The organism is Mucilaginibacter gossypii (assembly GCF_900100945.1).
GTDB classification, from domain to species: Bacteria; Bacteroidota; Bacteroidia; order Sphingobacteriales; family Sphingobacteriaceae; genus Mucilaginibacter; species Mucilaginibacter gossypii.
Genome location: NZ_FNCG01000004.1, coordinates 518554 through 576224, shown reverse-complemented (window position 1 = coordinate 576224; position 57671 = coordinate 518554). Strand labels below are relative to the sequence as shown.

The following is a 57671-nucleotide window of genomic DNA, read 5'->3' as shown; positions in this document are numbered from 1 at the left end:
AAATCTCCCCCGAAAGGGGAGACTTTTTTGTTTTATGGTTATTAATATTTTATCTCTCAACGCCGTTGTTGGTATTGTCACCAACAACTTTTTTCAATTCCCTCCCTCGGGAGGGGTGCGGTTGGACTATGCGGTGGCAGGGAGGGGTTTATACGCCATGCTTGCCGATTAAGCATATCGAAGAAACCCTTCCCTACACCCTCCCGAGGGAGGGAATCGCACGAGCCCCAGCTTTTATTGATGTTATAACGACACTCTCCTCTTCGCCGTTGTTGGTGTTGTCACCTACAACTTTATGCCTCCACGCAAATCTTTCGCCGTTGTTGGTGTTGTCACCAACAACCTCCTATATTACAACGACACCCCTCTCTTCCACGGGATAAAATCATCCTGGCCAAGTTTTACCGATTTAGGTTCGGCTTCGCCGCTGGCTACTTTTATTACGTAATCCAGGATCCGCTCGCCGGCCTGGTGAATGGTTTCGGAACCTTCAATAATGGTACCGCAGTTAATATCTATAATATCGGGCATACGCTCAAACATAGCCGTATTGGTTGATAGTTTGATGACCGGCGTAACCGGGTTGCCAGTAGGTGTCCCCAAACCGGTAGTGAATAGTACGATGTTTGCGCCTGCGCCTACTTCGGCAGTGGTGCTTTCCACATCGCTTCCGGGGGTACATAGTAAATTCAAACCAGGTTTGGTTACTTTTTCAGGATAATCCAAAACTGCTGTTACCGGCGACGTACCGCCTTTTTTAGCGGCACCTGCCGATTTAATGGCATCAGTGATCAATCCATCGCGGATATTGCCCGGCGACGGGTTGGCATAAAAGCCCGATCCATCCGCCTCTGCACGTGCATTATAAGTAGTCATGAGGTGCATGAAGCGGCTAGCGGTTTCCACATCGATACAACGGTCGCTCAGTTCCTGCTCCACACCGCAAAGCTCAGGGAATTCCGACAGGATCACGGATCCGCCCATGGTAACCAGCAAATCAGACAAGTAACCCAATGCAGGGTTAGCCGAAATGCCCGAAAAACCATCCGAACCGCCGCACTCCAAGCCAATACACAGTTTTGACAATGGTGCAGGTTGACGGGTTGTTTCATTGGCTTTCACTAAACCCGCGAAGGTTTGTTTCAAAGCTTGTTTCAATAGCTCGCTTTCGGTGCCTACTTTTTGTTGCTCCAATACTACCAGCGGCTTGCTGAAATTAGCATCACGTTTAGCAATTTCATTTTGCAAAATGCTCACCTGCGCATGTTGGCAGCCTAAGCTTAATATGGTTGCTCCGGCCACGTTGGGGTGGGTAATGTAGCCTGCTATCAATCCGCAAAGGGTATCTGAATCCTCGCGGGTGCCGCCGCAACCCATGCTGTGACTCAGAAATTTAATACCGTCGATATTTTTGAACAGGCGTTTAGAGTTTGGCTTATCCTCGGATACCTGGATATCGGCGTTCAAGATCTCCTCTACAGATTTACCAGCCTGGTAAAGTTCCATCAACTGCTCCACATCGCCCTCGTAGCTTTTGGCTTTTTTGTAGCCCAGCTTATCAACCAGTGCTTCCTTTAATACGTTGATATTCCTGTTTTCGCAAAAAACCATCGGTACCACTATCCAATAGTTACCTGTACCTACCGAACCATCGGCACGGTGGTAGCCCATAAAGGTTTTGCCTTCAAAGTTAGTCGTATCGGGCTGGTGCCATTGTAGCTTGCGTTCGCCCAAATGGAAGCCTTCGGCTGCGTGGTGCACATTTTCGGTGGTTAACAAACCACCCTGCGGTATGACGGCCGAGGCTTTGCCTACCAGCACGCCGTACATGTAAATTTCCTTGTCTACCGGCAGTTCGTTAATGGCGAATTTATGCTTTGCCGCTACTTTATCTACCAGTGTAAAAGTTTGTCCATCAAACGTGATAACGGTTCCCTGCGGCAGGTCCTGTAAGGCTACCAGTACGTTATCATGCGGATGGATCCTTAAATATGTTTCCTTTTGTGTTGACATTATTTGTATATGATCGGCCCTTTTTTTAGTAAGGACAATATTTTTTTGCTTATTGCTGAAGCGTAAGTTCAATTACCGGAATTTCATACGGCGGTTTTTGTGCGGGGAGCGTTAACTCCAGGTCGTCACCGCTGCCATCCTTATATAAAAGTTCAGAGCTGTCATTTAAAAACTGCGCGTATTTGATCTTGCCTTTGTAACCAGGTAAAACCAGCTTGCCTTGCGGATAGTTAAACAAATGTATATACAGTTTACCGGCGGCTTTGTTATAAGTAAGCTTGGTTCCCTCTGGTATTTTATAAGTATCAGGAGCAAACGTGCAGTTGTATACCGATTTGCTGTTGGCGTGCATCCAGTAAGCCAGGCTATCCAGCGCGCGGGTAGCACGATAGTCAAACTCGCCGCGTGCGGTTGGCCCCACATTCAGGATCAGGTTGCCGCCATTGCTTACCGAAGTAATTAACAGATCGAGCAGTTGACGATGGGTTTTCCAGGTATTTTCATCACGGTAGTACCCCCATGAACCCGAAAAGGTTTGGCAGGTTTCCCAGGTTTTGCCACGGTATTTGGCCAGTTCGGCAGTGCTTACCTGTTCAGGGGTTTCAAAATCAGCGCCGTCTTTATACTCTTCCAAGTTAAGGCGGTTATCTACAATAATGCCCGGCTGTAACTTCCTGATCAGCTTAAGCAACTCAACAGATCCCCATTCGTCTTTGCCTTTACCGTGACCATCTTTGCGCGGGAATGAGAAATCAAGCCAAAGGATATCGATTTTGCCGTATTTGGTTAGCAGTTCGGTGATCTGATCGCGCATGTACTGGCGGTATTTGGCCATATCGCGCCCTTTGTTCAGTTTAGCATATGAGGCATCGCTTTTATCGGCAGGCGACTGTGGGTGGATCTCGTCAATAGTATATTGCGGATGGTGCCAGTCTAACAGCGAATAATAAAAGCCAACTTTTAAACCCTGTGCCCTGAAAGCGTTTACGTATTCACGTACCAGATCGCGTTTGGCTTTGGTATTGGGAGCTTTATAATCAGTAAATTTTGAATCGAACAGGCAAAATCCTTCGTGGTGCTTGGTGGTTAGTACCGCATATTTCATCCCTGCCGCTTTGGCCTGCTTTGCCCATTTTTGCGGGTCAAACAGGTCGGGGTTAAACTGGTCGAAATATTTCTGGTAACCGGCGTTATCAATTTTTTCGTTATGCTTTACCCATTCGTGGCGGGCAGCCTGCGAGTACAGGCCCCAGTGAATGAACATACCAAAACGGTCGTCCTTCCACCATTCCATGCGTTTCTCTTTCTGGGTATCGGTTTCGGTGCCTATCATTTTTTGGGCAAATACCGATGGGGCCATCAGCAACACAAACATCAACAGTAATTGTAGTTTCTTTAGCATAACTATTCTATTTATAAGGAGAAAATTTTGTCCATTAAAACCCATTTTGCACCTGCGGGCGCATTTTTTACCGGCGACTGAAATCCCCACATCAAATCTTCCCATTCCTTTACTTTAGGGTTCGCCGCATCTAAAGCTGCCGATTTTTCGAAACTGAAAGTATCATCAACCTCCATGATCATGAACATGCGGGTATCAAAACGGTAGATCTCCATTTTGGTGATTCCTTTGGCGATAATGCTGTCATGAATTTCGGGCCAAATAGCCTGGTGATATTTTTCGTATTCGGCAATGAGTGCCGCGTCGTCTTTCAGATCGAGGGTTAAACAGTATCGCTGGCTCATAGAATAGCTCTCAAAAAAGTTTATATCGGTAATACAAAGAAATAAGGTTTGCAGGTAAATAGTTATCGGGAATTAAACAAAATGTTCAACTATTTTGGCATAGACCGTTGATGTGTTTTGATTACGCTGATAGCGTTGATTTTGAACTTTGATTTTTAGAGATTGGGGATTGTCAGTTTTTTTTCTGAAACGGGATTTTTAAGGAATCTATTAGATGGACAGGATTTTTGTCTGAACTGTTTTTTGAATTTGTTAAATGGACAGGTTTTAAATAGCCAGGGATATTTCGATTATCATCCCGGCAATCCTTAAGTCCCTAAAATCATGGTTCAGAATCAATCAAAACCTAAATATTCCTTTTGGTGCACTTCTACCGAGCCGGAGATATTATCGTGATTAAGGAATATTACGATATGGAAAAAATCATTATCAAAAAGATAGATATCGTTTTTCACATCAGAGCCGTGGAGTTTCATGATCAGACCCATGTGTTTAGCCTGGCCTATTAAATTAATGATGTGTTGCGGTGTAGAAGTGGTATAGGTAACGGTACGCAGTACAGCTCCGCTGCTAAGCTTGCTACTAACGCCTATTACAATGGTTTCTTCCTTATTATCCGGCCCTATCCTGTTCAGGTGCTCAATGCTGTTGCCGTTAACATCCTGGAGATACCGGCGCTTGAATTTTTTCCCGAGGGTAAGATAGTTGTGTGCTTCGGCGTTTGAAAGATTGGAGATATTTGCCAGATCATTAATGGTTATGCTTTGGGCAAACAACGTTTCGCTGCAAAACAACAATAAGGCAATTAACAGGGTTCTCTTCATTTTTTAACTTACCAAATATACTTTTTACTATTTAAAACCGTCGCCGGGATGATAGGTGCGCTGCACGTGCTTTAAAACATCTTTTTTGTAAAACAGCACATCCTTAAATTTACCGTCAATAATGCCCTGCTCCTGATCGGTGAAGTTTTTTGATGCAGGGTCAAAAGAGCTGCCGCCATTTACGATGCTTTTGGCCCTTAACCGTGTACCAAATTCCACAACAGCGATAAAACTATTGCCCGAATATCCATACCGCTTGTTGGTGTTCATGGTACGGCTCTGGAACGATGGCAGCTGTCCAAAGCCCGATCCTGTTAAACCAACCGGGATACTGGGTTTGTTATCATCAAAGCTAATGCCATCATCCGGGCGCTGGTAACGGTTCATCTCCCCCCACTCCACTTTCCAGGTACCAAAACGGCTTTGCAAATTTTTAAGTACATCATTTAACCAGGCTAATTGCTGCGCCGGACTTATGGTTTTAACCAATGTTTGAAAGCGCCGGGTAATAAAAGTGCTTTCCTGATCGGTTTGAGGCGGCGGCAGTGCTTTCACCATCAGGGTGCCCCATTCAATAGCAAGCGAACTGGCTACAGAATGGATAGCGGTATTCCTGTCCCATTGCTGCAGTATCTTTACTGGCTCAGCAAGCGATTGCTTTACAGAATCGGGGGCTGCATCGTATGCTTTAAAAAGTGAGGGTAACAGATCGTCAAAAGCGGCCAGGTAGTGGTCATACCCTTTGACTACCAGGCCATCAAGCGTAAGGTTTTTCGCATCTTTTAAAATCCGGATAGCAGTTACTGCCCGGTAGTTTTCACCATCGGGGGCCATGTACGCCGGGTATTTACTTTTATCCGGACTTGACGTGCCCGAAGCCGTATATGGTGTTGAATTACAGTTCTGGATCCAGCCGGTGGCGGGGTTGGTAATGGTGATGATCTCGCTCAGCTTGTGGACACCCTGCCATTCGGTAGCTGATGTGCTGCCATCAACCGGCAGGCTCCAGTCATATTTGGGATTGCGTTTGGGGATGTAGTTGCCGTACCAAAAAATTGTATTCCCCTTATCATCTGCGTAAACGGTACTGTTTGTAGCGTTTGATAACATATTCATGGCCTTTTTATATTCGCCCAGGTTATTAGCTTTGGTTATCAGCCATGACTCAACCAGGGCATTGTATGAGCGGTTGTTAGCTTTAAGTGCCATCCACTTACCATCCCTGGCGCCCAGCACCGGGCCGTGATGGGTATAATAGCCTGTTATGGAGCGCTGTTCAATCTCATCGTTATGCTTTATTTTGAAAGATAGTTCGCGGGTGATAACGGGCCTTAGCTTACCATCATATTCGTAATACCATTTACCCTCTTTTTTACTCACTTTTTCGGCGTAAAGATCGGCTACGTCGGCATAGGCACTGGTATGCATCCATCCGCAGTGCTGGTTAAAGCCCTGGTAAATAAAAAACTGGCCCCAGGTAACAGCCCCGTACGCGTTAAGGCCTTCATCGCTTACCAGCGCAACCTCACTGCGAAAATAGAACGGCACATGCGGATTGATATACAACAAAGCATGGCCCGATGCCGATTTGGATGGTGCTATAGCAAAGCCGTTTGAGCCGGTTTCGCGCTCGTTCACCATGTCGTAAATATTTTTTTCCGGCTCGCTGATCACCGCGCCGAGCTTTTCGGGGGCAGTACTGTAAAACTCTTTGGTTTCGCTTAGTTTAATCCCCCCGGTTTCGGTAGCGGCAACGCTGCCATCGGTAAACATCAACGCGTACCAGGGTTCAAAATGTTTAAATACCTGGGGTTTTACTTCGGGATGTTTGTATAGGTAATAGTTAATGCCATCGGCAAACGCATCCAACAGTTTCCGGAACCAGGGGGCGCTTGTTTTATAATCTTTAATGGCATCGGCACTATCGGCAATCAGTTGCAGTTGCACGTCGGTATATAAATTAGTTTCGCCATCAACCTGGGTCTGTTTGCCTAGCTGGTAAAGGTAATTGCGTTCAATACCTTTAAAGTTATCTTCGCACTGGGTATACATCAATCCGAAAACAACAGCGGCATCTGTTTTTCCATAAATGTGAGGAACTCCCCAATTATCCCTGATAATGGTTACTGACTTTGCTAATGATTCGCTCCGTTTTATTTCCTTTTGATTAATTTTTTGAGCAAAAACCAAAGCAGGAAGAAACATTGAAACAATAATAAAATTAACTTTCACGGTAACAGCAATTTTACCAAACAATTTATCCATATAAATGTGAAGTAAACGAGGCTTTTTAAAGATTTTGAAGTAAATTTGGAGATTAATTCATAATAATTACATAGCACTGCCGTTTTTATTCAAATATTTACAATCGGCTTTTTTTAAGGTAATTATTTGCTGTACTTTTAAACTGTATAGTTAACATTTGATAAATTTCTGTACCGGTTTCCTTTCCGGTATCCGAATATAAAGAACTTGGGTACACATTTAATATGATATCTGAGATTTAGTTGATTCAATATCATTTGAGACGTGATATTGTGTGCGTTCCGGGGTGAGATACGGAACGCATTTTTTTATCTGCTACGCTCAATTTCACTTCGCGTCATTTTGCTTCGCGTCATTAGGTCATTTACCTTGTGTCATTGAGTCATTTTGCTTTGCATCATTAAGTCATTTTGTTTGTATTTCATGGCTCGATAATTCCAAAACAGTTGCATATCGCCTTCCAAAATGACTCAATGCCGCGAAGCCGATGACAACCATTGGTTTCGGTACCACGCCATAGCTAACAACACCATGCGGTTATAGGTTTCGAGGCCCTGGGGCTGGTTGTTGGCTTTCAGGAAATTATCGTAAAAAACACTGCTTATGGCCCCCAGCTTGTTTTCGTAGGCCAGCCAATAATTGCGCTCGGTGATATAATCGCCGCGTACATCTTTGCTGATGAGCGCTTTGAGTTCTTTATGCGCAAGGGTATCACGGGCGCCAAGCGAGTGCATGAATTCCTGCACGGCGAGATGATATGCCGAATAACGTAACAACCTGTCATGTGATTTTACGGCGATGACAAAGCCGGCAAAATCAGCTTCATCCTCCGCCCCGTACCCCATCTGGTGCGACATTTCATGACATACCACAAAGGGTCGGTTAAAAATGGGCATCTGGTAATTTACCTGGGCTTCGGAGGTGAAAGGGTTATAATAGCCCGAGGTACCGATATAATTTAATAATGGCGTCAATATCGATGGTTTTACATCAGGATTATAAGCCCTGAAATTAACAGAATCTTTACTGAGCACGCCGATGGCATGCCGTGCTGTATTATAAATATGGGTATTACTTTGGGCCCAGTCTGCTGGTGTAAGCCGTGCACGGGTAACGTTGGCGCTGTCAATCAGGATCCGGGTTACCGCTTTAAGATCAGCGGTTGTAAAAGCAGTATCCCTGAGCCCAAGCCGCTCGGAGGCCGGCAGCCTGAAATAGTTCATTCCCCACAAAAGATAAAAAGCCACAATGCCTGCCTGTATACCTATAACCAACCCTAAAAAAAGTCTCCCAGCCATTTGAAATCTTTTTTTAAACAACAGGGCAATTAACATGATCACCGCATAAATCAAATAAATAACCACGGCTATATATGCAATGTCGCCAACACTAAACGGAAATACGTTTAAAACGGAATGAAAAACCCGGCATATGACAATGTAAAAACCATTGGCATAATAACGTTCAACAGCCACCGGATGATCAGCAAACAGCATCAGCAAAAAAATAGTCAATGCCAATAATGTTATCGCCATGATTCTTTTTAGTACAGGTTTTTTTTGGGTTGGGTAGCGCATTATCTAAGGTAAATATAGCGCTTTAGGGTTCAGGTTTAAAAAAGAATGCTTTTGCGCGCTAAAACCCGGGTAATAGAAAAGGCCCCTGGCGGGGCCTTAAAAATTGTGAAAAATAAGGTTACTGAATATCATTTACTTACAGACACCGGCACTACGATCTTATCCCAGAACATGCAAAAGCTTTTTGCATCAACTGTATAAACTAATCTTTCGTGCATTGGCGCGGCTTTGGTTTTTACGTTTACACGCAGGGCGTCTTTTGACTCATCGTATTTAAACGCGCCCCATTGTTTGGCCACCTTGTTAAAAATAACTGTCCAGGTACCGTTTTCGGCAGGAATCAGGAAAAAGCCGTAAGTACCCGCTGCCAGTGGTTTACCCTCAACTTTGATATCTTTTGTTGTTGTAAAAGTTGTGGCCTCGTTAGCACCTGCACGCCATACTTTACCGTAAGCTTCAAGACCGCCCCAAATTTTACGGCCTTTAACCGATGGACTGCCATAGTTAATAGTAATAGTTGAACCTGCAGCTGTACCGCTAACGCTATCGCGCGGGCTTGCAGGTTTGTTCTGGGCAAAGGTTACCGCTGATACTAATAAGGCGAAAGCAAACAGGAATGCTGCTTTAAGCTGAAATGATTTTTTCATAAGATTTCTCATAATTTATTTAATATAAAGATAGATTGAAATTTGATTTAAAAACAACTATTCGTTTAAATACCTTCGAGAGGTGATTTTAACACATAAAACACTGAAAATAAACACCCGATGATTAAACTATTTTGATTTTATATTGTTTAATAATTGAAAGATCACATTGCAATTAGGAATAGACCGGAGGGATTCATAGCCCAAAGGTTAAACAATTGTTGTGGTTTTTTTACCCTGCCTACCATGGCAGGGTTTTTTATGCGCCGGCATCATTGTACCTTATAAGTTAATATGCTCCGCCCTATATTGCCTGCTTCATCAATACCCTCTATCACCAAACGGTAATTACCTTTGCTATCTGCATTAAAAAAATCAAACGAGGCATTGCCATCTTTGCCAGTTACAATATCGGGGTTCCAGTAGATAGCGGTTCTTGCGTCAGGTTTCTTATCAGCACCTGTTGATGCTTCATAAACCGGCGAATAAAAGGTACGGGCTTTGTAAAAACCCCTTGCTGTAAAATACAGTAAGCCTGGCGAAATCACATTATTTGAAACAACCGGAGCTTGAGTTTTCCACATTTTGAGCACCAATACCCCATTTGCCCCTCTTACACCATATATGGTAGCATCGTTATTTTTTAACACATTTACACTTTCAACATCAGCAGCATTGTAATTATCAATACTTGTTCCGGCCGGCAATACGGTATCATCAACTACAATCAACATTGGCCCTCCCTGCATGACCGGGTTCACCTTGTCGGCCAGGTAGGGCACACCTTGTCTCAAAACAATACCATTTAAACGTCCCTGCAACCCGTTTGACAGGGTGCTTTGGTCTCGCAGGTTATTTTTCCCCAAAAACTCTGTAGTAAGCTTACCGGCATTAATGCCTCTTTCACTAATGGTAACCGCATTAAGTGCCCTGCTATTTGCATCAGCTATATAAACCGGCTGTTGCGTAGTTTTATCAAAGCCCGCACCATTTACCCCTTGTGCCGGGCTCATCAAATCTCCGGTTTTGATATTTGTTAATGCCTTTGCCTGAGAAATGGATATTTTGGTATTACTTTTCCCTTGGGCCGTTTTAGCCTGGATCATGAACGGGGTTTTATCGTCATAAACCAGGTTTTTGAAAGTAAAATTACCATCATGATCGGTGGTTTGTGTTAATAAAGCCCCGCCTGCCTGCGGCATCAGGGTTACCGTACCGCCATCAACCGGCTTCCCCGAAATTGTTTTCACCTGGCCCGATACATCGAAACCGTTTTCGGCAGTATACACTGCGGCAGTGTTGGCATCATTTAGCACTTGCTTCCACTCAAAGTGGCGGTACCCCTGGCTTAGCATCAATACATCAAGGTTTGACCGGGTATCATTGCTAACATCAGCAAAATAATAATTGGGTTGCTCAATTGCCCCTTTCAGATCTGAAGTTAGCAGCAGACTTGATAATATGCTATTTTCATCGTCCCCGGTTGTGGAAACTTTGTCGGCATCAATAACTGCTGCTGATAAATAGCTTTTTACCGCCTCTCCATTTTTGTTTTTAGTATTGATAGCAATATGCACCTTTCCTCTTACCGGGTATAAAGGTTTATCGCTAACAGATGTAATCGTTAACAGGTCGGGATTTTGGATAAATACCAGGCGCTCATTGAGTGGTTCGCCCTGCTCCGAAAAAAGCGTTATCCGGGCTATACCTGTTTTAAAATCTTTTTTATTAAGATTTAGGTCGAGCACCTGGTTATCAAGCACGGTTTTTACCGAGCGGATACTACCGGCCGAATAAATAATTATCCCTATTTCCTTGTTCTTATTTTTAAGGTAATAAGCTTTATTGGCATTTATTTCAATGCCAAGTTTATCGGGATTATCATTGTTAACCATCAACGTGATCCCCTCGTTATCGGCTTTCGGTAAATCCACTATCGCTTTGGTACCATTGGCATAGGTTAAATTAGCTTTATAAGTTTTACCTGCTTCGGCAGTAATAAATATAAGCCCCATGCCCAGGTGTTTCGATTCAAACCTGGTTACTTCGGCATTGGTGTTGTCAACCACAACACCTTTAACATCAAGCCCCTGACCGTTTGTACTTACCGCTTTGAAGGCCAGTTTGATTGGTATACCGTTTACAAAACTTCCCCCTTCCGGAAAAAAAGCGATGTTAGGTTTACCTGCTTTAACCACTAACGCTTTATTGCCTGCAAATGCCCCGCCATTGACGTTTACCTGCCGGTCAAATAAACTCTGCCCGTTATCGATCATCCACTTAGTATAAGCCCTGATACGATAGGTTCCTCCGGGCAAGATACCGGGAAGACTAAAATCGCCTGCGGCCAGGCCGTTAACCATTTGCAGTGGGATAGTTTGCAGCAGGGAATCGGAGGGGCTAACCAGGTCGACATGTAACATGCCACTTAACTTTGAAGGCTCATGCTGTTCGCCCAGGGTTACATATGCTTTGAAGTATATGGTATCGCCTGCATTGTAATAAGGTTTATTCAAATGCAGGTACACTTTTTCAACTGCTTTATTGGCCGATAAAGTTTGCAGACGCGATACCACAGCGTCTAAAGGAACGGAAGGTGAAACCGGATTATTATTTTGTGAAAAAACAGGCACAGAGCAACACCATGCCGCTAACAGCGATAAAACTATCTTTTTCATAAGCGGGAATGACAGCAGGTTAAAACTGGTTATATAATGGCAATTAAATATAAGTATTTATTTGCAAAAACACTCATTTTAAATTAGTTATACACACCTACAAAACTGCGCCTGCTATTGCGTCAGTTCGGCATCCTGCTTGATTTCTTCCCAGTAAAGTGTTTCAAGGTAAATACCGTTTTGAATAGCTACACGCGCACGTATTTTTTCTAATTCGGCTTTCACTTCTTCATTGCTGAGCTCCCTACCCAGCGAATGGTAATAAATGGCGTAACCTGTTTTGCTGTTTACGCATTTATAATGCTTTTCCCCGGCTTTCATAATTGGATTGACTAATACAAATACAATACTGCAGATGGCAGGATTGTTTTAATTAAACTCAAATGTTACACAATTTTCCTTATTCAATTAGCAGGTTTCTTTTTACTTTAAGTCAGCAACTTACAACCTCACTAATTTCGTTTTATTACATTGGCTTAACCATTCTTAACATTAACTTAACAATTGGCATTATATTAATGGTTACTTTTATCCGCTGAATAATTTATAGTGACATATTTTAAAATCCACTTAATATAACTACTGTAAATTCACGACTGATAAGACAGATCAATGAAGAGCACTAACTCAAAATCGATATTTCCAAACTCAAACCAGGTTTTTTACGATTTGTTCAACACTGCTGTAGCCAATGTTACCGAAATGGCCAGGCTACTGGATGAAGCCGTTAATGCCCCCACCTCATATGAGCAGAAGTTTAATTTTGCCCATATTGATAAGCTGAAATTTAAAAGTTATGAGATAACGCACAGGGTATTCTCCGAATCGGGCCGGACGCTGATCTCGCCGTTTAACCGTAAGGATATGTGCGAACTGGCATCGGCCATTGATGACGTAGCAGACAGGATTACCATGGCCGCCCGCAGAATAAACCTTTACAACGTACCTGTTATTACCCAGCCAATGATAGATTTGGCTGCCCTGATCCTTAAAACCAGTACCGAGCTTGAAAAGGCAGTAAACGCCATGAACAACCTGAACAAATCGTCCGAAATTTTTGAGCTTTGCAGTAACATCAAAAAACTGGAAGCCCAGGCCGATGCAGTTCATAATAAGGCCTTTGCCGATCTGCTCAATAATGAAAAAGATCCGATTGAATTAATTAAATACACCGACGTTTTTGCAGCCATGGAAACTGCTACCGACAGCTGTGAAGATACAACGCTGATCATTGAAAGTATCCTGATCAAGAACGGATAAGACCTCACCCAACCCTCTCCAAAGGAGAGGGCTTTAAATAGATATTTTAAACAAAAAACGCGATGATAACTCATCGCGTTTTTTGTTTTTAAAGTCCTCTCCTTTGGAGAGGATTTAGGTGAGGTTATTTCCCCTTATCAGTTTGAGGACCATTGTCACCTCCATTATTATCCTGCTCATTGTTTCTCTCTTTTTCCCGCTCCTTCTTAAATTCAAGCTTGCCAAACTTATAACTCAGGCTTATGCCGAACGACTGTACCGGCACTAATCTCAGGTTGGTTGAATAAAAGTTACTGCCAAAGGTTGATGAGCTTTGACTCACGTATTTGGCAAACGGATTGGTAGCCGTAAGGCCGATGCTCGCCTTTTTATTCATGAACATTTTGCGAATGGCAAAATTGTAGAATACAAATTTGGGATTAGTACCCTGGATGCCCTTTTGCGATGAGTTATAGTTACCAAAAAACTCCGCGCTCAAATCATGACCAAAGCTATATTGCGCGTTGAGGTTAAGGCGGTATGCGAAGGCACTTACATTGGCAAAACCCGGGTTGGTGCTGCGCCTGTCGCTAAAAATCATATTGGTACGCAGGCTTAGTTTACTGGTTACCGGTACCGAAGCATAAATATTGATACCGGTGCGCTCTTCCGAACCTATATTATAGCGCTGGTTCAATGACACATCGGTATAGGTAGTGCCGTTTACATCAAACGTAGAATAGAAGGTAGTGAACTGCTGAATATCATCGGTGTTACGACGGTAGAAAGCTGCTATGTTAATATTGGCGCCTTTATCAAATGATTTGTTATAGCCTAACTCAAAAAGGTCGCCTTTTTCGGGTTTCAGGTTGGGGTTACCTGTACTGATATTATGCGGATCGCTGATGTTCAGGAAGGGGTTCAGATCGCCATAATCAGGACGCTGGATGCGGCGTGTATAGCTCAATTTAACAGACTCAGCACCATTGCCAAATTTGTGCGAAAACACAAGCGATGGCGCAAGGATATTATAAGATGGAATATTTACTCCCTGAAAATCGGCCTTAGTAGTAGTATACTCATCTCTTAAACCTGCTTTCACATCCAAAAATTTATCAAATACCGACGCTGAAGCTGATAGGTAATAGGCATATACCTTGCGTTCATAAGTAAAACCATAGGTTTGATTTTGGTTGGGCACGAAAGCATTACCGCCAAAAAGGGTATCTGTCACCACATTATTATTGATGTGGTTAAATACAAGCTTACCACCTGTTTCCAGTGTAAAGTTTTTGCTTACCGGCTGGGTATAATCAACAGAAATATCGGTCTCCCTGTCCTTACCCGGATTGTTGTTGGAGATACCGGATGAGGTTATGCCCGAATCATAATCCTGCCGCTGAAATGAACTGAACGAATTACGGCCAAAACTTGATGAATATAATACATCAAGCTCCTGTCCTTCTTTGGCGAAAGTTTTTTTGTAATTCAAACTTACATCGGTTGAGTAGCCACTGAATTTACTGCTTGAGTTACGGATACTCCTGATATCAGATATCGGGTTACCTGCTGCGTCAACCTCGCTTTGATCCTGGTTGGTAATTCCGTTGCCATGGTTACCAAAATGATTAAAGCCCACACCTGCGGTCAGCTGATCTTTAGGGCTGATATCCCAGTTAAAATTAATGCCCGATTCATAACCGCTGCGTTTAAAATTATTGCTGCCCTGCTGAAAAAGAGTGGTCCTGTTAGCGGCCGAATCGGTTGATACGCGGTTACGGGTATTGGGTGCGTTACTATTGATCTGGGCGTTACCGCTAAAAAAAGCGTTAACCCCAAAATTGCCTTTACGGGCATTGAGGTTAAATGAGCCGTTTTCGCGGCGGGTACCTGCCGATAGGTTAACACTGCCGTTAACGCCCTGCACTTTGCTATCTTTTAAGATAATGTTTACGATACCTCCCGTACCGGCCGCGTCATATTTGGCGCCAGGGCTGGTAATCACCTCAATACTTTTGATCTGACTGGCCGGGATGCTGGCCAAAGCATCGGCAAGGCTGGCCCCAAAAATGCTTGATGGTTTACCATTGATCAAAAAACGGATATTGGCATTGCCCTGAAGCTCCACATTACCATCAATATCAACCGTGATCTGCGGTACTTTTTTCAATACATCAATAGCTACGCCGCCCTGTGCACTTAAATCGTTTTGAGGGTTGTAAACCATTTTATCTATCCGGTTTTCAACAGTAGGTACTTTGGCAGTTATGGTTACGCCTTTTAGTTCATTGGCAACCGGAGCTAATTTGATCTCGCCCAATGATACGGCTCCATCTTTAACCATTACATGTTCGATAGTTGCTTTCTGGAAACCTAAAAATTCGGCGGTTATTTTATACTCCCCGGCGGGGATGTTATTTATGCTAAAATTTCCTTTGGGATCGGTACTGATGCCATTGAAGGGTGAAGCAGCGCCTTGTTTAAATACAGATACGGTGGCATAGTCAACCGGCAGCTTGGTAGTGGCATCGGTAACTTTACCGGTGATTTTCCCCTTGGCTCCGGGGACAGTTTGGGCGTGTAAGGTGGTTATAAAAATAAAAGAAAATAATATCAAAAAAACAGACTTCATTATAAAATACGGGTGTTTGGAACCACAAATTTTATAAGAAAGATTGGATTAAATCTGAATTAAATGGTATTGAAGTGTATTTGTTACAATATGTTTTTGTTATGTATATATGCTTGTTACATTGTATATGAGCATGTTACAAAAAGATTAGAAAATCAATACAATTGTGCCGCCAATGATAAGCAGCGCGCCTATGGCATTTTTTAAAGTTAATGGCTCGCCCAGAAAAATAACAGAAAGCGCTATGGCCAAAGCAACGCTTAGTTTATCAACCGGGGCAACCTGGCTTACCTTGCCCAACTGCAGGGCGCGGAAATAACAGATCCACGAAAGGCCGGTTGCACAGCCCGAAAGAATGAGGAAAGTCCAGTTGGTTTTAGTAAGACTGCCGATACCGCCATGAGTCCCTTTAAAAAGCGATATGGCCCAGGCCAGGATCAGGATTATGACGGTACGGATGGCCGTAGCAAGGTCGGTATCAACTCCTTTAATCCCTATTTTGGCAAAAATGGCTGTAAGCGCCGCAAACAGTGCCGAAAGTAATGCGTAGATCCACCACATAATGATCCAATTTTGTTTTTAACTTGCAACAAGCTAAATGCAAATTTGCTTAGGTATTCTGTACAAAATCTGTGAGATAGCTGTTAGCCTCTGCTCAAAATCCAGAATCTGTACAAATTGGCGTTTTAACTTTATCAAAAAAACGTTTTGAAAATACTCATCATCGAAGACGAAGAAGGCCTGCGCGAAAGTATTGAAGAATATTTTACCGAAGCCGGCAACATTTGTGAAACCGCGGCCAGCTATGCAGCAGCCCTCGCAAAGGTTGAATTATACCGTTACGATTGCATCCTGCTGGATATCACCTTGCCCGGCGGTAATGGTATTGATATATTAAAAAAGCTTAAAGCCAATAACTACACCGATGGGGTGCTCATCATATCGGCCAAAAACTCGCTCGATGACCGCCTCCAGGGCCTTGACCTCGGTGCCGATGATTATCTGGTAAAACCCTTTCACCTTTCGGAATTGAAGGCGAGGGTATCTGCCATCATCAGGCGTAAAATGTTCAATGGCAGCAACGTGCTTAACTTTAACGAGCTCAGTATCGACCTGATGGCCAAAACCGTAGCTGTAAACGGCACGCCGGTAAAGTTTACCCGTAAGGAATTTGCTTTGCTTATCTATTTTATCTCCAACAAAGGCAAGGTAATTTCAAAAAACGCCATTGCCGAACATTTATGGGGCGATGGCATCGACCTGGTCAATAATTTCGACTTTATTTATTCGCACATTAAAAACATCCGCAAAAAAATAATGGAAGCCGGCGGTAAGGATTATATTTATGCAGCCTATGGTATGGGCTACAAATTTGCCGATCAATAATGAAGCTTTCGGAAAGGTATAACCGGGTAAATTTAATTGCTACTATCGTTATCATGCTGATAACCGGTGCCATTTATTACCAGGCCATCAGCCTCATCCTTACTAATCAAAAAGACAATTCACTTAAGGTTGAAGAGCAGGAAGTTTTTGATTACGTAAAGCTCAATCACCACCTGCCCCAGGTTTTCGCCTCTAAAGATCAGCAGATCACCTTTATTTCGGCCGAACCCAATTCCGTTAAACGCGAATTTTTTAACACTACTTATTACCGCGAAAAAGACGAGCCGGAATCAGGTCGCGGTTTGGTCAGTTCGGTAAAAGTTGGCGACAGGTATTATAAAATTCTGATAGTTGAATCAAAAGTAGAAACGGAAGATCTGATCCAGATCATCTTCGGCATTACCATTGGCGTTATCTTATTACTGCTGCTGGTGCTGGTAATTACCAATCGCCTCATATTGAGCCGGCTTTGGCAGCCATTTTACAGTATCCTGAGCGAGTTGAAACTATTTAACGTTACCGATAGCCGCGAAATGCCATCTCCCAATACCACTATCGACGAGTTTAACGAACTCCAGGCCGAAGTTACCGCCATGGCCGAACGGGTAAAAAAAGACTACAAAGACCTTAAAACCTTTACCGAAAACGCCTCGCACGAATTGCTTACCCCTATCGCTGTGATCAATTCAAAACTGGATACCCTAATCCAGACAGAAAACTTTAGTGAGCATCAAAGTAAATTGCTCAATGACCTTTACAGTGCTGTATCCCGCCTGAGCAGGCTTAATCAATCGTTGTTATTATTGGTCAAGATTGAGAACAAACTACTGAACGATCGACAGCACCTGGATTTGCAGGAACTTATAGATGATTTGCTGTATCAATTGGAAGATATTTTCAACGACAAAGAAATAACGGTTATTTCAACAATTGGCGAAAAAGAAATTGATGCCAGCAATTACCTTATTGAGATATTGTTAAATAACCTAATCATCAACGCTGTTCGGCATAACCGAACTAACGGCGAGATCATCATCAGCCTCACAAGCCAAAATTTAACTATCAAAAACACCGGTGAGCAAGTAGCCTTGAATCCTGAAAATATCTTTACACGTTTTCATAAAGCATCCACATCCGAAGGCAGCGGCCTGGGGCTCACTATCTCCAAACAGATCTGCGAAAGTTTGGGTTATCAGCTGGTTTACAGTTATGAAGAACTTTACCATATCTTCACGGTTAACTTTTAAATTTGTTACACTGCCCCTACCAATTTTTTCCAGAATTATCGTGTAGCTTAGCTATTATTTAACACAATACGCATTATTTTGACCATCCGGATAAAATGGGTTTTCGGCTTTTTATTTTGCCTGTTTAGTGCTGCTATACAGGCACAAACCTACAATCTTGAACATTACCTGGAGCTTGCCAAAAGCAACAGCCCGCTGTTAAAGGACCTGCAAAACCAGGTTGCGTCAGGCCAACTGGACAGCCTCCGGATCAGGGCAGGTTACAGGCCACAGGTAAGCGCTAACAGTGCCGGTCTTTACGCGCCGGTTGCCGGCGGCTATGGCTATGCCCCTGCTATAACCAACGAGCATACGCTTAATGCACTATTAGGCATCAATCAATCGCTGGATAGCAAAAAAAATATCGCCGCGCAGATCGACGCCGTTAAGCTACAGTCGCAATCGGTGCTCAATACCGCTAAAATATCCGAACAGGATTTGAAAAAAGCAGTCACTGCACAATACATCGCCGCATTTGGCAGCCTGCAGCAGGTAAAATTTAACCAGGAAGTGATCAGCCTGCTTAACCGGGAGGAAGCGCTGCTTAAAAAACTAACGCGCACCAATGTTTATCGCCAAAGCGATTACCTTACCTTTCTGGTTACCCTTAAGCAGCAAGAGTTAACACTGTCGCAGGCAAGGCTGCAATATAAAAATGACTATACAACGCTTAACTATTTAACCGGCATTGCCGATACCAGTTACATCGAATTACAGGATCCCGGTATTCAAAAAACTATCCGGGCCGATATCAGCAACAGCATCTTTTTCAACCAGTATAAAACGGACAGCCTTAAGCTGGTGAATAGCCGTTCATTAGTTGATTTCAGCTACAAGCCCAAGATCAACCTGCTGGCCGACGGCGGTTACAATTCTGATTTCCTGAGCGGACCAGCGTATAAAAATTTCGGGGCCAGCGTTGGTTTTAGTTTTACCCTGCCATTATATGATGGAGGCCAGCGTAAGATCCAGTACCGCAAGCTTTCGTTAGAAGAGGATACCCGGCGCAGCTATAAAGCGTTTTTTGATACCCAATACCGCCAGCAGATTGCCCAGCTAAACCAACAGATTGATGGTTCAGAGAAACTGCTAAACCAGATTGACGACCAAATGAAATACACCGAAAGCCTGGTAAAAGTTGACACCCAACTCCTGCAAACCGGCGATGTGCGGGTAGCCGACCTGGTGCTGGCGATTAATAATTATCTTGCTATAAAAAACCTTAAAACACAAACCAATATTAATAAGCTGCAGCTCATTAATCAGCTCAATTACTGGAATAAATAACATGAAATTTAAACATATATACCTGTTTGCAGGCCTTTTAACCTTGCTGTATAGCTGCAAAGGCAACACTCCTGCAGATGATGCCGGCGATGCAGAAACAGCAGCTCAAACGCCCGTAACCGTAACCACGGTTGCCAATAGTGCTATGGTTGATTACATTGACCTTAGCGCCACATCTGTTTTTCAACAAAAAAATGTTGTTAAGGCAAATGCCAACGGGTATATCCAAAAGGTAAATATCCTGCCGGGGCACTATGTAAATAAAGGCGAGTTTTTATTCAGCATAAAAACCAAGGAAGCGCAAAGCATTGGCAACAGCATCAATGTGCTGGATACTACGTTTAAGTTTTCGGGCGTAAATAAAATAAAAGCTGCCGGTAATGGCTACGTTACCCAACTCAACCATCAACAAGGCGATTATGTGCAGGATGGCGAGCAGCTTGCCGTGATCAGCGACCGCTCAAGCTTTGTATTTGTGATGCAATTGCCTTATGAACTGCGTAGCTATGTAAAAAACAATCAGGACGTACAACTTGTACTGCCCGGCGGTGAAAAACTTACGGCACAGGTAAGCTCATCAATGCCCGCTGTTGATTCATTATCGCAAACCCAGGGCATTGTGCTTAAGGTAAACAGCGCCAATCCCATTCCCGAAAATTTGGTAGCCAAAGCGCGGATCATTAAAACGATACGCCCGCATACGCTATCACTTCCAAAATCGGCCATACTAAGCAATGAAACACAAACGGAGTTTTGGGTAATGAAGCTGATCAATCCTACTACCGCCGTAAAAACTGCCATAACCAAAGGCATTGAAACCGGCGGCAGGGTGGAAATTTTAACCCCCAAATTTTTGCCAGGCGATAAAATTGTAGCAACAGGTAATTATGGACTGGCAGATACGGCTAAAGTGAAAATTGTAGAGTAAGCCCCTCTAAATCTCCCTTAAAGGGAAGACTTTTAAGAGAGCTTTAAAAAAGAGATCTGGACTTAGATAAATACAAGAAAACTTTCTGACCATCCCACGATCAGAGAGCTATTTTAAACCTTTCCGCCGATTGGCTGAGCGGGTTGAGTGGGGTTTATACTATGAACCAGCGAAAAAATTACTTCATAACCCACCGCAAGCCTTTAGGCCTGGTACTTGCCCTGATTATTATGGGCGGTTTGTTTGCCTATTCAAAACTGCAAACTTCGCTTTTTCCTGAAATCACTTTCCCAAAGATCAAAATCATTGCCGACGAGGGCCTGCAGCCGGTAAATAAAATGATGGTTACGGTTACCAAACCGCTGGAAAATGCCATTAAGCAGGTGCCGGATCTGCAACTGGTACGCAGTACTACCAGCAGGGGAAGCTGTGAAATTTCAGCACTGCTCAACTGGAATGCTGATATCGACCTGAGCCAGCAGCGTATCCAGTCGAGCATCGACCAGATCAAGAACGACCTTCCTGTCGATGTAAATATCAGCGTAGCCAAAATGAACCCTTCCATTTTACCGGTAAGCGGGTACACACTGGAAAGCCACAACCTGTCTCCTATCGAGTTAAGGCAATTAGCTACTTACACGGTAAAACCATTCCTTTCGCAGGTCGACGGGGTATCGGAGATCAGGGTGATCGGCGGTAAACTCAAAGAATACTGGCTCACGCTCGATCAGCAAAAAATGACCTCATTAGGCCTTACGCCTGATATTATCAGCAATACGCTTGCTACTACCAATTTTGTAAAATCAGAGGGTTACCTGTCTGATTATAAGCGCATGTACCTCACTGTTACTGATGCTACCATCAACGCCAAAGATCAGTTGGAAGACCTGGTGATCAGCAACAACCGCAAAAGGATAGTTCGGCTCAAGGATTTTGCAAGCATCCAGGTTAACGAAGGGATTGAATACACCCGCATCAACGCCAACGGTCATGATGGGGTACTGATAGCCGTAGTGAAGCAACCCAATGCCAACCTAATTTCGGTGAGTAACGATATGGCTGATAAGATTGACGCGCTGAAAAAACTACTCCCGCGGGGTATAAGTATACGGCCATATTATGTTCAGGCCGATTTTGTGAACGATTCGGTTAGGAGTGTGAGCGACAGCCTTTGGGTAGGCTTACTCCTGGCTATTATTGTGGCGGTTATCTTCTTAAGATCGTTCAAGGCAAGTATAACCATATTGATTACCATCCCGGTTACACTTGGGCTTACATTACTTATACTGTACTGGCTTGGCTATACTTTTAATATCATGACGCTGGGTGCTATCGCAGCATCCATAGGGTTAATTATTGACGATGCCATTGTAGTGGTTGAGCAGATCCACCGGGTACATGAAGAACACCCTGATGAGCTGAGCAGCCATTTGGTACGCAAGGCTATTGATTATCTTTTCCCGGCCATGGTGGGCTCATCTATTAGTACCATCGTAATTTTTATTCCGTTTGTTTTGATGACGGGTGTGGCCGGGGCCTACTTCAAGGTGCTTACCGATACCATGATCATTACCTTGCTGAGTTCATTCTTTGTAACCTGGATCGGTTTACCGGTAATTTACCTGCTCGTAACGCGTAAGCCTAAATTAAATACAGCAAAAGCCAAGGCAGAAGAAATACATACAGTTAAGCAACAAAAGTGGGTAAGCTTCTTTATCCTGCGCCCTTATGTAAGCCTTATCATTATTGCCGCGTTGGCTGCCGTAATTGTGATTGTGCCCCCATTGCTGGAGACCGGCTTCCTGCCCGATATGGACGAAGGCGCCATCGTGCTCGATTACAAATCGCCTCCCGGAACATCACTGGAAGAAACCGACCGGATGTTGCGCCAGATAGAAAAACAGATCATAAAACATCCGGATGTAACTGCCTATTCGCGCCGCACGGGTACACAAATGGGCTTTTTTATTACAGAGCCTAACAGCGGCGATTATCTTATCCAGCTAAAAAAAGATCGCACCAAAAGCACCGAAGAGGTGATCAGCGATTTGCGCAAAATAGTTGAAGAAACCCAACCCGCGCTGCAGGTTGAGTTTGGCCAGGTGATATCCGATATGCTTGGCGACCTCACCACATCAGCCGAGCCTATCGAGATCAAAGTATTTGGTGATAATCAACAAACATTGCAAAACCTGTCAAGGCAGATAGCCGGGCTGGTTGAAAAAGTAAAAGGCACTGCCGATGTGCTGCCGGGTATTGTTATCGCCGGTCCTTCGGTAAGCATTCAACCCCATTACAGCAAAATCGCACAGTATGGAATTACCGCCGCCGATCTGCAAATGCAGATCCAAACCGCGCTGGAAGGTAATGTGATAGGCAGCTTACTGGAGAAAGAACAACTCTCACCCATTCGCATGGTTTACCCGGGTAACCGCTCGCTTAACGTGAATGATATCCATAACCTGCATATATTTTTACCCAACGGTAAACTCATCCCTATAACCGAACTTGCCTCGGTAGAGCTAAGGCCTGGCGATGCCGAGATCAACCGCGAAAACCTGCAAAGCATGAATGTAGTGAGCGCCCGGCTAGAAGGCAGCGACCTGGGTACTGTAATAACATCCATTCAAAAAACCATCCATGACAACGTAAACCTGCCAACGGGTTACCATGTGGAGTACGGAGGAGCTTACGCCCAGCAGCAGCAGTCATTTAAAGAATTGCTTATTATCCTGATAACTGCCTGTTTACTGGTTTTTGGTGTGATATTATTCCTGTTCAGGCAGTTCAGGATAGCACTGCTTATTTTGATGATTGGCATTTTAGGTATCGCCGGTAGCTTCCTGGCCTTATTTATTACCGGTACGCCGCTCAATGTGGGCAGCTATACGGGGTTGATTATGATTGTAGGCATTATTGGTGAAAACGCCATTTTCACCTTTCTGCAGTTTAAGGAAAGCGCTATCGAAAATGAAAATAAAAACATTGACGCCGCTATAACCTTTGCCATCAGTACCCGTTTAAGACCAAAACTGATGACCGCGTTGGGCGCTATTATAGCCCTGTTGCCGCTTGCTTTAGGCATAGGTGCGGGCGCGCAATTACATCAGCCACTGGCTATTGCGGTTATCGGCGGATTTTTAGCGGCGTTGCCATTACTGCTTATTGTTTTACCGGCAATGCTCCGTATATTGTACAGCAAAGGGTTTAACACCCATTTAAATGAAATTAATGAAAGCCACCGCGGTTAACACAGCATTTTTACAGATTCGGGACTTAATTTCATGGCAATAAACACTCCCGAAAAATGAAAAAGCAAATTTTGGCCGTAGCCTTGCTCATAGCAGGTATAGCTCCTTTTAAACTGAACGCGCAAACCTATGTGGCCGATAAAACCATCGCGCTACCGGGTGATGGAGGTTACGATTACCTGGCTATAGACAAGATCAACCGCAACCTGTATGTATCGCATGGCACCGCTGTAAATGTCATTAACCTGGATACCGAAAAGCCGGTTGGCGTTATTGATAACATGAAAGGCGTTCACGGCATAGCCATAGTAAATAAACTTAATCGTGGTTTCATCAGCGATGGCAAGGCAAATGGCGTAGTTGTTTTTGACTTAAAAACTTTTAAAACCATAACTACCATTGCCCTTACCAATGCTAATGGCCCGGATGCCATTATGTATGACCCCTACTCCGACCGGGTGTTTACCTTTAACGGCGAAAGCAATAATTCATCGGTAATTAACCCGGCAACGCTTAAACAGGTTGGCACGGTTGCACTTGGCGGCGGCCCCGAGTTTGCAGTATCGGACGGTAAAGGTAAAATCTACAATAACCTTGAAGATAAAAGCAGCCTGAATGTTATTGATAGCAAAAGCCTTAAAGTGGTTAAAAACTATCCCCTTGCCCCCTGCGGCGGCCCAACAGGCTTAGCGCTTGATGCCGCTAATCAGAAATTGTTTACCGTTTGCCGCGAAAATAAAGGGGTGAGTGTTGTTGATATCAAAACAGGTAAAGTGACTGCTACCCTGCCAATTGGCGCGGGTGTTGACGCGGTAGTTTATGACCCTGAAACCAAACTTATATTTTGCTCATGCGGCGATGGCACCACTACCGTCATCAAACAAAAATCGGCTGATGAATATGAGGTGATCCAAACCCTAAAAACTGCCGAACGGGCCCGCACGATGACACTTGACGCCAAAACCCACAAAATTTATTTAAGCGTTGCACAGTTTGAGCCCGGTACACGTAAAGCCATTCCAAATACTTTTAAGGTGCTTGTTTTTAAGCAAAACTAACGTAAATTATGTATAAAATTTATATGAAATGATCGTGAAGATTTTGTTTATTCCTAATATTGCTAATTAATTTTTACAAAAAAATGAACTTTTGCGCACGTTATCGTTATATTTAACGTTTTAACACTATATGATTAAAAAGACTGATTTTGTTTATTCCCAGGAGTCTGAACCTCATCGTATCCGCACAAAAAAAATCTTGAAGGAGTTTCCGCAATTGCGAAAGCTTATTGGTAAAAACCCCGCAACCATATGGGCCATTATTGGTTTAGTAGCTTTCCAGGTTGTTTTAGCCTGGTTTGTACGCGACCAGTCATGGTGGATAGTTTTCGGAGCGGCTTATTTGCTCGGCGCTTTTGCCGATCATGCGCTGTTTGTAATGATCCATGAATGTACACACCAGCTGCTGTTTAAAAACCGCAACGCAAACCGTTGGGCATCCATGTTTGCCAATTTACCGCAGATATTGCCAAGCGCTATTTCATTCGAAAAATACCACATCAAGCATCACTCTTTCCAAGGTGTGCATGAGCTTGACGCCGATTTGCCTAACCGCTGGGAAGCCAAACTGATCAGCAATTCATTTTTTGGTAAAGCAATCTGGCTGCTGTTTTTCCCGGTATTTCAATTGTTTCGCCTTTCACGTTTAAGGGAAATCCATCCTTTTGACGGCTGGATCCTGACAAACTGGTTATTACAGGCAGCATTTACAACCGCTATCGCTTATTTCATGGGCTGGCATGCAGTAGCGTTTCTGCTGTTAAGCTTTTCTTTTTCAGTTGGCCTGCACCCGCTGGGCGCCCGCTGGATCCAGGAACATTACCTTACCGTTACCGAAGAACAGGAAACATACAGCTATTATGGCAACCTTAACGCGGTAGCATTTAATGTGGGCTTCCACAATGAGCACCATGATTTCCCTTCTATCCCATGGAACAAGCTCCCCGAGATTAGGAAAACTGCCCCGGAATATTATGATACATTATACTATCACACCTCATGGACCAAACTGTTTTTCCAGTTTTTGTTCGACAGGGAGATCTCGTTGTTTAACCGCATCCTGCGTAAAGACCGTGGCCGCGTAGCGCTAACAGATATTTCAAAACCGGATATTGACCTCAGCAAGTCCGAAGCCACAAAGCCGGAGCTTATTGATGTTGAGAAATAATAAAAATGAGAAAGGGCCTTGAAAAAGGCCTTTTTTTATTGGTAGCACATTGCCGACCCACGCCCAAAAACATTTCAGATACTGGCGCATATGCAGCGAGGGATTGAGATCCGGATACCCGTGACTACTTATAGAACCGCACGATTACGCAACACGGGAAGTTAATTTACCATAAAACTTTTAGTGGTTTACCCATAGCAATCACACTGTCTTTTGAATTAACACACAAATTAAGTTTATATAATGTATCATTGAGTCTAAATTTGTGAACAAACACACGCGTATCAGATGACGACAACCTATCCAGTTCTTGGGGGCTTATAATTATACCAAACTGAATCTGCGACTTTAGATCCAAATGTCCTAATTGTTGCACATCAATATATTCATAATTTTTATAAACAGGAAAGTTCTCTTTTACAAAACCTTGAATATTACGTTTCAACGGAATTTCGCGTCTAACTGCGTAAATAGTTAAGCCAATTAATAATAGTATCCCGAAAACAACTTTTATGCTTCGAATGTAAGGTTTAATCAAGCCCATTTTAAAAGTGCTATATATAAAACAAAAAATATAGATATTAAAGGGTAGTAAAAAAACCAATATTTTTTATCGGAATCTACTTTCAATCCAAAAAATTTAATATGGCTTGCGTCGCCTATTTTTGAAGTCAAATTAATCTCAGGATGAGTTGATTGAATTAATGTTTCGATGTCCAATGCATGCTTAACAGATCCTTTTAATAGCTTATGGTACCAATATTTGTCCATAAAGTAAAATGCACACATGATTATCATACCAATTAATGCCGCTATGGCCGAGGAGGGAATAATATAACCATGAAGATCTATATTAATTTTTTCCTTTAATAAATAGCCTATTCCAGCCATTATGCCGGTAAATAAAGTTAAAGTATAGTTTCTTATTTGTAATTCAATATCATTAAAATGCTGTTGAACATCAATAGTCTTTTCCCATATTTTTAAAGTATTATCAATACCTTGACGAGAGTTTTGATTAGGCATCTGCAAACTTAGTGAAGCGAAATAATGTTATTAATTCATCAAAAGATTTTAAAGTATAATCGGGAGAGGGTATATCTAATTTTTGAGATTTAAATTGCTTCTCTCTTTCCACATCTCCCGGTGACCAATGTGTAACTTCCTTTAACAACTCATATCTATCACCGTCGATTATATGCCCATATTCCGCATGTACACTCGTAACACCAGCTTGCTGCGCCATATAAATATCTCTATCTAATTTATCTCCAATATAAATACTTTTACTTTTATCTGCGTTAAAATCTTTAATAATAGTATTTAATATTTCAACATTAGGTTTACGAGTTTCTTTCGGCAAGGTTTTAATTTCTGTTTGCTTAAGATCCCAATAATCTTCTGAATAGTGTTTGTAAACCGAACCAGGAATTTGATAACCTTCGGGAGAATATACGGTATCGATAATAGTATCTAAACCTAAGTGTTTAATACGATACTTGGTAAAAAAAACATTTGATTCAGTAAACGCTACTATTTTACTGCCTTGATTTTTAATAAACTTTAATGTGTCTATAACGCCCTCGTAAGCAGTTAAATTATTTTTTTTATTAGAATTATATTCATGTAATATACTTTTTTTACCGTCAACAACCTCTTCAAAAATCGGATAAAAAGACTGATTAATAGATGGCAACTCTTTATAAATAAACGACATCTCCGTCGTTCCATATTTTTCATGAAGTGCTTTAAACTCCTTTTTTAAAATATTTATGTTAATGCCGGTTTCTTCAACTATTCTATTTAGATACGGCATAAATGATTGATACCACATCTCCAACCAATCCCATATTGTGTCATCAAGATCAGTTATCACGAAATTGATATCTTCTTTTTTTATTTGCTCCATATTTAGATAGATTACTTGTTTTATAAACTAAAGTTCTGAATTATAAAATTATAAAGATTAATTTAATTAAAGCTAATATTTTTAGCAATTCTTTATATCCTCTTGTAAATATAATTTGGGGGGCTTAGCCAATGAAGTTACTAAACTTAAATGGCTAACCACCGATTGCGCTGCACTAAACTTTCGGCATGTACCATTGAACATGACCGCAATTTTATTACATCATGGTTTAGCATTATCAATGTCAACCATTTCGCATTCGCCCTTGCATCTTACTAACTAATTTCCGTATTTTGCTAATAAAATTAGCAAAATGAAACAAGTAAGTGTGATAGCCCAGCTCGTGATTTTTAGTCGTTATATCGGTCAGCAGGTTATGATCATTAGTCTTTTAAACAATAGCGAAGTGAATATTGGCGTCCTTACCGGCGTAAAACATAATGCCATAGCAGTTAGTATTGACGATGTAATACGCTGGATCCCGCTTTATGACAACTTTAAACTTTGTGAAATTAAAATACTTTTAAAGCCCTTAAAAAAACTTACGCCTAATGTTGTTTCCGCAGCAAACGAACTGCCTGTAAAAGCGTTCATCACTCCATACTACCAGCAACTGGGCTATGATATGCCTGTTTTTATTGAACCCGGGCACCCCTGCAATTGCAAATATGTTCAGGAACTTGAACTGGCCGATTACCGTACCCCTGCAGAAATATTCCGGCAAAGCGCCTTATTACATGCCTTTGAATCGGCATAAATGTTTCGTGGTACGAATATTGTGTACCATTGCCCTGTTTGTTATATAATTTTCATATAGTCGTAACAAAATCAAATAATTAATGTCAACTTCATACTAATGCGCTTTATTTGCGTTATTGTTTGCAAGAAACAGAATGAGCCGGTCAAAAAAATTAAATATACTCTTACCCATTGTATCCCTACTTTTCATGGGGGCCTTCGCCAAGCACAGGCTGCTCGACAGGCAGGACATTACAGGCACCCTAAATGATAAAGAGATGGATGAAACGTCGGGTATTGCGGCGTCATCCATTAGCCCCGACACCTATTATGTACATAACGACAGCGGCGATACAAGCCGTTTTTTTGCTATAACAGCCGAAGGCAAACTCAAATCAACCATTTATTTTAAGGGTGACAGCACTCAAAAGCTGGGCGTACAGGATTGTGAAGATATTGATGTTGGCCCCGGACCGGAAAAAGGTAAAAGCTACGTTTACCTTGGCGATATAGGCGATAACAATCAAAACAGGCCATATATTACAGTTTACCGCATGGCCGAAAAAAAATCATGGGCTACAGGCGATAAGGCTATTACAAACACACAAGCTGTACGGGCAGATTTTAAATATCCGGATGGCCCCAAAGATGCTGAAACTTTGATGATTGACCCGATAGGCAAGCAATTGATCATTGTAAGTAAAAGGGGTGATACCGTTGCGGTTTACACCAGTCCGTTAAAATACCAGGCCAATACAACAACAGTATTAACCAAACGCTGCAAATTGTACTTCGCGGGCTTTAAACCTTTTAAATGGATCACAGCCGGCGATATCTCTAAAGACGGGCAGCAGATCCTGCTAAAAAGTTACGACAAAGTTTACTACTGGCGCCGCCAGCATAACGAACCCATATGGGAAACTATGGTACGCAAGCCACAGGAACTTACCTACAAAGTTGAAAAACAGGGCGAGGCGATAGGTTTTCAGCCCGATGGTAAAGGCTACTACACTACAAGTGAAGGAGTTTTTTCGCCGGTATATCATTACGATGTGCCAAATTGATTTTCAAACTACGTTATATAAAAATGGCCTTTATCGAATAGATATAGGCCATTTTTGCTATCAACGTCCCATCAGGGTCTCTCGCAGAGGACCCTGATGTATACGTCATGCAGATTGATATACGCCAGATCAGCTGTTCTAACCAAAACGCAGTGAACCTCAAGGTCCTCTGCGAGAGACCCTGAGGGGACATGAAACGATGTGCCAAATTGATTTTTATAAAATCAGCTAATCAAATAAAAAGCGTCATTGCGAGGTACGAAGCAATCCCAAACTATACAGGGTGGCCCTGCTCATCGGGGATTGCTTCGCACCTCGCAACGACGCGTGTTTTTTATCTCCCTACCCTAAATCCTTACATAACCCTAATAAGCTTTACGCCATGCGGTGGGATTTTGAAAGTATATTTGTGGTTAACCGCTATCAGGTATTTCTGTTCCCAAACATCACGGGCTTTGGTAAAGCCTTTTAACAGCTTGTCATTAGCTTCCAGGTTAACAGTTTGATATTTATCAGATGTGTTAAAGAAACCTATTGCTTTTTCGCCTTTGGTGAGCTCTTTTACCCAAATCTGCTGCTCATCTGTTTTAGAAGCCTGTCTTGCACCTTTGCCTAAGGCATCCTGGTCAATAGCCAGTACTTCATCATTCGTTAACAGGCTAAGCGTAAACCTGTCCAGGTGCCCCATATCGCAGCCGATTAACAGCGGCGCAGACAGCAGGCTCCATAAACTGATGTGGGTATATTGCTCATCATAAGTTAAACGGCTATTGTGCAGGCTTGGCCCCCAGCCTACTTTGCCTACAACCAGCATATCCGGATCATTAAAATGCCCCGGACCAGCGTAAGGCGAAGCAGGATCCTGGCTAAAGCCAATATCACTCATACTTCTCCAGGTATCCTGGATATCGCCGGTGGTACGCCAGCTGTTGCCGCCGGTTTCGGCACCCCATTTCCAAACATCACCCCAGCCGTACTGGCAAAAACTGAACATAATATCGCGGTTTACCTTATTTAAAGAGGTGCGCATTACTTCATATGGTTTCTTAAGTGCAGGCAGGTCGGGATGCGGAGGGGTAACTTCCGAGTAGGAGCACCAGTCGTATTTTAAATAATCAAAACCCCAGTCGGCATAAGTTTTGGCATCCTGGTCTTCATGCTGCCAGCTGCCCAAAAAGCCGCCGCAGGTGCGCGGGCCAGGCGATGAATAAATCCCGGTATGCAGGCCAAGGCTGTGTACATAATCAGTTAAACCTTTCATATCCGGAAACTTACTGTTAGCTACGATGGCACCATCGGCAGCACGGTTTTCCGCCTCCCAGCCATCGTCGATATTGATATAGTTCCAGCCATAAGCACTTAATTTCTCCGACATTTCTTTAGCCGAGATCTTTACTTTTTCGTCATTAACGCTCAAGCCCCAGGCATTCCAGCTGTTCCAGCCAAGGGCCGGGGTAAGGCCAATTTTATCGCCAATGCTAATAGTTAGTGTTTTGGTTTTATTGCCTAAGCTATTGGTAACGGTAAGCGTTACAGGATAATCTCCCTTTTGGCTTACCACACCCGAAATGATACCCGTTTTAGCATCAAGCGTTAAGCCGGCAGGCAAGCCCGCAGCTTTATAGTTAAGCGGCTTTTTACCGGTTGCCGGGATCAGATAAAGGAAAGGGTTACCAGGCCTTGCACCGTAAACATCGGCTCCGTTAATTTTTGGCCTGGGCGATGGGTAAGGCGTAAGTACATAAGGCGTAGTTTCGGTTTTAACAATCTCTTTACCAGATTTTTGATCTGTAAAAGTATAAGCTATGGTATACGATTTTTTTGCTAACCGGGCTATCACAAACGAATAGGTAAAAGGCTTGCCTGTGGTAAAGTTTGCAGGGTTTGTTTTTTCGTAGATTACGGCGCCCGTTTCAGGATCGGTAACTTTAAAAGCCAAAGTACCCTGGTACTGGTATTTATTGGTGGTTACCAATTTAACTGATTTGGCCAGGCTGTTATTTTCCTGGAAACTAAAATCGCCATCGGTATTAACTGTAACGTGATCCATTACATCGGCCATGGCAATAGAAAAGTTATCGCCGTAAATACCACCGTCGCCCCCGGTATCGTAAATACGGATGGCCAGTACGTTTTCTTTATCCCACAAAATTGCAGGATCTGAAGCCGGGATACTATAAGTGCGCGGCCCGTAATTGCCATCTTTAATGGTTCCGCTGTGACCGCCATATTTGGCGATAAGCTTTCCGTTTAAATACACTTCGTCGTTATCATCAACACTGGCCAGGCTTAAGCGGAGGCTATCTTTTAAATAGGCTTTCTCCTTAAGCGATGAAGGGATTACTACGTGGATACGGTACCAGCCGAAGCCATCGTAATTAGGGTGTCCCTGCGGTTCCCAGGAATGGGCGACATCAATGTTTTGCCAGTTTTGATCGTTAAAAGTTGGGGACGACCATTGGGCAGAATCACCCACGGCAAATTTCCAGCCTTTGTTAAGCTGAACATCCTGAGCCGAAGCGCCCAGATATGTACCACCCAACAATAGCAATGCGGTAAAAATTTTCTTCATTATTATAGGTTGTTTAAAAGTGAAAAGCGAAACAGGATTTCGCCCGGTTAGTATGCAGATTTAAAGGTACAATCATTTTGAATAATTGGAAATGTATCATTAACATTTATTTAGAGATAGTCAAAAAATGCTCCTAAATACAAATGAAAGTAAAAAAACAATCCAGCATTAATTACCTGGCTGTTATAGTACAGTTTTTGTTCATAAATCGATAATACTGCAGGCAGTAAATTTAATGTACAGTTTACGTTTTGGTTTAATATCGATTTTACATTTACCGATGAAAACAACAGCTATGAAAAAGACTTTTTTAACCTTAGCCCTTGTAATAGTTTGTATTGCGGTTTGCTTTGCAGCCATTGCCGGAATTGCCGGAAAGTGGGAAGGCAAGCTTGAAACAGAAACCGGTGAAATTTATCCATTGCTTTATAATTTTCAGATTGATGGGGACAAACTAACCGGCACAGCCAAAACACCTAAAGGCGATATGCCGATTGAAGACGGCAAAATAACGGGCGACAGTTTCAAATTTACCGTAAGCATCGAAGATATCCACATTGCCCATACAGGCAAATTCTATGGCGATTCGGTAGGTGTTGATATTGAAGCCAATGGTTCAAAAGTACATAGCACTTTAAAAAGAGCTCAACAACCTTAATTTCCTGATTTAAGAATTACATGATATTTAAATTTCACATCATAAAATATCATGTAATCATTTCATCCTAGAAATCAAGGTGCTTATATTTATAAACCAAAATTCACATTTATGAAAAAAAAGATTTTTACTACTACCTTATTGGTAAGCTGCTTTATGATATGTCTTGCAGCTATAGCTGATCTTAACGGCAAATGGGCAGGCAAATTAGTTACAAGCGACGGCCAGGAATACCCACTGCTTTATAATTTTAAGGTTGATGGCGATAAACTGACCGGCACAGCCTTAACTCCGGAAGGCGACGTTGACATTAAAGAAGGCAAAACCAATGGTACCGACTTTTCATTTACAGTAGCCACCAGCGGTATCGTGATACCTCATACAGGCAAATTCATGGGCGATTCGGTTAGCGTTGAACTGGATATCAATGGCTCAAAAAGCAGCTCGGTATTGAAAAGATCGGTTGAAAAGAAATAACCTTATTTGATAACAAGATAATCATGCTGAACTTACTTCAGCACCCCACTTGCTAAGCAAGCTTGCATGGTCTGCCTGTCTCGTGGGATCCTGAAACAAGTTCAGGATGATGTATCTTAAATATCAAAAAAGAAAAACCTTACCCGTCCGGTAAGGTTTTTCTTTTTTTTAAACTTAAAGGCAATAAAATTGTATATAGTTTAAAATTACAGCATATAGGTATCTGCTTAAACTATATCAACAATGAAAAAAGAGTTCCTGGTGATCAGTGCGTTTGTTATTATTACCGCTTTCAGTTTTATTTCGATGGCCGATATTAACGGCAGATGGATAGGTTCATTAAAACTTCCCGGAGATGATCATTTTCCATTAAGCTACACTTTTAGGATCGATAGCGGCAAGCTTACCGGCACCGCCCATGCGCCACAAGGGGATGTAGCGATTACCGACGGCATGATCAACGGTGATAATTTCTCTTTCAGTATCCCGGTACCGGGAGGCAGTTCGCCCCATACGGGTAAAGTTTATCAGGATTCTATTGGTATGGACCTGGTTTACAAAGGCCAACACCTGCATGCTACGTTGAAAAGAGACAAGTCTTGAGTCGAAAGTACTAAGTCAAAAGTCTTTAGTCGGGTTATGCATTTAGATTTTTGAACTTAAGACTTAAAACTGAGACTTCCGACTTAGTACTTTCGACTTAAGACTTAGAACTAAAGTTGCTTATTAAACCCACAGGGCGTACCTTTGCGCCATGCTGCAACGTATTACAGCCTATTTACTCATCTTTTCACTGATCACGGTCAACTTCTCGCGTTTTTTTATTTTCGCGGGTTTTGAGCTGAACAGGAATTACATTGCTACCAAGCTTTGCGAAAACAGGAACAGACCCTGGCTGCACTGCGATGGCAAATGCTACTTCGCGAAAAAGATCAAACAGGCAGAGGACAAGCAGGCCAGCGACGAAAGGCAGTCGCAAAAGAGCCTCTTTCAGGAGGTTTATGTCATCAGTTCAACTGATGTAAAATTCCACTCCAGCCTGTTGCAGGTTATTTCAACCCCTTACACCCCCACCGTACCGGCCGATCGCCCGGCTACGATATTCCAGCCTCCGCAGTTAGGATAATCATTTCATTTTTATTGGTTTTGATTGATGGTATGGTGTGAAAACTATGTCATTGCGAGCGAAGCGCGGCAATCTCATGCTTTACAAAGTAAGCTTTTTTATCTTTTGCGATAGGATCGTATCTGCTACGTATGATCGGTTTTAAACATTCCGTCATTGCGAGGTACGAAGCAATCCCAAACTATACCGAGAGCCTTGCGTAGCCACCCTGCTGATCGGGGATTGCTTCTTACCTCGCAATGACGGGTAGAAGACACCTTTACACTCTCCTATCAATCAACCCACACTCTACTCTACCCATTTTTACACCGGGAAGCAACTCCCGTAATAATATATAATGAAACGATATTTAATCCTACTTATAACTTTTATACTCGTTAAAACCCTGGCTCACGGCCAAAACATACAGGGCACCATAACAGATGCCAATACCCACGAAGCCATCGCGGGTGCATCAATTTGCAATGCCGATGCAGCTACAGGTGCAAAGCTTGGCATGACTAATGCCAAAGGGCAGTTCAGCATCAATACCCAAGGCATTATCCGGCTTAAATTTGCCATGGTTGGTTACAGCGCGCGCATTATTGAGGTATCTGCCATAAAAGGCCAAAAGCTTGATATTGCCTTAGAACCTTCTACTGTCGATCTGCAACCTGTGGTAGTAACCGCCAGCCGCGAAGGACAGGCAAGACAGGACGCACCTATCGCCATCAGCAAAATTAATTCTACCCAAATTAAGGATACCAAAGCCACTGCCCTTTATCAATTGCTGAACAAGGTTGCAGGTGTTTACATGGTGAATTTGGGTAACGAACAGCACACCATGGCTATTCGTCAGCCTATAACTTACAATGCACTTTACCTGTATATGGAAGATGGCGTACCTATCCGCCCTACAGGCATCTTCAACCATAACTCGCTGTATGAGATCAACATGTCGGGCGTTAAGGATATCGAAGTGATCAAAGGGCCGGCATCATCGCTTTACGGCAGTAACTCCATTGGTGGCGCGGTTAACTTTATTACCCAGGGCCCGCCTACAGGTTACGCCGGCAATGTTTCTGTTCAGGGCGATAATTATCATTACCGCCGTGTTGATGCCGACGGCGGTTTTACCCAGGGCAAATTTGGTTTGTATGCAGGTGGATATGTAGCCCATCAAACCGATAGCTGGCAGGATTATTCTGATTTTGATAAGTACTCGGCCAATTTTAAAACTACCTATGATTTCAGCGCCAAAACTAAACTTACCACTTCAGTTGCTTATAATTATCTGAACACCCAAACTCCGGGTAGTTTGGACAGCGCCCGGTTTTATGACCGTAGCTACGGCTCCAACCAACGTTTCACCTATCGCAAGGTAAAATCGTTTCGTGCCGGCACCCGTCTGGATCATCAGTGGGATGACAAGAACAGCACTTTTGTAACGCTCTTTTTCCGCAATAACTCTACAGCGCAATTGCCAAGTTACTATATCTCCGACGTGCGCGACGCTAACGGTGTTTACAAAAGCAGCAACGGCCAGGTAAACGATCAAAAATTCAACAGCTATGGCTTACTGGCACAGCACCGGGTTGATTTTGATTTCCTGCATTCGAGGCTCATTGGTGGTGTTTATATGGATGACAGCCCGAGTTCATATTATGCCCAATATCTTGATATCACCAAAGATGTAGCTAACAACTATTACACCAGCTTCAGTAATACAGGCAGGTACATTGACAACTACAAGATCAAGTTGTTCAACACCGCGGCTTATGTCCAGTATGAAGTCAAGCCTACTGAAGCATTGAGGATTGTTGGTGGTTTACGTTATGACAGGGTTCATTACAACTTTGATAATGAGATCCCGGCCGGACAAACCAAGTATAAACAACAGGAAACCAACAATTTTAATATCGTTGCTCCCAAATTGGGCATCACCTATAACTTTGGCAATAACAAAGGTATTTACGCCAACTATAGCGTAGGTTTCCAACCACCAGAGACAGGTGATTTGTACAGTTCACGTCAGCTTACCCAGCTTAAACAGGCCACTTTTGATAATTATGAAGCGGGTGGCTGGTTTTCGGCGTTTAACAAAAAGTTGTATTTTGAGTTGAGTATATTCGACCTGGAAGGCCATAACGAAATCATTAACCAATTGCTACCGGATAACACTACCCAGAACCAAAACGCAGGTGCAACACGTCACCGGGGGATTGAATACTCGGTTACTGTGGCCCCGGTTAAAGAGCTTACCTTCAGGTTTAGCGGTACCAATGCCAAACATACCTATGTTGAGTACAGCGAGGTGACCACCAATTACACCACCGGCACCAACACGGTAACCAACTATGATGGCAAACGCATGAACAACGCACCAGCCTGGATTGCCAACTCCGAACTCACATACAAGCCGCAGTACTTTCCTGGTTTCAGGATAGCAACAGAGTGGCAGCACATTAATCAATACTACACCAACCCAGCCAATACCAAAACTTACTCAGGTTATGATATTTACAACCTGCGTCTGGGTTATGATGTAAAAAGCAGCGTATTAAAAGGCGCGGGCATCTGGTTCAATGTGCTTAACTTAACCAATAAGCTTTACGCTACAACAGTAACCAGCAGCCAGTACGGCGATACCTATAACGCCGCGCCGCCACGTACTTACACCCTGGGCATCAGTTATTCATTTTCAAAATATTGATCAATGGCATCAGCAACAGTAAAAAGCAACTTTTATAAATGGCACCGGGTGCTGGGCTTAACAGCCCTCATCCCGGTGATCTTCTGGACACTGAGCGGTCTTTCACACCCATTCATGTCAAACTGGTTCAGGCCTTCAATTGCGGAGGAAGTGTTCAAACCATTGCCTCAAAGCCAGATGAAACCGGTACTCAGCATTCAGCAGGTATTGGATAAAAATAATATCTCCGTTATCCGAAACTTCGGACTGATTAACTTTAATCACAACACCTATTACCAGGTGCTGGATAAAGATAGTGTGTACAATTACTACTCGGCCAATGACGGGGTATTGTTAAAAGATGGGGATAAGCTATATGCCACTTATCTTGCCCGCTATTTTACGCAGGACTCAACATCTAACATTAAAAAGATCGCTCTGCAAACAACATTTGATGGGCAATACCAGCCCATCAATCACCTTTTGCCTGTTTGGAAGATTAGCTTTGACCGTCCCGATGGCATGGACATTTATATCGAAACCAGTCAGAGCCGCATGGGTACATTTAACAATAATACCCGCAAGGCTTTCCTTTGGCTGTTTGAACAATTCCATACCTGGCAGTTTTTGGCTGATATCGGCGGCGATATTTTCCGAAATGTAGTATTACTCATCATCATGGTGGTAATGCTGTTCGCCCTCATCAGCGGCTTAACTGTTTATGGTTTAATGTGGAAAAAGTTTAAATCCGTAACTCAAAAGCGAAAAGAAAATGGCGGTGAGGACAAGCGCATCGTTCATCGTTATCACCGGCAGATAGGCCTTATCGTTTCCTTTGTGATGTTTACTTTTGTGACCAGCGGGGCATTCCACCTTGCGGTAAAGCTGCATAATACCGAAACGCCTAAAGCCGACTATGGACAAGTGATCGACAGGAAACAGCTGGCTATCTCCAACCTTCAGCTTCCTGTTGCCGATAGTATCATCAAGAGGATAGCCGTGGTTAACTTTGGTGGCAACAGCTATTACCAGGTAACTGATAATAAAAAGCAGATCTCCTACTTTAACACCTTAACCGGCATAGAACAAATTAATGGAGATGAGGATTATGCCCGTTTTTTAAGCACCTACTACCATACCAGCCTTGATGCTGATAAATTTTATGGCAGGGTAAAAGTTAACCAGGTAAAGCAGTTTGATAACGAGTATGGTTTCATCAACAAACGCCTGCCGGTTGAAAGGGTAAGTTATGCCGACGGCAGCAATTGGTATATTGAAACTACCTCATCAAAACTGGCTACAAAAGTTGCAGGAATTGACAGGGCCGAAGGGCTTTCTTTTATATTTTTACACAAATATTTCGGCATGACCTGGGCGGGTAAGGATATTCGCGACATAGTGAGTATACTGGCCTCTTTAGGTGTGCTGGTAGTATCGTTGTTCGGGTTGGCCTCATTCATCAAAAACAAATAATCAATGAAAAAAAGCTTTATCATTTTAGCCTTAGCCGGCCTTGCCCTTGGCGCCTGCAACAGTGCGGTTAAAAGCACCGGCAAAACCGACACCACCTCAACAGTAAAGAAAAAAGGAAAATACACCTGCACCATGCACCCCGATCTTACGTTTGATAAACCCGGCACCTGCCCTAAATGCGGCATGGCCCTGGTTGAAAGGGATACAACGGAGGATAAGAAATAGTAAAAGAAAAAATGTCATTGCGAGGAGTAGCATAAGCCAATGCAATGAGGCGACGCGGCAATCTTTTAGCTATACAGGGCGGCTATGCATTAGCTACGAGATTGCCACGCTTCGCTACCCATGACAACTTAAAACGGTGTCATGGGTAGCCTGTCGAAGCATGGTGGGTAGGCCTCTGCGCGCGAGTCTTCGACAGGCTCAGACTGACAGGCTCTCTTTTGTCATTTCACTTTCAGAGGCCTCCGGATTTAAACACTCGCAATGACATATTTTTAATTTTTTCAGCTTGCACACGTTGAAAAGGTGTGCAATTTCTATCCGTAACAATTACAGCTTCCACCCGTCTCATACTTACAAACAATACAACTTATATCCCGTTATACCCCCTGTTACAAATAAATCACTAATTTTGGCGCTGATGAAAAAGGTGGAAGTATTAAAAATGATTGACCTGGTTGAAGAGATCAAGAAACTTGATGATCTCATACAACAAAGCCGTAAGAAAAAAACTTCTGACTTTGTAATCAACCAGTACGAGGCAAAAAAACTTAAGCTCATTGGTTCAACCATCACTGAACTGGCTTCCGCTCCCATTCAATCCATCGAAAGCTACCAGCTTATTCAAAAGATCCTGAATAAGTATTACCCCAACATTTCTGAAGACGCTCTGCTTAATGACGATGACATCAGCAAAATAGCAACCGCTATTTAATTAAAGCCGCTTGTTAAAAAGGCGGGTAAATGGATGCCGTTTGCTCCAGCGATTCATCGCCTTTCCAAAACACGGTACCGGGATGAAAATGTTTCCATGAGTGCCAGTATTCCTGGTAGGCCTGAATTTTAGCAAGGCGCTGCCCTTTTTGTGTACCGGTTAAGCACAGGCCGTCCCAATCCCAAACCGAAGCGGTTTCTTCGTCGGTGAGCATGCCTTTATCATCCAGTTTAAAGTGAAGGGTTTTACCGCTTACTGATGTATTCCAGGCATGATAGCTGAGGCTGTCCTTTTCAATGCCAATAAGCAGTGAACTTTTGTTCAACTCATCATTCAGCAGGCGTTTGGCGTACATGTGGCGCCAGTCGTAAGCTTTGGCTTTGCCGTTTATGATCACACCAATTACCCAGCTTTTACGCATCAGGGAATCTTTGTTTTTTATAGTGCTGTCACGGTCGATAGCTTGCACACGGTCGTAGTTTTTCAGGTCGGCATAATCTGCGGTGTATAGCCTGTCGGGTTGTAAAATGAGCGTTTCGGGATGTTTCTGTAACCAGGCCGCGAGGGTTAATTGTTCATAAGGCAGCTCGGTTAATTGCTTTCCTTTCAGCTCCCCAACAGCCGCGTTACCGGTAGCCTGGTACCACCAGGTTTTAGTGTTTTCATCTTCAATTATAGCATTGTAGTGCCTTGCCCCCACCAACCTGAAGTTTTGCCTTACACCGTTTATAACCGGACTGTAAACCCTGCCTGTACGGCACATGGTGCAATAGGTAACCAAAACGGGTTTATTGCCTACATCGTCCTGCAGTTTATGATGATAGCCCAGGTAGATGAGCGGATAAGCTTTGGCTACACCGTTGTTTACAACACCCACTACCAGGTAGCTTAACGGCACCCTGTTTTTTAATCCATTGGCAAAAACAGCTTTTGTGGTTTCTTTAAACATGGTTTCTGCCTTATACATATAATCGGTTATGTAAAAGCTGCCTATGCAAAGCACAAAAACAGCGGCTTTAACAGCCTTTTGTTTAAAGGTATTTTTAGCGTAGAATTTAAACAGGTACCAAACAACGAATAGCAAGCCAATCAAGCGCAGCGGCATGATCACCTTTTCGAGATAATAACACAGGGTTATGGCATTCAGATCCTGGCTGCCGGGAAATGGCATGAGCAGGTAAGCATGAACAAGGCCGGGTACCACAAGTAAAATGATACCTATCCAGAATATTTTAGCACTGTTCCATCTCATGCTTATTCAATAAATCCTCAGCATTGGGCTGTTACCTCAATAAGTTTATAATTGGTTTATAATTTCCTAATTTATAAAAATTTACATATTACAAAAAATTATCGTCCAAATAAAAACGATCAGTCATTATTGCTTTTTTCCATTCTCCACGCTTTTAATCTCTTCCTTGCGGTCTTTCTTAAAGTCAAAGCTGTTAAATTCCGGCGTTTGCGGCAGGTCAATGGTATAGCTTGTTAACGTTTCAACTTCAATGGTGATATCATCTGCAAGCAAATCAATAATATGGCCGCCACCGGTTTTATCATCAGATAAAAAATGAAAATGGTAGCCGCTGATATGCGCTCCTTCCATCAGTGCAGGGATCTTAAAACCCATAAGATCGCCTTTGATGTTCTTAAAATCAAAAAAATGTTGCCTGTCAAGCATCGCCGCCAAGGGCAAATAAGGTTTATCAACCGGCGGGAAAGCCCTTGTTTTAACCATACTAAAATTTCCTTTGATGTGGATAGCGTAGATCCCGTTCTGGTTGGTTAAGATACTGTCAAGGTAGCTAAACAGTGCCGACTTGGATAAAGGCTTATTACACTTATATGTTTTTTCGGCATGAAAAAAGCAAACCACAGCATAAGGGGTTTTGCCGGTATCGGCAAGTTGGGTTGTTTTACCCGTTGACTGAGTTTGATAAAGTTTGCCGTTAAACACCATGAGCTCACCATCAAGCTTGCCCGGGGCGCCCAAACCAAAATCGCCATGTTGTTTTAATTGTTTATACGGATAATAGGAATCATACAAGCCGCCAATAAAGCCTGCCGCGTAACCTGCGCTGAATAAATTTTTATCAGTTGTTTTTTGTTGTGCCGATGTTTTAAGGCTTGTAAAGATCATTAAGAGCAAAAAGCATCTCAGGCATAAATTCTTCATGAGGGGAACGTGTTTTTAAAGCAATAAAAGTAGTTCAAAAATCACTCTGGCATCTAACAAAGCCTGTTAAATTTTACTTTGCCTTTACGGGGATAAGAATTACAGGCCTTAAATTTGTTTAAACATTTAAAATAGAAATGATGAAGGTAGAAATATGGTCGGATGTGATGTGCCCGTTTTGTTATATAGGCAAACGCAGGTTCGAGGAAGCACTGGCCGGCTTTGAAGGCAAAGAACAAATTGAGATAGAATGGAAAAGCTTTCAGCTAAACCCCGACCTTAAAACCAACCCCAATATCAGCATTAACCAGTACCTGGCCGATATAAAAGGATGGACGCTTGACCATGCCGAACAGATGAACGACCATGTTACCCAAATGGCAGCGCAGGCCGGCCTTACTTATAACTTCAGCAAATCGGTTGTGGCTAATAGTTTTAATGCGCACAGGTTAGCTCATCTGGCCAAAAAGCATGGATTAGGAGACGCTGCCGAAGAAGCTTTGTTCAGGGCATATTTTACCGAAGGCCGCAATATTGATGATACCGAAACTCTTATTGAAATGGGTACGGCGATTGGCCTGAACGCTGAAGAAATTAAACAAATGCTTGAAAGCGACACCTACGCCGACGAGGTAAAACACGATATTGCCGAAGCTCAATATTTAGGAGTGCGTGGTGTTCCGTTTTTTGTAATGAACCGCAAATATGCCGTATCAGGGGCACAGGAGGTGGCCGTATTTAAAGATACCCTTGCAAAAGCCTTTACCGGCTGGCAGGAAGAAAACCCCAAACCAGCATTTGATACGATCGAAGGCGAATCATGCAGCCCCGATGGCGACTGTAAATAATTGAAAAAATTGTAAACTTTTCTTAACATTATTTGTATCAAATAGTTTTTCTCCTACGTACAAAGAGCTAAAATACTTATATTTAAACCGTTAAAACCATAAACTATCACTCTTTGTATATATGAAAAAAATTTACTGTAAAGTAATTACCCTTCTTTTAATAGCAGCTTCGGTAAGTAGCTGCAAACTTGACCCACCGCTCGGGCCGGATAAAGAAACAAAAGCAATTGCCGTTGTCCCTACCACAGGTACAGGAACCGGGACGGGTACGGGTACGGGTACCGGCACTGGCACTGGCACTGGAACGGGTACCGGGACGGGCACGGGAACCGGAACTGGAACTGGAACGGGTACAGGAACCGGGACGGGCACGGGAACAGGTACAGGTACAGGAACTGGAACTGGCACAGCTGACGACGGCTCTGATTACCCGGCTACTTCGCAAGGAACCATCTCCTACCAGGTTGATGGAGGTGCCAAGGTTGTAAAGAGCGGCCCTATGCTTACATCTATAGATCAAAGTCCGATATCTACTACCGGAACTACTATGATTTCGTACATCAATGGTAATGGTTCGGATATATTTCAGTTAGGAGCCAATACAGTGGTCGCAGGCACCTATGATCTAATAGATTTGAATGTTAATTTGGGTGCAAATATAGATGCTACTTTTTTCGGTGGCAAAGTTAAGTTTACAACGTTAAATCATTCAAGCGCAAGCAAAGGAAATGCAGTAGGTACTTTCAGGGCCGAGTTTAAAAACCTGAATACCGGTATATCATATGTCGTTGTTGGCTCCTTTAATGTAAAAACTTAACAATATAAAGCAAGATTATAGAAGCGTTCGCTTTCAGTCAATTACAGGCTAAGCGAGCGCTTTTCCGTTTATATAGTGTTTAATTCACGTAAAAGTAAAAAACGATTTAGCTTATTAAAAGTACAATTAATTGCCTTATATTTGTGGCAATTAACCATAGTGTCATTTAGACACTATGGCAATACTAAAACATGAACAATATCCCACAAAAAACAGATACCATTAACAAGTTAACGCTCCGCATTGCCGTGGGTGCTATGTTTTTTATGGCGGGGTTAAGTTTCTCAAGCTGGGCATCACGCATTGCTACTGTTCAGCAAAATTTAGGTTTATCAGACGCCGGTTTGGGTGCCGTGTTATTCGCCCTGCCGGTTGGCCTCATGTGTTCCCTGCCTTTCTCGGGCTGGATCATCACCAAAATAGGCAGTAAAAAACTCGTTATCGCCGCGCTGTTGGTTTACGCTGCTGCATTGGTAAGTTTAGGCCTCGCACAAAATACTTTTCAGCTTATCATCTGCCTGCTTTGTTTCGGCTTTGCAAGCAATTCTGTAAACATTGCGGTAAACACACAGGCAGTGGCTACCGAGCAGCTTTATCAAAGGCCTATTATGGCATTTTTTCATGGCTTGTGGAGCCTGGCCGGTTTTACCGGGGCAGGTATAGGTACGTTCATGATAGCCAACGGCATTATCCCTTTTCATCATTTTTCGTTAATGCTGATCGTGATAGCGATTGGCGTGGCCGTAGCTGCCCGTTACCTGAAAGATGATCAAGTAACCGACTCCGGGCCTGTGTTTGTAATGCCCGATAAATCGCTCATCAAATTAGGTATTATAGCCTTCTGTTCCATGATTTGCGAAGGCGCTATGTTCGACTGGAGCGTGATCTACTTCAAAAAAGTAGTACTGGCCCCCGAGGCGTTGGTTGGCATAGGCTTTACTACATTCATGTTCACCATGGCAGGCGGCCGTTTTGTGGCCGATTGGTTTGCTCACAAATTTGGCTTAAAACGCACCTTACAAGTTAGCGGCTCATTAACCGCAACAGGTTTGCTAATAGCGGTAGCTTTCCCTTATGTTTATACGGCCATGGCCGGTTTTTTACTGGTTGGTGCCGGTGTATCATCTGTAGTGCCTATGGTATACAGCGCTGCCGGCAAATCAAAAACTATGTCGCCGGGCGTTGCACTGGCTGCAGTATCAACTATTGGTTTTATGGGCTTTTTAGTCGGTCCGCCGGTTATCGGTTTTATAGCAGGAATTGCTACCCTCAGGGCCTCTTTTATCCTGATTGCCTGTATGGGAATTTCGGTAGTAGTGGTATCAACAATGGCCAAAATTGATTCGGATAATACCAAAGAGGAATTACCCAACGATACAACAACCGTTGATTTTAGTCCTCCTGTTCCAAATCCGCAGCGGCAGGGTTAAGCAGGTATTCAAACTGCTCGTACCCGTTGTGAAAAATAAACTTCAGCCTTTCCTTCGGTAAATTAATATCCAAGGCCATCAGCGCAAGTGTTTCGGGCAGGTTATCCCTTATTAGTTTAAGGTCTGTAACATGCGGCATCTCCACAAAAATATCATCCCCCTGCGGCTTGATCTCCCAACCATTTAAATGAGCGTTTTTCAATGTACTTATCCATTTTTGCTGATAGTTATTCATAATATCCGGTTTCATTGATAAATGTTTTATGGCCGGGTTTTGTTTTAATCCGATGTAATTGGCAGATCATCTCACCAAAAAATCAAACTTAATCCCTATTTTAGGCATCTATGAAACAAAGCTACCCTATTGATAAAATCACGCAGCCGGTAAGCAAATTCATAAACCAGGAACATACCGGCGGCATAGTGCTTTTTATCAGCGTAATTGTGGCTATCGTATGGGTAAACTCGCCTTTTCAGCTCAGTTACCACCAACTTTGGGACCTCAAACTATCGCTCGGTTTTGATAAATATGTTTTAAACCATCCGCTGCACCTTTGGATCAACGACGGCCTTATGGCTTTATTTTTCTTTGTGATAGGCCTCGAGTTAAAACGCGAGTTTATGGCCGGCGAACTATCCTCTGTAAAAAAAGCTTCACTCCCTATGTTTGCCGCATTGGGCGGAATGCTGGTGCCTGCTTTCATCTTTTTCCTTTTTAATACAGGTAAGCCATCGGCCCATGGCTGGGGAATTCCGATGGCTACAGATATAGCCTTCGCACTGGCTTTACTATCTATGGCGGGCAAACATATTCCATCCTCTGTAAAAGTTTTCCTATCAGCATTGGCCGTTGCCGATGACCTTGGCGCGGTATTGGTAATTGCCCTGTTTTACAGCAGTCACATAGCGCTTGTACCACTTACCTTTGGGGTTTGGCTGCTGGTGCTGCTGCTTATCGGCAATAAAATGGGGATCAGGAGTACTGCTTTTTATTTGATCATAGGCTTCGCTGTTTGGATAGCTTTTTTACTTTCGGGCGTCCACGCAACTATTGCGGGTGTATTGGTGGCTTTTACTATTCCTGCCCGTACCCGCATCAGCGAGATCAGTTACACCCAATCTGTAAAGCAATACCTTACCGATTTTGAAAACGAGCAACCAAACAACAGCACGCTTATAACGCCCGGACAGCACCACATTATTGATAAAATAAAAAAGCTGAGCCTTGACGCCGAAACACCGCTGCAAAAAATTGAACACACCCTGCATCCCTGGGTAGCTTTCGTCATCATGCCGCTTTTTGCTTTAGCCAACGCCGGGATTATTGTTAGCCATGACTTTTTCTCGTCACTGGCCAACCCTGTTAGCATGGGTGTGGCTATAGGCCTGCTTGCCGGCAAGTTTACAGGTGTATTGCTCTTTACCTGGTTCATGGTAAAATTTGGCGCACAATTACCCGCAGGCTCATCCTGGAAACAAATGACAGGTGTGGCTTTGCTTGCAGGCGTAGGTTTTACCATGTCCCTTTTTATATCGGCATTAGCCTTTGATCATGTCGAAATGATTGACCAGGCCAAGTATGGGATCCTGTTAGCGTCCTTGCTGGCCGGGATATCGGGGGTAGCTGTTTTAAGCAAAAAGCCGAAGACTTAAAGCATAAAGCCAAAATGAATGTATTATCCACCTCCTCTATGAACCATGAACTATCATCCATGAACCGCAAGGCTACTGCTTCCAATTTGGCTTACCATAAATGCCCAGTGGTGTTATGCGGTTTTGGAAAATGGTTTGCGGGCTATTATAAAACTTTATAAAATCACCGGCGCTGGTTTGGCCGGGGTAGGGAACGTAATAATGATGATCGTTTCCGTTGCGCCATGCCATTACGTAGGATACTTTATGCTTAGCGAGGGCTTGCAGTAATATATCCGTCCACCAGTTGGGCATGGGGATACCTTCATAGCCGGTTTCGGGCAGGCATGCTATTTTATGGTGTTTTACAGCGATGCCATCAACAATGGCAAGGCGTTGATCCAGCTTAGCTTGAAAACGCTCAACGCTTTGCGTACAATAATTATCAAAGCCTATAAAATCCGCGTAAGCATCGCCGGGATAGCGTTCCAAAAACTCATCTTCCGATTCAAAATCAGCCGCCGAATATACGATGAGCAAGTTATGCAGCTTCTTTTTATCCCGCAGGTAATCGATAGTAAAACGCCACAGGGCTTTAAATTCATCGGGGGTACAGGTGTTTTTGCACCACCAAAACCAATTGCCCGTAAGTTCATGAAATGGCCGGAACAATATCGGGATAGCCTCGCCTTCCGGGCCTTTCATATCAGCTAAATAATTGGCCGCACGATCAAGATACTCAATATATACATTATGAAACGCGCCGCCGGGGATAAGATCTTTTACGGTATGCTGCGTGGTATCCCAGGCGGTTTTGCCATTGGCCGGGTTATCCATATGCCAGCAAAATGTATTGATGCCGCCGCGCGCGTAAACATCCTTAACAAACTGCTTCTGCTGTTCAAAGGCGATTCCGTTAATATCGTGAATGCTGTCGTGCTCAATCCTGGCCAAATCCCAACCACACAGGGCCGGGTATGATCCGGTAACAGTCTTAACATCTGAGCGGCCTGGTTCATTACGCCATCCCACACCATAGGCCAGGTCATCATGGTGGCCAAATATTACCCCCACGTTAAGCAGCCGCTGCATACTGTAAAAAAGCTGCCGGGTTTCGGTTGTGGCGTGCTTATCGGCAGGTTCAAACAGCTGCGCCATAGCGGTTGAACTATGGATCAGCAGGTATAAAACAGCAATCCTTCTAAAAAATTTTATCATAATCACTGCCGCTAAGTTAAACCATTTGAAGCCTTGCTTTACGGCTAATTTATCGGGCCTATACGCCTGATAATTTCAATACATGCACGGCTGTTATGATAGGGGCATTTCCAAAGCCCTGCTTTGTCCTCGCCGGGCATAATACTGCCATCGGCTTTGATACCCCAAAACCATTCACCGTTTTGTTTATCAAGTATTTTATCTTTTATAAAAGCCCAGTTTTTAAGGACCAAATGAAAGTATTTATCATTACCGCTAACCTGCCAGGCATTGTAAAAACCTACCATAGCTTCGGCCTGTACCCACCAGTGTTTTTCTTTGATGAGACGACCATTTGCCGGTTCATATTCATACCATAAGCCACCATCAACATCTAAACCCTGTATAGTTGCTTCTGCTATCGCGATGCAAGTGCTGCTGACCTTCTCGATCATTTCCTGATTACCAATAACTTCGGCGGCCTCCAGTAAAAGCCAGGTGGCTTCAATATCGTGCCCGTACGATATGGTTTCTGACCGGCGGTTCCAATCCTCATCAAAAAACAGCACGAGGTGCCTGGTTCCAGCATCAATAAAATGATCAAAAAAATTATTGATCAGGGTTTCAATCTGCTGTTTAAGTCCGCCATCGGGCCAGATGCGGTACAGGTTGGTATAAGCTTCCAGTACGTGCAGATGGGTGTTCATGGTCTTTTTCTCGTTGGCATCCTTAGCGCTTAGCCTAAGATCGCCGAGCGGCTGCCAATCGCGCGTGAAAGCTTCGAGATAACCCGTTTTATCCTTGTCGTAGCTTTTATTGATCAAAAGATGATAGAGGCCGATGGCTTCCTGCTTTACCCTTTCCGATTTCGAAGCTATATAATATTCACTCAGCGCGTAAATGGTAAAGGCATTGGCATATACCTGTTTTTTAGTATCCGGCATATCGCCTTTGTAATCAACCGACCAATACACGCCGCCAAACTCATCATCAACAAAATGAGCTTTGATATAATCATAGGCCCGCTTAGCTGCCTGTAAATAAACTTCATCAGGATTTTGATTATAAGCAGCAGAAAAACTCCACAGGATGCGCGCGTTTAAGACCGAACCTTTGGGGGCACCGGGAGTAACCTGGTTATCATTGTTAATCTTGCCCCAAAAACCACCGTTTACTTCATCTACAGTATAATTAAGCCAATAGTTGAGGATATTTTTCAGCTCACCTGTTAGCTCATTGCTGAAGATAGCAAGCTGATGATTTGAAACAGTATTTGATAGTTGAAGCATGTTTAAATCTCTGTTCAGGCGCCGGCTCCCTGTAATTGGCCTAAAGCTTTATTTTTATCGATAATATTGTACACTGCCTGTACCGATGAGGCCGAACGCAAACCATCGGCCGGTGTGTTCATGGCATAGTCTATCAGTTTATCAATTGTAGTTGTGGCTACATGCATGCGGGTATCTGAGGACGCATAATAAACATAAACCGATCCGTTATCATCGGCTATCCAGCCATTACAGAACACTACATTTGATACATCGCCAATACGCTCCTCACCAACCGGGGCCAAAAAATAACCTGCTGGTTGGTAAAGTACTTTAGTAAGGTCATGAAGGTCGGTCATAAACATGTACAACACATAACGTAAACCAGCAGCTGTATTGCGTACGCCATGCGCCAGGTGCAGCCAGCCTTTTTCCGTTTTGATTGGCGCCGGGCCCTGGCCATTCTTGGCTTCGTAAACGGTATGGTAGCTTTTATTGTGGATGATAGTTTCGTGGTCAACAACCGCGTTCTCCATAGTGTCGCACAAGCCAAAACCTATTCCACCGCCGGTCCCTGCACTGATAAAACCATCCTGCGGACGGGTATACAAGGCATACTTACCATCAACAAACTCGGGGTGTAATACTACGTTGCGCTGCTGGGGCGAGTTGGTTTTCAGATCGGGCAGGCGCTCCCATTTTACCAGGTCCCTGGTACGCGCAATACCGCAGGCCGCTATCGCCATCGACTGATCATATGACGGAGCTTCAGGGTCACGGCGTTCGGTACAAAACAGGCCATAGATCCAGCCATCTTCATGCTGGGTAAGGCGCATATCGTACACATTGGTATCGGGTTCATCGGTTTGGGGCAGTTCAACCGGGTAATCCCAAAATTTAAAACCATTGATCCCATCAGCACTTTCGGCCACAGCGAAAAATGATTTCCGATCGGCGCCTTCAACCCTTGCTACCATCAGGTATTTGCCGTTAAACTTTATAGCGCCGGCATTAAAAACGGCGTTAATACCAAAACGTTCCATTAAATGAGGGTTGGTTTTAGCATCAAGATCATACCGCCACTCAAGCGGGGTATGGGCGGCAGTAAGCACAGGATATTTAAACCGGCAAAAAATACCGTTGCCTGTTTCCTCAACCTGGTTTTGCCGGTTAATCAATTGAGCTTGTTCGGCCTGTAGTTGAACGAGCCTTTGGTTAAATTCCTGCGTCATATAGTTTTCTATCAATAGTCCTTTAATTTATTCCACCATGTTTTTTTCAGTATGGTAATAGTAACCACCAGTATGGCTATGGTAACTATGAGTGATGCTTTTTGTGCCAGTATCAGGTACATGGGCAGTATGGTAAGGCAGCATTGTGTAATAGTGCCTATAACCACGTTGAACATGTTTAGCTTAAAGTTTTTGTTGGGCACAAATGATGGATCTTTCTCCATTACCAAAGCCTTAATAGGCCCCCAAAAGCCCCATGGCCTTACGGTGGTATAAAATGACCGCAACACGGTCATATCCGTTGGCGCTGTAGCGTACGAGCCGATAACCGAGCCCCCCAGCGAGATGGCAAACAGCACCGGGAACCAGTACAACAGTTGGACCGAAGGGATAATAAGCGAGAATATCATGGCTGACAAAATCCCCGAAAGCATGCCGTAAAAAAAACCGTTGGCATTAAAGCGCCACCAATGCCATTTAAGTACATTACTGGCTATATAACCGCCATAAAGTGCCGATACTATCCATTGCAGCACACTATTCACATCCTTTACAAAAAAGCCGAGTATCACGCCCACCGCTACCACAAAAACCCCCACCATGTAGTTGGCGGTGATGATTTTTTTGGTAGATGCCCTTGGATTGATGTATTTGAGGTAGATATCATTCACAATATAAGCCTGCGCCGCGTTCATGGTACCGCTGAAGGTGCTCATGAAAGCCCCAAGCAAGCCGGCCAGCAGCAAGCCAACCAAACCAACGGGCAAAAAGTTGTTGATCACGGCCGGCAGGATGCGTTCAAAATCAATAGCCCCTTTGGCGTCTTTCAAATCCATTTGGTGATAAAAAAGTACGCCCAGGATAGTTAAACTCACAATAAGCGAATAACGGATAGGCAGCAGGATGATATTTACAAAGCCGCTCATTTTGCTGGCCTCTTCGGGCGAGCGGGTGGAGAGGATCTTTTGCATATCATAATTGGGTGCGGGCCCGGCCACTGCCGCGAAGAAGCCTTTAAAAGTCATCATCATAAAAAACAGGCCGAACAGCGAATAGCCATCTTCTTTGATCTTGTTATTTACCTCGTTGATGATCCCCGTCCAGCTGAGGCCAAGATTTTTACCAAAAAAAGGGCTATACCAGCCATCGGGCACATTGAGGTGGTTGCCGCTGAGTTTGCCTGCAGCTATGAAACTGATCCACACGCAGGCCACCGTCATAATGCCGTACTTGATCATATCGCCCAGTACAATACTATGCATGCCGCCTATGATAGAATAAAACATGGCGAATAGCGTAAATATGATCCCGTACATATGCGGTACATACTGAGGCGCCACGTGGAAGGGCACGTAAGCTTTAACCAGGTCCCAGGGAATAAATATTTCAATGAACTTGCCCAAACCAATAAACCCATAAGCCAGGAAGCCAAAACAGCTCAAAAGCGCGAAAGCGATAACCACCACATTTGAACCTGTTACTCCCGGCCCGGTTTTACCGAAACGGGTTGCCAGCCATTCGGCCCCGGTAGCGGCGTTTGACCGGCGCAGCCAGCGCGACAGGTACATCATCAAAAACACCTGGTTAAATACGGGCCATAGCCAGGGGATCCAGATGCTTTTCATGCCATAAACAAAGCACAGGCTTACCATCCACATGGTGCCGCTGATGTCGAACATATCGGAGGCATCGCTTAAACCCAGTTTATACCAGGGTAAAGATTTGCCGCCCAGCATGTAGCTTTCCTTATTTTCGCGAGCTTTTTTACGGTACCATAAACCAATAAAAATGGTGCTCAGCAGGTATAAAACTATAATGGCAACATCAAGTAAGTGTAACTTCATCTTGTCTGAATCGGAATTTACAGAATTTTTGAATTAACAGAATTAAAATAATCCAGTACATAAAGGCTGATAGGGCGATGTTCAAGCATTCTGAAAATTCTTAAATTCTGAAAATTCTGATCCTAACGGTCATTACTCAAAAATGAATTTATTATCAGCAACTTTATAATACTTTTTTAACCTTATATTTAACTTTATCGATAGGCTGATACATTTTTAACCAGCCATAAAGCCAAATAAATACCAGTTAAATAAATACGCGGTTTCCGGTATAGGTTTCCCTGAATTCTTTGGGAATACACATTTTTTTACGCTTAAAAATCCTGTTAAAATTGGAGATATTGTTAAAGCCGCATTTATAGGCAATTTCGGCTACCGTGGTTGTAGAGTCAATAAGCATCCTGGAAGCATGCCCAAGCCTGATCTCGTTCAAACTGTCAATAAAGGTTTTGCCCGTGCGCTTTTTGATAAACCTGCTAAATGAAGCTTCGGGCATATTGGCAATTTTAGCTACTTCGGCAAGGGTGATTTGCTTGTTATAGTTAATATTCATGTGCTCAAACACTTTTTCGATGCGGCGGCTATTGTAGTAAAACTTCTCATTTGTAAAGCTTGGATCCGACAGCATTTTCATATTGCGGGAAATTGACAGGTCATGAAGAATGGACAGAAGCTCTAATACGGAGTCAAAACCGCTCTTTTTATCCAATTGCATAATCCTGTCTTTAAGCGCGTAAATGGTTTCCGATGAGAAAGAAATCCCCCTTTGCGAGCGCTCGAGCATGCTTTTTACAAAACTTAACTGATTTCGCTTCAGAAACTTTTCATCAAACAGATCCTTATGAAACTGGATGGTAACTTCAGTTATATCTTCGCTTTGACATTGGTGCGTAAACCAGGCATGGTATAAGTTTGGGCCTATCAGCGCCAGCTCTACTTCTTCAATAACCTCAATATGGCCACCTACTACCCTTTTGGCCCCTTTGGCGTTGATAATTAAATTAAGCTCGTATTCGTCATGATAATGAAGCGGAAAATCAAATTTCTTTTTTACCCTCGAAAAAATAGTAAAACAATCACTTGGCGTTAGCGGAGTTATCTCCCGCATTACATTACTTGTAGTCATAAAATCCCACTAAAATAAGTTTACTAATTAATGATACTAATTTAACACTTTTATACTTTCAAAATGTCAATTAAACAATTAATTATTAATTTTCGTTACTTCATCGCCTATTATGTCTCCTTACAGCACCGTAACCAATTAAAATGTGCCTGTATGGTTTAACGTTAGTGTATGGCAAAATCACAGTTAACCTCACTATCTGATAATTTGCCGTTAATATCAAGCCGTGAAAACTCAAATGAATTTGGCAGCGAGTTTTAAAATGCCCGACAATACAGTATAATATAAGGCAACTTATCAAAATTTTACACTTCATTAACTAATATTTTAGGGGCTGTACTGCGCTATATAAATTTTAACTTTTAGGTTTGCAGACAAATTGGTTTAAACATTTAACCCAAACGGTCAAAGGTTTATTTAGCCGTAATTTAATCTGTCATTAATACTGTATTGATAATTTGCCGGCAGAGATTTTGGCCGGCCTTTTGCTACAGCATTTTATAATTGATTTAGCATCAAATGTACTTTTAATGCACGGGCAAGATGTAATACTTTTTTTTCATTATTTAGTTTTAAATTACCAAAAACGTTTAAATTACTACTGTAAACACTCAAAATAAAGCATCGATACCTAATACTTTTATGTCATTTTATCAATTAAACAAACTCTTTTTAAAACGATTTAAAAAGTTGCCCAAAGTATCTTAGTGAAATAAAACACGGTACAGCAAACAAACACCTGCGGGTTTTGTAGAGTTACCATACGCATATACAAGTACATTTTTAATGGACAATACGCAAAGCATAACCAGGCATACAAACAAAAGATTCGTGAAGCTTAAACAAAGCCTGAGCGACTTTTTTTTAACGCTTTATCGCATAAACCAGTTTATCATCCGCTTTTTTAAAGAAGCTTTTGTACCGCCTTTTGAACTTAAGGAAGTTATACGCCAGTGTTATGAAGTAGGTGTGCGTTCATTTACCCTGATATCGGTTACGGGTTTTATTGTGGGGGTTATATTTACCAAGCAATCAAGGCCATCGTTATCACAATTTGGCGCCGAATCGTGGTTGCCCTCGCTGGTATCCATAGCCATTATGCGTGCGCTTGCCCCATTAGTTACCGCGCTGATAGCGTCAGGAAAAGTAGGCTCAAGCATTGGCGCCGAGCTGGGGTCCATGCGCGTTACCGAGCAGATAGACGCGATGGAAGTATCGGGCACCAAACCATTTAAATACCTGGTATGTACCCGCGTACTGGCTACCACGCTTACTATTCCAATTTTATCAACCTATACAGGCTTTGTGGCTTTATTTGGTGGGTATTTAAATGTAACCATGAACGAAGGCACCACCTGGACAACTTTTATACAGGAAGTTTTTGAGCCGCTAACCTTTACCGATTTTGTGGCATCGCTTATAAAATCAATTGTATTTGGCTTTACCATTGGCATTGTGGGCTGCTACCAGGGCTATAACTCCAATAAAGGAACCGAAGGCGTAGGTAAAGCAGCAAACGGCGCGGTAATTACCGCCATGTTCCTGGTGTTTATTGAAGAAGTTATTATTGTACAAATAACCGGCTGGTTCCGCTAATTTATGGAAGTATGAAAAAGGCAGCAGTACAGACAGATCATAATAACCCGGTTATCAGCATCAGGGGCTTAAAAAAAGCGTTCCAGGATTATGCCGTACTCCGCGGTATCGACCTTGACCTTTACCAGGGCGAAAACCTTGTGGTGCTTGGCCGATCAGGTACAGGTAAGTCGGTACTGATTAAGATCATATCGGGTCTGCTTAAACCCGATGAGGGAATGGTAAAAGTATTTGGCCAGGATATCGCTCATATTACCGAAGATGACTTACAGAAATTACGCATCCGTATCGGCTTTTCGTTTCAGAACAGTGCTTTGTACGATAGTATGACCGTGCGTAAAAACCTGGAATTCCCGTTGGTGCGTAACAAACGTAACCTTACCCGCGGGGAGATCAATACCGCGGTTGAAACGGTGCTTGACGCGGTTGGACTTTCGCAAACCATCAACCAGATGCCATCCGAACTTTCGGGCGGGCAGCGTAAGCGTATCGGCATTGCCCGCACGCTGATCCTGAACCCCGAGGTTATGCTGTATGATGAACCCACCGCCGGCCTTGACCCCATCACCTGTATCGAAATCAATGACCTGATTAACGAGGTGCAGCAGCGTTACAATACATCATCCATCATCATAACACATGACCTTACCTGCGCCAAGCAAACCGGCGACAGGATAGCCATGCTCTTAGACGGGCAGTTTCAGCGCACCGGCACTTTCGACGAGGTGTTTAACACCACCGATAGCCGGGTGAAACCATTTTACGATTACAACTTTATTGAATAACAACAATTAGATAAGATATACCATTATCATGGATCCAGCAGAAAACAGAAAATCGATCATAGTAGGCATATTCCTGGCACTTGGGCTCGTATTGTTCATATTAGGGGTATTTACACTGGGCGGCCAGCAAAAAGCCTTTGTTAAAAATATAAAACTAAGCGCCAGATTTACCGACGTTGCCGGTTTAAAGAAAGGGAACGCCATTTGGTTTTCGGGCGTTAAAGTAGGCACTATCAGTGCTATCAAATTCATTGGCCCATCAGAGGTTGAGGTTTATATGAATGTTGACGAGGCTACGCAGCAATATATCCGTCGTAACGCAAAGGCCAAAATAGGATCAGATGGTTTAATAGGTAATAAGCTTATTGTAATAGAAGGCGGTACCCCGCAGGCTCCGGTAATTGAAGATGGTGATGTATTGCAATCAGAAAAAATGCTGTCAACCGATGATATGCTTAAAACCCTGCAGGACAATAACCAAAACCTGTTAGCCATCACCAACGATTTTAAATCACTAAGCCATAACATATTGCAAGGCAAAGGCACTGTAGGCGCTTTATTGGCCGACAGTACCATGGCCATACAACTACGTGGCGCTATGCGTAACCTGCAGGCCACCACCCAAAGCGCGGCTTTAATGGCTGTACAGCTTAATAAGTTTAGCCAAAAAATTAATACCAAAGGCGGTCTTGCCGATAAAATGCTTACGGACACAGCTACCTTTGCCCAAATTAAACAGGCGGTAGGCCAACTGCAGCAAACCGCTGCAAATGCTTCAACGCTTACTAGCAACCTTACCAAAGCAAGCAATAAGCTTAATAGCACAGATAATGCGCTGGGAGTATTGTTAAACGATCAAAAAGCAGCAGTACAAACACAATCGGCCATTAATAACCTGCAGGCAGCATCTATCAAATTAAATGATGACCTGGAAGCCGTTCAGCATAACTTTTTCCTGAGAGGTTTTTTCAAGAAGAAAGAAAAAGCAAAAGCTGATAGTTTGAAAGGAAAATAGTAATTACTTAAAAACTTATTTCTATTTCCTTTTTTAGTGACTACTGTTCGCAGATTACCTTCTATAAAAAATGTCGTTTCGATAGGGCCGGGGTGCGCGTAGGTACCGGGGCAAAAGAGAAATCTCGTGCCGTTGTTGGTGTTGTCACCAACAACTTTTTTGCCTGTTTTATCTCTAATAATCACGAAATCACCATTTGCTATCCACGTAGTAATTGAGCGGCGCGGAGTTGTTGGCGACAACACCAACAACGGCGAGGTTTATCAGGCGTATAATATTTCTCACCCGTTCCTCGTTTCGAAATTACAATTACTTTCGTTTGATAACCCCTCAAAAAAATGCGTTCCGTATCTCACCCCGGAACGCAATCTCGACAACATCTCATTGATATCGATCAACTAAACCAGGTTAAATCTCAGCCTGTACTTTAGTATACACGCATATCGTGCCATTGTTTTAAATAATTAAAAACCAATATTTTAAGCAAAAAAAAACATTCGCTCCAAGTGTCTGATTCTGCACATATCATGTTCAATTACGGTCATATAATCGGTTAATGCAGGTCTTTCCCTTTTTTTAAATTTTATTTTCACCTCAGCTCCGAATCAAGTACCAGCGAAACATGTTGCAGCCCGATAGTCACCATCAATGATATTTACAATACAAATAATACACCAGTTTAATCACGAAGGCCCCATCACTCTTCACACTCCCGCACAAATCATTCATTAACTTAAAATATAATTTTTTTATATATTTGATTAAATATTGAACTTATACTATTCTTTAATTGACTCCTGATTTGAAGCCGCAGTTACAAACGCCTGCCCCCCTCAGCCAGAGCAAGGCGGCGGTTATACGAACCCTGTATGACAACTATGCCGCAACGCTTTTAGGCTATATTTTTGAGGTGGTGCAAAACCAGTTGGTAGCTGAGCAGTATCTTATTGCTGTTTTTAACGATGTACCTAACGAAATAGAAGAGCTTTCAAAAACAGATATGAACGTATTTTGCCGCCTGCAGACAATGGCGCGCCAAAAAATGGCTGATTTTTTTGAAACACCAGATAATGATACCGGCAAAAAAGCAGAACAGTG

49 protein-coding genes (1 of these 49 running past the window's edge) are annotated in these 57671 nt (G+C 43.1%); 26 read left to right on the top strand and 23 right to left on the bottom strand.

Annotation, left to right across the window (positions count from 1 at the left end; genetic code table 11):
- Positions 1–351 precede the first annotated feature (351 nt).
- The 9 genes from BLS28_RS11580 to BLS28_RS11540 form a co-directional block, all read right to left on the bottom strand.
- Positions 352–2013 carry a UxaA family hydrolase gene (locus tag BLS28_RS11580; protein WP_091166876.1) on the bottom strand — a complete coding sequence of 554 codons (1662 nt, stop codon included), beginning with the start codon at positions 2011–2013 and terminating at the stop codon, positions 352–354.
- 49 nt (positions 2014–2062) lie between these two features.
- Positions 2063–3415 (bottom strand): alpha-L-fucosidase, encoded by a 1353-nt coding sequence (locus BLS28_RS11575; RefSeq protein WP_091166873.1) that lies wholly within the window; start codon positions 3413–3415, stop codon positions 2063–2065.
- Between the two features lie 11 nt (positions 3416–3426).
- On the bottom strand, positions 3427–3759 hold the full coding sequence (locus BLS28_RS11570) for an L-rhamnose mutarotase (protein ID WP_091166871.1): 333 nt from the start codon (positions 3757–3759) through the stop codon (positions 3427–3429).
- Positions 3760–4094: 335 nt separating this feature from the next.
- Entirely contained in the window at positions 4095–4583 is a 489-nt protein-coding gene (locus BLS28_RS11565) for a hypothetical protein (RefSeq protein ID WP_091166869.1), read from the bottom strand.
- Between the two features lie 27 nt (positions 4584–4610).
- Positions 4611–6848 carry a penicillin acylase family protein gene (locus BLS28_RS11560; RefSeq protein WP_091166867.1) on the bottom strand — a complete coding sequence of 746 codons (2238 nt, stop codon included), beginning with the start codon at positions 6846–6848 and terminating at the stop codon, positions 4611–4613.
- 470 nt (positions 6849–7318) lie between these two features.
- A complete protein-coding gene (locus tag BLS28_RS11555; RefSeq protein WP_176844436.1) occupies positions 7319–8383 on the bottom strand; it encodes a DUF3810 domain-containing protein in 1065 nt (354 codons plus the stop codon).
- A gap of 170 nt (positions 8384–8553) precedes the next feature.
- A complete protein-coding gene (locus BLS28_RS11550) occupies positions 8554–9072 on the bottom strand; it encodes a DUF2911 domain-containing protein (protein ID WP_091166863.1) in 519 nt (172 codons plus the stop codon).
- 272 nt (positions 9073–9344) lie between these two features.
- Positions 9345–11750, bottom strand: a complete 2406-nt coding sequence (locus BLS28_RS11545) for a hypothetical protein (protein WP_091166861.1) — start codon at positions 11748–11750, stop codon at positions 9345–9347.
- A gap of 114 nt (positions 11751–11864) precedes the next feature.
- Positions 11865–12071 (bottom strand): hypothetical protein, encoded by a 207-nt coding sequence (locus BLS28_RS11540; RefSeq protein ID WP_091166858.1) that lies wholly within the window; start codon positions 12069–12071, stop codon positions 11865–11867.
- A gap of 291 nt (positions 12072–12362) precedes the next feature.
- On the opposite strand from BLS28_RS11540, the gene BLS28_RS11535 reads away from it, so the two are divergent.
- A complete protein-coding gene (locus BLS28_RS11535) occupies positions 12363–13010 on the top strand; it encodes a DUF47 domain-containing protein (protein WP_091166857.1) in 648 nt (215 codons plus the stop codon).
- A 124-nt stretch (positions 13011–13134) separates the two neighbouring features.
- Here BLS28_RS11535 and BLS28_RS11530 read toward each other — a convergent pair whose 3' ends face one another.
- Positions 13135–15621: a TonB-dependent receptor gene (locus BLS28_RS11530; protein ID WP_091166854.1), complete on the bottom strand. Its 2487-nt coding sequence runs from the start codon at positions 15619–15621 to the stop codon at positions 13135–13137.
- 147 nt (positions 15622–15768) lie between these two features.
- Positions 15769–16182 carry an EamA family transporter gene (locus BLS28_RS11525; protein ID WP_091166851.1) on the bottom strand — a complete coding sequence of 138 codons (414 nt, stop codon included), beginning with the start codon at positions 16180–16182 and terminating at the stop codon, positions 15769–15771.
- Between the two features lie 147 nt (positions 16183–16329).
- Between BLS28_RS11525 and BLS28_RS11520 the strand changes: the two genes are divergently transcribed.
- From BLS28_RS11520 to BLS28_RS11490, 7 genes are all read left to right on the top strand, one after another.
- On the top strand, positions 16330–17007 hold the full coding sequence (locus BLS28_RS11520; RefSeq protein ID WP_091166849.1) for a response regulator transcription factor: 678 nt from the start codon (positions 16330–16332) through the stop codon (positions 17005–17007).
- On the top strand, positions 17007–18254 hold the full coding sequence (locus tag BLS28_RS11515) for a sensor histidine kinase (protein ID WP_091166847.1): 1248 nt from the start codon (positions 17007–17009) through the stop codon (positions 18252–18254). Before BLS28_RS11520 ends, BLS28_RS11515 begins: the two co-directional genes overlap by 1 nt.
- Positions 18255–18332: 78 nt before the next feature.
- Positions 18333–19580, top strand: coding sequence for a TolC family protein (locus tag BLS28_RS11510; RefSeq protein WP_091166845.1), 1248 nt, complete (start codon positions 18333–18335; stop codon positions 19578–19580).
- 1 nt (position 19581) lies between these two features.
- Positions 19582–20508, top strand: a complete 927-nt coding sequence (locus tag BLS28_RS11505; protein WP_091166844.1) for an efflux RND transporter periplasmic adaptor subunit — start codon at positions 19582–19584, stop codon at positions 20506–20508.
- Positions 20509–20669: 161 nt separating this feature from the next.
- On the top strand, positions 20670–23759 hold the full coding sequence (locus tag BLS28_RS11500; RefSeq protein ID WP_091166842.1) for an efflux RND transporter permease subunit: 3090 nt from the start codon (positions 20670–20672) through the stop codon (positions 23757–23759).
- A 56-nt stretch (positions 23760–23815) separates the two neighbouring features.
- On the top strand, positions 23816–24817 hold the full coding sequence (locus BLS28_RS11495; protein ID WP_091166840.1) for a YncE family protein: 1002 nt from the start codon (positions 23816–23818) through the stop codon (positions 24815–24817).
- A gap of 130 nt (positions 24818–24947) precedes the next feature.
- Complete coding sequence (locus BLS28_RS11490; RefSeq protein WP_091166838.1) at positions 24948–25985, top strand: fatty acid desaturase; 1038 nt, start codon at positions 24948–24950, stop codon at positions 25983–25985.
- A 166-nt stretch (positions 25986–26151) separates the two neighbouring features.
- On the opposite strand, the gene BLS28_RS11485 is transcribed toward BLS28_RS11490, so the two are convergent.
- From BLS28_RS11485 to BLS28_RS11475, 3 genes are read right to left on the bottom strand one after another with little or no spacing between them, the layout of a single operon-like run.
- Complete coding sequence (locus BLS28_RS11485) at positions 26152–26529, bottom strand: hypothetical protein (RefSeq protein WP_091166835.1); 378 nt, start codon at positions 26527–26529, stop codon at positions 26152–26154.
- Positions 26520–27011: a hypothetical protein gene (locus BLS28_RS11480; protein ID WP_091166833.1), complete on the bottom strand. Its 492-nt coding sequence runs from the start codon at positions 27009–27011 to the stop codon at positions 26520–26522. Before BLS28_RS11480 ends, BLS28_RS11485 begins: the two co-directional genes overlap by 10 nt.
- The gene (locus tag BLS28_RS11475; RefSeq protein ID WP_091166831.1) at positions 27004–27894 is read right to left on the bottom strand and encodes an HAD family hydrolase; all 891 of its coding nucleotides are present in this window, start codon (positions 27892–27894) and stop codon (positions 27004–27006) included. The genes BLS28_RS11480 and BLS28_RS11475 overlap by 8 nt, the downstream gene beginning before the upstream one ends.
- A 313-nt stretch (positions 27895–28207) precedes the next feature.
- Between BLS28_RS11475 and BLS28_RS11470 the strand changes: the two genes are divergently transcribed.
- Entirely contained in the window at positions 28208–28651 is a 444-nt protein-coding gene (locus BLS28_RS11470) for a hypothetical protein (RefSeq protein WP_091166828.1), read from the top strand.
- A 136-nt stretch (positions 28652–28787) separates the two neighbouring features.
- Positions 28788–29696 (top strand): hypothetical protein, encoded by a 909-nt coding sequence (locus tag BLS28_RS11465; RefSeq protein WP_091166826.1) that lies wholly within the window; start codon positions 28788–28790, stop codon positions 29694–29696.
- 355 nt (positions 29697–30051) lie between these two features.
- Here BLS28_RS11465 and BLS28_RS11460 read toward each other — a convergent pair whose 3' ends face one another.
- Positions 30052–32268, bottom strand: coding sequence for a putative Ig domain-containing protein (locus tag BLS28_RS11460; protein ID WP_091166824.1), 2217 nt, complete (start codon positions 32266–32268; stop codon positions 30052–30054).
- Positions 32269–32548: 280 nt separating this feature from the next.
- Here BLS28_RS11460 and BLS28_RS11450 point away from each other — a divergent pair, with 280 nt between their 5' ends.
- The 8 genes from BLS28_RS11450 to BLS28_RS11415 all read left to right on the top strand — a co-directional run bounded on the left by BLS28_RS11450 (position 32549) and on the right by BLS28_RS11415 (position 39610).
- The gene (locus BLS28_RS11450; protein WP_143020737.1) at positions 32549–32926 is read left to right on the top strand and encodes a glycoside hydrolase; all 378 of its coding nucleotides are present in this window, start codon (positions 32549–32551) and stop codon (positions 32924–32926) included.
- Positions 32927–33037: 111 nt separating this feature from the next.
- Positions 33038–33403, top strand: coding sequence for a hypothetical protein (locus BLS28_RS11445; protein ID WP_091166818.1), 366 nt, complete (start codon positions 33038–33040; stop codon positions 33401–33403).
- Between the two features lie 243 nt (positions 33404–33646).
- Complete coding sequence (locus BLS28_RS11440) at positions 33647–34006, top strand: hypothetical protein (RefSeq protein ID WP_091166816.1); 360 nt, start codon at positions 33647–33649, stop codon at positions 34004–34006.
- A 151-nt stretch (positions 34007–34157) separates the two neighbouring features.
- Complete coding sequence (locus BLS28_RS11435; protein ID WP_090528324.1) at positions 34158–34529, top strand: hypothetical protein; 372 nt, start codon at positions 34158–34160, stop codon at positions 34527–34529.
- Between the two features lie 337 nt (positions 34530–34866).
- Entirely contained in the window at positions 34867–37221 is a 2355-nt protein-coding gene (locus tag BLS28_RS11430) for a TonB-dependent receptor (protein ID WP_091166813.1), read from the top strand.
- Positions 37222–37224: 3 nt separating this feature from the next.
- Positions 37225–38673, top strand: coding sequence for a PepSY domain-containing protein (locus BLS28_RS11425; protein ID WP_091166811.1), 1449 nt, complete (start codon positions 37225–37227; stop codon positions 38671–38673).
- 3 nt (positions 38674–38676) lie between these two features.
- Entirely contained in the window at positions 38677–38898 is a 222-nt protein-coding gene (locus BLS28_RS11420) for a heavy metal-binding domain-containing protein (RefSeq protein ID WP_091166809.1), read from the top strand.
- A 418-nt stretch (positions 38899–39316) separates the two neighbouring features.
- On the top strand, positions 39317–39610 hold the full coding sequence (locus BLS28_RS11415; RefSeq protein ID WP_091166807.1) for a hypothetical protein: 294 nt from the start codon (positions 39317–39319) through the stop codon (positions 39608–39610).
- A 13-nt stretch (positions 39611–39623) separates the two neighbouring features.
- On the opposite strand, the gene BLS28_RS11410 is transcribed toward BLS28_RS11415, so the two are convergent.
- Positions 39624–40862 (bottom strand): DUF3179 domain-containing (seleno)protein, encoded by a 1239-nt coding sequence (locus tag BLS28_RS11410; protein ID WP_090528340.1) that lies wholly within the window; start codon positions 40860–40862, stop codon positions 39624–39626.
- Positions 40863–40988: 126 nt separating this feature from the next.
- On the bottom strand, positions 40989–41783 hold the full coding sequence (gene budA / locus BLS28_RS11405; RefSeq protein ID WP_091166804.1) for an acetolactate decarboxylase: 795 nt from the start codon (positions 41781–41783) through the stop codon (positions 40989–40991).
- A 137-nt stretch (positions 41784–41920) separates the two neighbouring features.
- Here budA and BLS28_RS11400 point away from each other — a divergent pair, with 137 nt between their 5' ends.
- The 3 genes from BLS28_RS11400 (at position 41921) to BLS28_RS11390 (ending at position 44878) form a co-directional block, all read left to right on the top strand.
- Entirely contained in the window at positions 41921–42631 is a 711-nt protein-coding gene (locus tag BLS28_RS11400; protein ID WP_223266280.1) for a DsbA family oxidoreductase, read from the top strand.
- 121 nt (positions 42632–42752) lie between these two features.
- Positions 42753–43448, top strand: a complete 696-nt coding sequence (locus BLS28_RS11395; protein WP_091166800.1) for a hypothetical protein — start codon at positions 42753–42755, stop codon at positions 43446–43448.
- A gap of 191 nt (positions 43449–43639) precedes the next feature.
- A complete protein-coding gene (locus BLS28_RS11390) occupies positions 43640–44878 on the top strand; it encodes an MFS transporter (RefSeq protein ID WP_129571424.1) in 1239 nt (412 codons plus the stop codon).
- Here BLS28_RS11390 and BLS28_RS11385 read toward each other — a convergent pair.
- On the bottom strand, positions 44841–45128 hold the full coding sequence (locus BLS28_RS11385) for a hypothetical protein (RefSeq protein WP_091166797.1): 288 nt from the start codon (positions 45126–45128) through the stop codon (positions 44841–44843). The genes BLS28_RS11390 and BLS28_RS11385 overlap by 38 nt on opposite strands.
- A 95-nt stretch (positions 45129–45223) precedes the next feature.
- Here BLS28_RS11385 and nhaA point away from each other — a divergent pair, with 95 nt between their 5' ends.
- Positions 45224–46531: a Na+/H+ antiporter NhaA gene (gene nhaA / locus BLS28_RS11380; protein ID WP_091166796.1), complete on the top strand. Its 1308-nt coding sequence runs from the start codon at positions 45224–45226 to the stop codon at positions 46529–46531.
- Between the two features lie 72 nt (positions 46532–46603).
- On the opposite strand, the gene BLS28_RS11375 is transcribed toward nhaA, so the two are convergent.
- The 5 genes from BLS28_RS11375 to BLS28_RS11355 form a co-directional block, all read right to left on the bottom strand.
- On the bottom strand, positions 46604–47728 hold the full coding sequence (locus BLS28_RS11375; protein WP_091166793.1) for a glycoside hydrolase family 26 protein: 1125 nt from the start codon (positions 47726–47728) through the stop codon (positions 46604–46606).
- 44 nt (positions 47729–47772) lie between these two features.
- Positions 47773–48996, bottom strand: a complete 1224-nt coding sequence (locus tag BLS28_RS11370) for an AGE family epimerase/isomerase (protein WP_091166792.1) — start codon at positions 48994–48996, stop codon at positions 47773–47775.
- A gap of 14 nt (positions 48997–49010) precedes the next feature.
- Entirely contained in the window at positions 49011–50207 is a 1197-nt protein-coding gene (locus BLS28_RS11365; RefSeq protein ID WP_091166790.1) for a glycoside hydrolase family 130 protein, read from the bottom strand.
- Positions 50208–50218: 11 nt separating this feature from the next.
- Entirely contained in the window at positions 50219–52051 is a 1833-nt protein-coding gene (locus BLS28_RS11360) for a sodium:solute symporter family protein (RefSeq protein WP_091166788.1), read from the bottom strand.
- 247 nt (positions 52052–52298) lie between these two features.
- Positions 52299–53177 carry an AraC family transcriptional regulator gene (locus tag BLS28_RS11355; RefSeq protein ID WP_090528369.1) on the bottom strand — a complete coding sequence of 293 codons (879 nt, stop codon included), beginning with the start codon at positions 53175–53177 and terminating at the stop codon, positions 52299–52301.
- A gap of 786 nt (positions 53178–53963) precedes the next feature.
- Here BLS28_RS11355 and BLS28_RS11350 point away from each other — a divergent pair.
- The 4 genes from BLS28_RS11350 to BLS28_RS11335 form a co-directional block, all read left to right on the top strand.
- The gene (locus tag BLS28_RS11350) at positions 53964–54773 is read left to right on the top strand and encodes an MlaE family ABC transporter permease (protein ID WP_091166786.1); all 810 of its coding nucleotides are present in this window, start codon (positions 53964–53966) and stop codon (positions 54771–54773) included.
- An 11-nt stretch (positions 54774–54784) separates the two neighbouring features.
- Complete coding sequence (locus BLS28_RS11345; RefSeq protein ID WP_091166784.1) at positions 54785–55558, top strand: ABC transporter ATP-binding protein; 774 nt, start codon at positions 54785–54787, stop codon at positions 55556–55558.
- Positions 55559–55586: 28 nt separating this feature from the next.
- The gene (locus tag BLS28_RS11340) at positions 55587–56573 is read left to right on the top strand and encodes an MlaD family protein (RefSeq protein ID WP_091166782.1); all 987 of its coding nucleotides are present in this window, start codon (positions 55587–55589) and stop codon (positions 56571–56573) included.
- Between the two features lie 913 nt (positions 56574–57486).
- A protein-coding gene (locus tag BLS28_RS11335) for a sigma factor-like helix-turn-helix DNA-binding protein (protein ID WP_143020736.1) crosses the window boundary here: on the top strand, positions 57487–57671 show its beginning. It continues 199 nt past the right edge of the window; only the first 185 of its 384 coding nucleotides appear in the window; the start codon lies at positions 57487–57489; its stop codon lies off the right edge, out of view.

What these genes read in the sequence shown, in the direction of transcription:
- BLS28_RS11580 (WP_091166876.1), bottom strand. Translation starts at nt 2,013, where the DNA reads ATGTCAACACAAAAGGAAACATATTTAAGGATCCATCCGCATGATAAC.
- BLS28_RS11575 (WP_091166873.1), bottom strand. Translation starts at nt 3,415, where the DNA reads ATGCTAAAGAAACTACAATTACTGTTGATGTTTGTGTTGCTGATGGCC.
- BLS28_RS11570 (WP_091166871.1), bottom strand. Translation starts at nt 3,759, where the DNA reads ATGAGCCAGCGATACTGTTTAACCCTCGATCTGAAAGACGACGCGGCA.
- BLS28_RS11565 (WP_091166869.1), bottom strand. Translation starts at nt 4,583, where the DNA reads ATGAAGAGAACCCTGTTAATTGCCTTATTGTTGTTTTGCAGCGAAACG.
- BLS28_RS11560 (WP_091166867.1), bottom strand. Translation starts at nt 6,848, where the DNA reads ATGGATAAATTGTTTGGTAAAATTGCTGTTACCGTGAAAGTTAATTTT.
- BLS28_RS11555 (WP_176844436.1), bottom strand. Translation starts at nt 8,383, where the DNA reads ATGGCGATAACATTATTGGCATTGACTATTTTTTTGCTGATGCTGTTT.
- BLS28_RS11550 (WP_091166863.1), bottom strand. Translation starts at nt 9,072, where the DNA reads ATGAAAAAATCATTTCAGCTTAAAGCAGCATTCCTGTTTGCTTTCGCC.
- BLS28_RS11545 (WP_091166861.1), bottom strand. Translation starts at nt 11,750, where the DNA reads ATGAAAAAGATAGTTTTATCGCTGTTAGCGGCATGGTGTTGCTCTGTG.
- BLS28_RS11540 (WP_091166858.1), bottom strand. Translation starts at nt 12,071, where the DNA reads ATGAAAGCCGGGGAAAAGCATTATAAATGCGTAAACAGCAAAACAGGT.
- BLS28_RS11535 (WP_091166857.1), top strand. Translation starts at nt 12,363, where the DNA reads ATGAAGAGCACTAACTCAAAATCGATATTTCCAAACTCAAACCAGGTT.
- BLS28_RS11530 (WP_091166854.1), bottom strand. Translation starts at nt 15,621, where the DNA reads ATGAAGTCTGTTTTTTTGATATTATTTTCTTTTATTTTTATAACCACC.
- BLS28_RS11525 (WP_091166851.1), bottom strand. Translation starts at nt 16,182, where the DNA reads ATGTGGTGGATCTACGCATTACTTTCGGCACTGTTTGCGGCGCTTACA.
- BLS28_RS11515 (WP_091166847.1), top strand. Translation starts at nt 17,007, where the DNA reads ATGAAGCTTTCGGAAAGGTATAACCGGGTAAATTTAATTGCTACTATC.
- BLS28_RS11505 (WP_091166844.1), top strand. Translation starts at nt 19,582, where the DNA reads ATGAAATTTAAACATATATACCTGTTTGCAGGCCTTTTAACCTTGCTG.
- BLS28_RS11500 (WP_091166842.1), top strand. Translation starts at nt 20,670, where the DNA reads ATGAACCAGCGAAAAAATTACTTCATAACCCACCGCAAGCCTTTAGGC.
- BLS28_RS11495 (WP_091166840.1), top strand. Translation starts at nt 23,816, where the DNA reads ATGAAAAAGCAAATTTTGGCCGTAGCCTTGCTCATAGCAGGTATAGCT.
- BLS28_RS11490 (WP_091166838.1), top strand. Translation starts at nt 24,948, where the DNA reads ATGATTAAAAAGACTGATTTTGTTTATTCCCAGGAGTCTGAACCTCAT.
- BLS28_RS11485 (WP_091166835.1), bottom strand. Translation starts at nt 26,529, where the DNA reads ATGGGCTTGATTAAACCTTACATTCGAAGCATAAAAGTTGTTTTCGGG.
- BLS28_RS11480 (WP_091166833.1), bottom strand. Translation starts at nt 27,011, where the DNA reads ATGCCTAATCAAAACTCTCGTCAAGGTATTGATAATACTTTAAAAATA.
- BLS28_RS11475 (WP_091166831.1), bottom strand. Translation starts at nt 27,894, where the DNA reads ATGGAGCAAATAAAAAAAGAAGATATCAATTTCGTGATAACTGATCTT.
- BLS28_RS11470 (WP_091166828.1), top strand. Translation starts at nt 28,208, where the DNA reads ATGAAACAAGTAAGTGTGATAGCCCAGCTCGTGATTTTTAGTCGTTAT.
- BLS28_RS11465 (WP_091166826.1), top strand. Translation starts at nt 28,788, where the DNA reads ATGAGCCGGTCAAAAAAATTAAATATACTCTTACCCATTGTATCCCTA.
- BLS28_RS11460 (WP_091166824.1), bottom strand. Translation starts at nt 32,268, where the DNA reads ATGAAGAAAATTTTTACCGCATTGCTATTGTTGGGTGGTACATATCTG.
- BLS28_RS11450 (WP_143020737.1), top strand. Translation starts at nt 32,549, where the DNA reads ATGAAAACAACAGCTATGAAAAAGACTTTTTTAACCTTAGCCCTTGTA.
- BLS28_RS11445 (WP_091166818.1), top strand. Translation starts at nt 33,038, where the DNA reads ATGAAAAAAAAGATTTTTACTACTACCTTATTGGTAAGCTGCTTTATG.
- BLS28_RS11440 (WP_091166816.1), top strand. Translation starts at nt 33,647, where the DNA reads ATGAAAAAAGAGTTCCTGGTGATCAGTGCGTTTGTTATTATTACCGCT.
- BLS28_RS11435 (WP_090528324.1), top strand. Translation starts at nt 34,158, where the DNA reads ATGCTGCAACGTATTACAGCCTATTTACTCATCTTTTCACTGATCACG.
- BLS28_RS11430 (WP_091166813.1), top strand. Translation starts at nt 34,867, where the DNA reads ATGAAACGATATTTAATCCTACTTATAACTTTTATACTCGTTAAAACC.
- BLS28_RS11425 (WP_091166811.1), top strand. Translation starts at nt 37,225, where the DNA reads ATGGCATCAGCAACAGTAAAAAGCAACTTTTATAAATGGCACCGGGTG.
- BLS28_RS11420 (WP_091166809.1), top strand. Translation starts at nt 38,677, where the DNA reads ATGAAAAAAAGCTTTATCATTTTAGCCTTAGCCGGCCTTGCCCTTGGC.
- BLS28_RS11415 (WP_091166807.1), top strand. Translation starts at nt 39,317, where the DNA reads ATGAAAAAGGTGGAAGTATTAAAAATGATTGACCTGGTTGAAGAGATC.
- BLS28_RS11410 (WP_090528340.1), bottom strand. Translation starts at nt 40,862, where the DNA reads ATGAGATGGAACAGTGCTAAAATATTCTGGATAGGTATCATTTTACTT.
- budA (WP_091166804.1), bottom strand. Translation starts at nt 41,783, where the DNA reads ATGAAGAATTTATGCCTGAGATGCTTTTTGCTCTTAATGATCTTTACA.
- BLS28_RS11400 (WP_223266280.1), top strand. Translation starts at nt 41,921, where the DNA reads ATGATGAAGGTAGAAATATGGTCGGATGTGATGTGCCCGTTTTGTTAT.
- BLS28_RS11395 (WP_091166800.1), top strand. Translation starts at nt 42,753, where the DNA reads ATGAAAAAAATTTACTGTAAAGTAATTACCCTTCTTTTAATAGCAGCT.
- BLS28_RS11390 (WP_129571424.1), top strand. Translation starts at nt 43,640, where the DNA reads ATGAACAATATCCCACAAAAAACAGATACCATTAACAAGTTAACGCTC.
- BLS28_RS11385 (WP_091166797.1), bottom strand. Translation starts at nt 45,128, where the DNA reads ATGAAACCGGATATTATGAATAACTATCAGCAAAAATGGATAAGTACA.
- nhaA (WP_091166796.1), top strand. Translation starts at nt 45,224, where the DNA reads ATGAAACAAAGCTACCCTATTGATAAAATCACGCAGCCGGTAAGCAAA.
- BLS28_RS11375 (WP_091166793.1), bottom strand. Translation starts at nt 47,728, where the DNA reads ATGATAAAATTTTTTAGAAGGATTGCTGTTTTATACCTGCTGATCCAT.
- BLS28_RS11370 (WP_091166792.1), bottom strand. Translation starts at nt 48,996, where the DNA reads ATGCTTCAACTATCAAATACTGTTTCAAATCATCAGCTTGCTATCTTC.
- BLS28_RS11365 (WP_091166790.1), bottom strand. Translation starts at nt 50,207, where the DNA reads ATGACGCAGGAATTTAACCAAAGGCTCGTTCAACTACAGGCCGAACAA.
- BLS28_RS11360 (WP_091166788.1), bottom strand. Translation starts at nt 52,051, where the DNA reads ATGAAGTTACACTTACTTGATGTTGCCATTATAGTTTTATACCTGCTG.
- BLS28_RS11355 (WP_090528369.1), bottom strand. Translation starts at nt 53,177, where the DNA reads ATGACTACAAGTAATGTAATGCGGGAGATAACTCCGCTAACGCCAAGT.
- BLS28_RS11350 (WP_091166786.1), top strand. Translation starts at nt 53,964, where the DNA reads ATGGACAATACGCAAAGCATAACCAGGCATACAAACAAAAGATTCGTG.
- BLS28_RS11345 (WP_091166784.1), top strand. Translation starts at nt 54,785, where the DNA reads ATGAAAAAGGCAGCAGTACAGACAGATCATAATAACCCGGTTATCAGC.
- BLS28_RS11340 (WP_091166782.1), top strand. Translation starts at nt 55,587, where the DNA reads ATGGATCCAGCAGAAAACAGAAAATCGATCATAGTAGGCATATTCCTG.